The organism is Rhizobium sp. GW821-FHT14E12 (assembly GCF_058803745.1).
The window spans coordinates 1-57671 of record NZ_JBXAPH010000013.1 but is presented as its reverse complement, the minus strand read 5'-3'; the positions used below and the strand labels follow the sequence as shown (position 1 = coordinate 57671).

17 protein-coding genes (1 of these 17 running past the window's edge) are annotated in these 57671 nt (G+C 57.7%); 12 read left to right on the top strand and 5 right to left on the bottom strand.

Annotated elements, in window-relative coordinates; genetic code table 11:
- The 11 genes from AC1RO0_RS28860 to AC1RO0_RS28810 form a co-directional block, all read left to right on the top strand.
- A protein-coding gene (locus tag AC1RO0_RS28860) for an amino acid adenylation domain-containing protein (RefSeq protein WP_498595978.1) crosses the window boundary here: on the top strand, window positions 1-17230 show its 3' portion. Its footprint begins 6575 nt before the window's first position; the window shows 17230 of its 23805 coding nt (coding positions 6576-23805); the start codon falls outside the window, past its left edge; it ends in the stop codon at window positions 17228-17230.
- Window positions 17231-17279: 49 nt separating this feature from the next.
- The gene (locus tag AC1RO0_RS28855) at window positions 17280-31706 is read left to right on the top strand and encodes an SDR family NAD(P)-dependent oxidoreductase (protein ID WP_498595977.1); all 14427 of its coding nucleotides are present in this window, start codon (window positions 17280-17282) and stop codon (window positions 31704-31706) included.
- A gap of 10 nt (window positions 31707-31716) precedes the next feature.
- Window positions 31717-41313: an alpha/beta fold hydrolase gene (locus AC1RO0_RS28850; RefSeq protein WP_498595976.1), complete on the top strand. Its 9597-nt coding sequence runs from the start codon at window positions 31717-31719 to the stop codon at window positions 41311-41313.
- 816 nt (window positions 41314-42129) lie between these two features.
- Window positions 42130-43536, top strand: coding sequence for a cytochrome P450 (locus AC1RO0_RS28845; protein ID WP_498595975.1), 1407 nt, complete (start codon window positions 42130-42132; stop codon window positions 43534-43536).
- A gap of 227 nt (window positions 43537-43763) precedes the next feature.
- Complete coding sequence (locus AC1RO0_RS28840) at window positions 43764-45023, top strand: hydroxymethylglutaryl-CoA synthase family protein (RefSeq protein WP_498595974.1); 1260 nt, start codon at window positions 43764-43766, stop codon at window positions 45021-45023.
- The gene (locus AC1RO0_RS28835; protein ID WP_498595973.1) at window positions 45020-45784 is read left to right on the top strand and encodes an enoyl-CoA hydratase/isomerase; all 765 of its coding nucleotides are present in this window, start codon (window positions 45020-45022) and stop codon (window positions 45782-45784) included. Before AC1RO0_RS28840 ends, AC1RO0_RS28835 begins: the two co-directional genes overlap by 4 nt.
- A gap of 123 nt (window positions 45785-45907) precedes the next feature.
- Window positions 45908-46147, top strand: coding sequence for an acyl carrier protein (locus AC1RO0_RS28830; protein WP_498595972.1), 240 nt, complete (start codon window positions 45908-45910; stop codon window positions 46145-46147).
- 10 nt (window positions 46148-46157) lie between these two features.
- Window positions 46158-47381 (top strand): beta-ketoacyl synthase N-terminal-like domain-containing protein, encoded by a 1224-nt coding sequence (locus tag AC1RO0_RS28825; RefSeq protein WP_498595971.1) that lies wholly within the window; start codon window positions 46158-46160, stop codon window positions 47379-47381.
- Between the two features lie 28 nt (window positions 47382-47409).
- Window positions 47410-48567, top strand: a complete 1158-nt coding sequence (fabD, locus tag AC1RO0_RS28820; protein WP_498595970.1) for an ACP S-malonyltransferase — start codon at window positions 47410-47412, stop codon at window positions 48565-48567.
- Between the two features lie 10 nt (window positions 48568-48577).
- Window positions 48578-49441 carry a 4'-phosphopantetheinyl transferase family protein gene (locus tag AC1RO0_RS28815; protein WP_498595969.1) on the top strand — a complete coding sequence of 288 codons (864 nt, stop codon included), beginning with the start codon at window positions 48578-48580 and terminating at the stop codon, window positions 49439-49441.
- 47 nt (window positions 49442-49488) lie between these two features.
- On the top strand, window positions 49489-50433 hold the full coding sequence (locus tag AC1RO0_RS28810; RefSeq protein WP_498595968.1) for an acyltransferase domain-containing protein: 945 nt from the start codon (window positions 49489-49491) through the stop codon (window positions 50431-50433).
- An 86-nt stretch (window positions 50434-50519) separates the two neighbouring features.
- Here the strand turns inward: AC1RO0_RS28810 and lpdA are convergent, their stop codons facing one another.
- The 5 genes from lpdA to AC1RO0_RS28785 form a co-directional block, all read right to left on the bottom strand.
- Entirely contained in the window at window positions 50520-51890 is a 1371-nt protein-coding gene (gene lpdA / locus AC1RO0_RS28805; RefSeq protein ID WP_498595967.1) for a dihydrolipoyl dehydrogenase, read from the bottom strand.
- Window positions 51891-51895: 5 nt separating this feature from the next.
- Window positions 51896-53203, bottom strand: a complete 1308-nt coding sequence (locus AC1RO0_RS28800; protein ID WP_498595966.1) for a dihydrolipoamide acetyltransferase family protein — start codon at window positions 53201-53203, stop codon at window positions 51896-51898.
- Window positions 53204-54220, bottom strand: coding sequence for an alpha-ketoacid dehydrogenase subunit beta (locus AC1RO0_RS28795; protein WP_498595965.1), 1017 nt, complete (start codon window positions 54218-54220; stop codon window positions 53204-53206).
- A gap of 1 nt (window position 54221) precedes the next feature.
- The gene (locus tag AC1RO0_RS28790) at window positions 54222-55457 is read right to left on the bottom strand and encodes a thiamine pyrophosphate-dependent dehydrogenase E1 component subunit alpha (protein ID WP_498595964.1); all 1236 of its coding nucleotides are present in this window, start codon (window positions 55455-55457) and stop codon (window positions 54222-54224) included.
- 239 nt (window positions 55458-55696) lie between these two features.
- Window positions 55697-57382 (bottom strand): SAM-dependent methyltransferase, encoded by a 1686-nt coding sequence (locus AC1RO0_RS28785; RefSeq protein ID WP_498595963.1) that lies wholly within the window; start codon window positions 57380-57382, stop codon window positions 55697-55699.
- 47 nt (window positions 57383-57429) lie between these two features.
- On the opposite strand from AC1RO0_RS28785, the gene AC1RO0_RS28780 reads away from it, so the two are divergent.
- The coding region (locus AC1RO0_RS28780) for a hypothetical protein (protein ID WP_498595962.1) at window positions 57430-57671 on the top strand (242 nt) is incomplete at its 3' end.

The following is a 57671-nucleotide window of genomic DNA, read 5'->3' as shown; positions in this document are numbered from 1 at the left end:
CACGGCGCAGCAGGTGGGCGTGACTGCGGTATTCCGGTGGATCAAGGCCCTCATCAGTCATGGATTCGAGCAGAGGGACCTGAATTGCACGTTCCTTGTCGAGAGAACCCAGAACGTTCTGAATGGCGAAACGGTCAGTCCTGCCCATGCCAGCCTCATCGGTTTCGCACAGAGCTTGGCCGGCGAATACGGACACTGGCGAGTGAGGGTACTGGATGTCGAGGCGCTGGCCAAACTTCCAGCACCGGCCTTCTGGCCGGAGGCGGAGGACGAGGACGAGGTGCTCTTCGCGTGGCGTCAGCGGCAATGGTACAGCCGCCAGCTTGTCGAGGTGAGCGCTCCAGAACCCCGCCCGACATTATACAGGCATGGAGGATATTATCTCGTACTCGGTGGCGCCGGTGGTATCGGCCAAGCCTGGACCGAATACATGATCAGGCATTATCGAGCAAAGGTGATCTGGTTGGGTCGCAAACCCCAGGATGGGCAGATCGGCGATGCGATCCGGCGTTTGGGCGCACTTGGCCCCGAGCCCATCTATCTGCAGGCGGACGCGACCGATCTCGCATCATTGCAGCAGGTGCGGCAGGCACTGGGCAGTCGGGGGATCCGGCAGCTGCACGGTATCGTTCATTCGGCCCTGGTGCTCGAAGACCAGAGCATCGCCAATATGTCCGAGGCTCAGTTCGCTAAGGCGCTAGATGCCAAGGTGAGCACATCGGTGCATCTGGCAAGTGTATTCGGAAGCTACGACCTGGATTTTGCGCTGTTTTTCTCCGGAACGATTTCCTTTGTCAAAGCGCCTGGGCAATCCAACTACGCTGCCGGCAGTAGTTTCCAGGACGCCTTCGTCATGGCCATGGCGCAGCAATGGAGCTGCACGGTCAAGCTCATGCAATGGGGCTACTGGGGGAGTATCGGAATTGTCGCGAAGCCCCACTATCGGGATCGCATGATGTCGGCCGGCATCGGTTCATTGGAACCGGAGCCAGCATTGGCCCGCCTCGCGACCTTCATGCAAGACAACGGCATTCAGCAAATGGCCGTCGAAGGAAAATTGCCTGCGATTGGCGAGAAATTCGTGAAGGTATCAGCGACAGCTGGAAAGCCTCAGCCGTTAACGGGCTACGCAGATCAGGTCCCTGCCGCCGGCTATGGGCCACATTGGAAGATGGCGCCCAGTTCTTTGCTGCTGCGGGTGGACGGCTTGCGGGAATATAACGGCCTGCGCGATCCGGTAGTTGAGCGTGCTGCTCTACTGAAGGTTCGACAGGTACTCAGCGATCTCGATGTGCTGCCCCTCGGTCGCAACCATGATGGTCGGTATGTCACCGGTCCGGGCAGCCGGCTGAGCGCGAACTATCAGCGCTGGTATCAGGAGACGTGCCGCCAGCTGCAAAGCTACGGCCTGCTGGATGACACCGACAGCCAGCGTTCGCCAGCGGGTAGCGGCGGTGTCGGCGAGTGGGAGCGGGTCCGCGATATCCGTCAGTCAACGCCGAGTGTGCGCGCCGGCATCGACCTGATGGATGTCTGCCTGCAGCATCTGCCTTCCATTCTGCGGGGAGAGACGGCGGCCACTACCGTCATGTTCCCCGAGTCCTCCATGCGCCTGGTGGAAAACGTCCATCGCAACCATCCCATCGCCGACTATTTCAACGAAGGGGTCGCGGAAGCAGTCGTGGACTACGTTCGCTACAGGGTTGCCTCGAAAGGCGGCAGGCCTCTGCGCATACTCGAGATTGGCGCAGGCACGGGCGGCACGAGCTCCAAGGTGTTGCCGCAGCTTCTGCCTTGGAAAGACAATATCGAGGAGTACTGCTACACTGACCTTTCAAAGTCCTTCCTATTCTATGCCCAGGATACGTATGGACCGGATGCGCCTTTCCTGAGAACCGAAATCCTCAATATCGAGGAACCGGTTACAGCAAGCCATCCCCATGCCGACAAGCTCGGCTCCTACGACATTGTCATCGCCGCCAATGTCCTGCATGCCACCCGAAACATCCTGCAGACCATGCGAAACGTCTATGCGTTCATGCGCACGGATGGGGCGTTGGTTCTCAATGAGATGAGCCAGAACGGTGCGTTCTCTCACCTAACTTTCGGCTTGCTGGAGGGATGGTGGCTGTATGACGACGAAAACGTGCGGATTCCCGGCTGCCCGGGGCTGTTCCCGGAACAATGGAAAGAGGAGCTGCTACGCAGCGGCTTCACGGATGTGCACTATCCACTGGACGGTGCGCTGCCTCTCGGGCAGCAGATCATCGTCGCGCTACGCGGTGAGAGCTTTCCATCGCCGGCAGAGCGTTCTTGCGGATCATCTCTGGATCAGCGGGATGGCGGGCACGGCGAGAGTTCCCCCGCATCTAGCGAAAGCCTCATGGCCACCGTGATCGGTCTTCTCGCACAGGTACTGCGAGTGGATGCGGCAAGTATTGATAGTGAAAAGAGCTTTTCAGATATCGGCCTGGATTCCATTCTGGCGATCCAGCTCACCAATCGCCTGAACGAGCGATTTGGCATCAAGTTGAGCACCATTGAGTTGTTTGATCACAATACGCCGGTTCGCCTGAGTGCCCATCTGATAGATCGGCATCGTGTCTCTGCCCCTGCCCCCTCGGCAAAGGTGACCGAGCAACCGGCAGCCCTTGCGCCAGAAACGCCCCGGCAATTCGCCGACGTCTGCGTCGGACTAGAGCAGATCAGCGGAGAGCTGCTGGAGCAGGTGGCCGAGGTCCTGCGTCTGAAAGCAGAGGCCATAGACCTGCAGAGGAGTTTTGCGGACTACGGCGTAGATTCGATCATTGGCGTGCAACTGGTCAACAGGATCAATAAGCGCCTCGGTCTGCGCCTCGCCACGACCGTCATTTTCGACTTCAACACTGCGGAGAAGCTGGCTGCCTATCTGTATGCGACGCATGGAAACGAGATAGTGCTGAAAGGTCCAAGAGAACTTCAGCGCCAGGTCAATATCCTTCCGGTAGCGCAGACGGCCTCGTTCTTGCAAACCCTGCCCGGACAGGTGTCGATCGACGTCCAGGGAGTGCTTTTGGAGCAGGTGGCTGGCGTCCTGCGCCTGCGGCCGGATGACATCGATGCTCACAAGAGCTTTGCCGATTACGGCGTGGATTCGATCATTGGCGTGCAACTGGTCAATAGGGTCAACAAGCGCCTGGGCCTGCGTATCCCGACGACTGTCATTTTCGATCACAATACGGTGGACAGGCTGGCGGTTTACCTGAATGCCGAGCACGGTGCTGAAGTTGCCTCGTCCGTGGGTGGGTCTCAGGTGCAATCCGTCGATGAGAGCCAACCCGCTTTCCTGGCAACGTCCATCCGAGATGAGGGTGTGGATAGCATCGGGTGGAATAATCCGGCTGTGCCAGTGGAGGAGCGCGAGCTCGTCAGGGCCGTGCTGATCGAAGGTCCAGGAGATGTGGACGACCTTAAGATAACGACCGTCGCACCGCCTGGATTGGCGCCCCATCAGGTGCGCATCGCGGTCCGCGCCTTCTCGTTGAACTTCTCCGATCTGCTTTGCGCCCGTGGCCTCTATCCGAATATGCCGCCTTACCCCTTCGTTCCCGGAAATGAAGCGAGCGGCGTGGTGGTCGAGGTCGGGTCGGACGTGGTCTCGTTCAAGGTCGGCGATGCCGTTGTTTGCCTCAGCCATGGCTGCCATGCAACGCAGGTCGTCTGCTCAGAGAGCCAAGTCTTCGCCAAGCCCGATCATTGGTCGTTTGAGGAGGCCTGCGCGCTTCCGATCGTCGGTATCACCATGATCGATGCCTTCCGTAAGGCCGCACTGAAGCGTGGCGAGAAGATCCTGATTCAAACCGCGACCGGGGGCACCGGGCTCATCGCCCTGCAACTTGCCAAGCATTATGGAGCAGAAATCGTCGCCACCGCCGGCAGCGACGAAAAGCTGCAATATCTGCGCGGCCTCGGCGTTGAGCACCTGATCAACTACCGTACCCAGGACTTCTCCCAGGAAATCGCCCGTCTTAGCCCCGGAGGCGTGGATACGGTCATCAACACGCTGGGTGGCGACGCCCTGCAAAAAGGGCTGCGTAGTCTCGCGCCGGGCGGACGCTATGTCGAAATAGCCATGACATCCCTGAAGTCGGCCAAGAGCATCGACCTCTCATTGCTGTCCGACAACCAGATTTTCTACAGCGTGGACTTGGCGCGCCTGGGCGCCCGAACACCTGAAAAGATCACACAATATTGGGATGAGCTGGTCCGTCTCAGGGACGGCGGCATCATTCAGGCCACGATTTCCCATGTCGTCGATTTCGACAACTTCCGCAGCGCCTATCGTCAGCTCGCCGATCGTGGGAACATCGGCAAGGTTGTCGTCCGGGTTGATGAGCCAGCAGGCCGAGCATTCACGCGCTTCGATCTCCGGGAAAAGGAGGCCAGCGAAAAACTGCCTTCATTGCCCAGTCCGGCCCGGTCCGAACCTTCCGTGCCGCGCAGCGGCCCCTCGGTTCACGAGGATGACATTGCCATCATCGGCATGAGCGGCCGCTTTGCGCGCTCGCCTGATCTGGAAGCTTTCTGGACGCATCTGGCCTCCGGCACCAGTCTGATCACGCCGGTGACGCGTTGGGATCTGCAGAGTGGCAATGACGGCACTGAAGCGGAGCGTTGCAGTGCGGGCAGCTTCCTTGATGATCTTTCCTTGTTCGATCCGTTCTTTTTCAAGATTTCGGGCACCGAAGCCCGCTACATGGACCCGCAACAGCGTCTGTTTCTAGAGGAGGCTTGGAAGGCTCTCGAAGATGCTGGCTATGCCGGAGACCAGGTAAGACAGCAGCGCTGCGGCGTATATGTGGGCTGCGCTGGCGGTGACTACCAGCTGTGCTTCCCTGGCCCCGGAGAACAGACAGGCGACAATCGACGGCCGCCTCCTATCCAGTCCTACTGGGGGAACGCCGTATCGATCATCCCGGCTCGCATCTCATACTTCCTTGATCTCCATGGGCCCGCGGTGGCCATCGATACGGCATGCTCCAGTTCACTGGTGGCACTGCACATGGCCTGCTCGGCACTACGCAATGACGAGGTTTCCATGGCGCTGTGCGGTGGGGTGTTTGTCCAATGCACGGCCGGGTTCTACCAGCAGGCGCAACGCGCAGGCATGCTCTCGACCACTGGCAACTGCTATACTTTCGACGCCAGAGCGGATGGCTTCGTCCCGGGAGAAGGCGTGGGCGTCGTGGTGTTGAAGCGCCTGAAGGACGCCTTGGCGGATGGCGACCATATTGACGGTGTCATTCTGGCGTCCGGCATCAATCAGGACGGAAATACCAACGGCATCACCGCTCCCAGCGCCAAGTCGCAGGAGCGTCTGGAGCGCGAGGTCTACGATCGCTTCAAGATAAATCCTCGCGACCTGCAAATGGTCGAAGCTCACGGTACCGGCACCTCCCTTGGCGATCCGATCGAGTTCAGCGCCTTGACCAATGCTTTCGGCCAATACACGTCCGATCGCCACTTTTGCTCGATCGGTTCGGTGAAAACCAACATCGGCCATACGACGACCGCCGCAGGTATCGCGGGCGTATTGAAGATCTTGTTGGCCCTGCGTCACCGCCAATTGCCGCCGTCATGCAATTTCGAGCAAGGCAACGGGGAAATCGATTTCGACAGCAGTCCGTTCTACGTCAACACGCAGCTTCGTCCCTGGCATGTGGAGGCCGGGAAGCGTCGCATGGCAGCGGTCAGTTCCTTCGGCTTCAGCGGTACCAACGCGCACGCGGTGATCGCCGAGGGTCCCCCGGCTGATTCCGTGGCGCATGAGCAGGGCAAGGTATTGCTTGTCCTGTCGGCACAGACCCGGGAGCAGTTGAACGAACATCTGGCCCAGATGGCGACTTTCCTGTCGGGTGCGGAACAGCGCAATGTGTCTGTGACAGATATCGGCTTTACGCTGGCCCAAGGGCGCCGCCATATGCGCTACCGTTGGGCCTGCGTCGCCGGCAGCATCGAGGAATTTGAGGCCTATTGCCGGCTTGGCGTGCCGGAGACGGCTACGGACGCTACCGAAACATCCCCGACAAGGGTCATGTACGGCGACGGATCGAAGCCGGTCGCTGGACAGAAGAAGGATGCGTTCGAGAGCCGTCCGCTGGATCTGGCGGATTGGGCGCGTCGCTACGTGGCGGGCGGCCAGCTCGATGCTTGCATATGGGAAGGCCAGCCGTGCCATAGAGTCAGTTTGCCCACCTATCCCTTTGCGCGGGAATCCTATTGGGTTGACACGCAGCCGAAAACGGTCGCTGGGCCGTCAAACCCTTGGCCGCCTTTGAAGCCGGTCGTTGATGGACAGGGACATGATTTCAGTTTTGCTCAACGACTGACCGGACGGGAGCCATTTCTGAGGGACCATAGGGTCCACGGCGAGCCCTGGTTGCCGGCCGTCGTCTATTGGGAAATGCTGCGCTGGTCGGTTTTGCAAACCGCGCAGGCTCTCTCCGGAGACACCCATGTGGTGCTGCGGAACGTCATCTGGCAACGGGCGCTCACCCTTGGCGCAGGGCAGAGAGAGGTTTTCCTGCATCTGGATCGTGACGAGAAGCCGCCGCAAGACGGTGATACACCGCTCCAGCGTTTCAAATTCGTCATCGAAAGCCGGCCGGCTGATCTGTCGGCCCAGGTCACGGCTTGCGAGAGACATTGCAGCGGACAGGTGGAACTCGTACGGGCAGATGGCTCCGCGTCCTTCAGCGTCCTTAATCCTTCGGCATTCTGCAAGCAGGCGGAGGAGATTGCTGTCTCTGATTGCTATCGGAAATTCAAGGAACTCGGCATCGAGTTCGGCCCGAGCCAACAGGGGCTGAAGAAGCTGTTCCGTTGGCGCGGCCAGGTCCTGGCGCAAATCGAGCGTCCCGAGGGCATGAAGGGCGTGGATGCCGGCTACCAGCTATCCCCGACCCTGGCTGATGGTGTCCTGCAGGCCAATATCGGCAACATCATCGGCTTTGGGAACGAGCAGCTGCCAGTCCCTTATGCGATGGACAGCCTGACCATATTGGATGCCTTGCCTGACACTATCTGGGCCTGGATTTATCCGAGCCCGGACGAGCGGAATGAAGCGCGGCCGCTTTCGTCGAGCCGGAGCTATGACATTGAGGTTTTCGATGACAGCGGGCGTCTGCTGCTGATGGTGCGCGGCGGTCGATCAGCCCAGGCAAAGGCGCGCCGACATCTGCATCCGCTGGTTCACGAGCAGATAGGCGAAGGCACAGGGTGCTTCACCAACCTGTTCCAGGGCCAGGAGTTTTTTCTCCAGGGGCATCAGATCGCCAATGCGAAAATACTCCCTGCTGCATGCTACCTTGAAATGGCGCGCTTTGCAGGCGGCGTTCAAGGCGCGCCTGGCACGAGTGTCTTGCGGGATATCGTCTGGCTGACCCCCTATCAGGCGGCGGCCCACCCCGCTCCCATGACGATCCGGATTTCGGATGCTCCGGAGCAGGCTTGCCGGATCAGCAGCGGCAATGCTGAAGGCGACGGCGTCCTGCATTTCAGCGGCCGCTGGGGCCATCATGGCGCGCCAGTTTCCGACAATGTCATAGACGTCGCAGCAATCCAGCAGCGGACATCCGGACGCCTCGACCAGACGTCCTTGACTGGCCTCGTGGAGGCGGGCTCAAATTTCGACGAGCAGTTCCAGGTCATCAACTGGTTACAGTTCAACCAGGATGAAGCGCTCGCCTATTACGAGCTGCCGGCCGGGCTTAGCGAGCCGTTCTACTGGCATCCGGGGATCCTCAGCGCCTCCTTTGGCGCGGTCGAGTTGTGGATCGCGGCCCAAGGGGAACAGGACGGACATCGCTTGCCCTATGGCATTGGCTCCTTGGTCGATCATGCAAGGCCGGAGGACCGCGGCTACATATGGGTAAAGCGGCACGCATCCGGCAAGGCTTCGGAATTCGCCGTCTACGATATTCATCTGTTGGATGAGCGTGGCCGCATCGCCACGGTCTTAAAGGAATATGCTGTCCGACCATGGTCAGACAAAGGACGGAAGGACTTCAATCATGGAGCAACTCAGCCCGCGACCACCAAAGGGTTGGTGACGGGCAGCTTGAACTGGGGTAAGGCGCCTGCACTTGCCTACCTGTCAAATGACGCCAGCGTCGACCGGCTTTTTGTTCTTCCGGAGCATGATGTTGGCCTGCAGAAAACGCTGCGCAGCCATGATCCCGCTGCTCGCTTCTGCAAACTATCGCTTATCGGCGAAAGCGGCGCCAAGCACTTGGAACAAGCCTACGGGCAGGTGTTCGACGCGATTAGAGAATTTGTCGAGACAGGGGGAACCCGCTCCAAGCATGTGTTGATGCTCTTGCCTGACACTCACGTCGAGAGTGTCACGGTCAGCCTGCAGGCGCTGCTGGCAACCGCCGCAATCGAATATAGCCGCTTGTCTGCTAAGACGATTTTCTATGCTCCCGAGGGGATGACCAGTGGGCTGACGTCCGCCTATCCCCGGCATCTCTGGCAGGAGGTGCTGAGCCTCGATATCGCCGAATCCGAGGTGCTGTTGTCGATCGAAGGGCAGCGGCGGGTGCGGCGTTTCAACCCGCGTGATCCGTCAACGAAGACAGGTGCCGCGCTTGTCGACGAGGGTGTCGGCATTCGCTCCGTCGCACCGGGCGATGTTGTCTGGCTGGTCGGGGGAATGGGTGGGATCGGACGACACGTCGCCCGCCATCTCGTCAACGGCGGAGCCACCCTCGTCGTCAGCGGTCGCAATTCCGAGCCAGCCGGCCTGTCGGAATTGCAGCGGATTGCACAGGGTGCTGGTGCCGTTCTCGACTACCTCCCGGTCGATATCGCCAACGCACAGGATGTGGAGCGGTCCGTGGCCCATATCCTGGCCACGTACGGTCGTCTCGACGGCATCATTCATAGCGCGGGCGTGGTCGAGGACGGCTATATGCGCCATGGCGCAGCCAAAGACGCATCGCCGATGTTCGCTTCAAAGATCCATGGCAGTCTGCACCTGGATCAGGCCACCCGGGCATTGAACCTCAAATTCTTCGTGGTGTTTTCGTCCCTTTCGGCCTTGGGCAGTCCGGGACAAGCGGCCTATGCGGTTGCCAACGCATTTCTCCATCAGTTTTCCGTCCAGCGAAACAGGCAGGTCAAGGAAGGAGTGCGCCAGGGAGGGACGTTGGCTATCGCCTGGCCGCTGTGGCTGGACGGCGGGATGGCCATGGCACCGGAGCGCCGGCGCATGATGCTGGAACAAACGGGGCTTGAGGCGCTCACCGTCCAGCAAGGCATCGAAATTGTTGCCACAGTTGTGTCTGGCTATTCCATTCCCGAGCCCGAAGACAGCGTATTGCTCGTGGCGCCGGGCGAAGAGCGGGACCGGATCGTCCATTCATTGATCACCCGTTTTGCCGGGCAAGCGCCATTCGAGAGAAACCAGGGACTGCGGCAGATTGCACAGGTGCACGAACGTCTGGTCCAAGCCGTCAACACCCCGCAAAAGGAGGCCGAAAACGTGGAAACTCATGTCCTCGCCGTATTGAAGGCCATCATTGCGAAACAGCAGACGATCGCCATCGAGAAGATGGATGCAGGTGCATTGTTTCTCGATCTTGGATATGATTCCATCAGCCTCATCGGCCTGGCGAGGGATCTCGGGACCCGTCTCGGGCTGACCCTGCAGCCGACATTATTCTTTGAATATCCTGTACTTGGTGAATTGAGCCGTTATCTCGCGGAGGAGCACGGTGACGCGCTGTTGGCCGCGCTGGTCGGTGAGCGCGATTGCGAAAGCGTGCAGGCATCTGGCGCCGATGTTGCATTAGGGGCCGAGGACGCTGGAGCCTACGTCCTTGCCGTGTTGAAGGCCGTCGTCGCCGAACAGCAGACGATCGCCGTCGAGAAAATGGATGCGGGCGCATTGTTTCTCGATCTTGGATATGACTCGATCAGCCTCATCAGCCTGGCGAGGGATCTCGGAACCCGTCTTGGCCTCGCCCTGCAGCCGACCTTGTTCTTTGAATATCCTGTTCTGGGTGAGTTGAGTTCGTATCTTGCGGAAGCGCATGCGGAAGCGCTGTCGGTCTTGCTGGCCGGCGAGAGTGCTTCCAAGCCGGAAGCCTTGACGTCGGATGAGCCACAGGGGGCTTCTCCAACGAAGCCCGGCCAACCCGAGGGCCTGCCGGTGGCGAGGGACGGGATTGCGATTATCGGCATGGACTGCCGCTTTCCAGGCTCGGAAAATCCCGAGGAGTTCTGGAGAAACCTGGCGGACAATCGCGATCTGATCGGTCTCGTGTCCGGACGGCGGCGTTTGCTCTGGGAGCAGCGTCAGGCGGAAGATGGTGTGGATGACGCGGCGTTGCTACCGGGCGGCTTTGTCAATGACATCGAGCTGTTCGACCCGCAGTTCTTCGGACTGACGCCAATGGAAGCCGAATTCATGGATCCGCAGTTCCGCATGTTTCTTCAGAGCGCCTGGCATGCTCTGGAAGATGCGGGATACAAGGTCAGCGATCTGGCGCGACGTCGCGTGGGCGTCTTCGTCGGCGTCACGACCGCTGACTACAGGGATCTCTGGCTGAAGCAGCCGGGAGCCGAAGCGGCAGCGCATCTGGGCCTGGCGCATTTCATGATCGCCAATCGCACCTCTTATCTGTTCGATTTGAGAGGTCCCAGCGAAGTTATCGATACGGCATGTTCCAGTTCTCTTGTAGCGATACATCGGGCCTGTGAGAGCCTGGTAAGCGGCAATTGCGAGATGGCGATCGTTGGCGGCGTCAACCTGATTGCCAATCCGGCGGTCACCGCCTCGGCCAGGGACGCCGGCATGTTGAGCGCCGACGGGCGTTGCAAGACCTTCGACAGCTCCGCCGATGGTTTTGGTCGAGGGGAAGGCGTCGGCGTCGTGGTATTGAAGCCGCTTTCGCGGGCTATCGCGGACGGCGACCACGTGGAGGCGGTCATCGCCGCCAGTGGGGAAAACCACGGGGGGCGCTCCAGCTCTCCTTCCGCGCCCAATCCCGACGCCCAGCGTCAATTGATCGTCGATACCTATCGGCGAGCCGTTATCGCTCCTTCGAGCATCAGCTACATGGAGGCTCACGGGACTGGAACGGTCCTTGGGGACCCGATCGAAGTAAAGGCACTGGTCAGGGCTTTCTCCGAGTTGAGCGAAGGGGAGCGGCCATCCGAGCCTCACTGCGCACTGGGCTCCGTTAAGGCGAATATCGGGCATCTCGAGGCCGCGGCGGGCATTTCAGCGCTCATTAAGGCTGTATTGATGCTGAAGCACCGGAAAATTCCGGGCAACGTCCATCTGAAGCAGCTCAACCCCTATCTCGAACTGGCTGGAGGCCCATTCTACCTTCCAACGCAAACCAGCGACTGGACAGCGCCGCATAGACGCGCCGGTATCAGCAGCTTCGGGCTTGGAGGTTCCAACGCTCACGTCGTCTTGGAACAGTCGCCTTCCGATACCTTCAGTTCTGAGAATGTCGCCATTGCGTCCGACGAGCGAACCTTTGCCATCGGACTGTCGGCCCGCCGCCCGGCGGAACTTAAAAAGATGGCCGACAATCTGCTGAAACTCTTGTCATCGGCGAATGCCGGCGCGCACGCGCAGTTATGCCTACAGGACCTGGCGTATACTTTATGCCACGGCCGTGAAGTGTTTCCGCAAAGGTTGGCATTTCTGGCCTCTAATCTTGCCGAAGTTCGAGACAAGCTGCAGCTTGTCTTGACGGAAGGTTCCGCCGTCGCGCTGACCGAGCATGGAATTGTCATCAGTCAGGACGATCGTGAGGCAGGCGACGGCAGGCAGGCGCCGCTTCTTGACGTACTTATCCGTGCTTATAACAATTATCCGCTGACCGAGAACGCGTTGACGGATCTGATCGCTTGGGGGCGGGGAAGCTCCGACAGCTGGGGTCAATTATCGGCCACCTCCGGCAAACGAATGAGCCTGCCCGCCTACCCCTTTGCCGGCAAAGCATATTGGTTGCCCGGCCCGCAGGCCGCCTTGGCGACGGTCAACTCGACCCCGAAAATCTCGTCCGAGCCTTTGATGGCGGCGAAGCTGTTGTCCGCTGTGGTGCTTAGGGAGGAGCCGGTTGACGCAGATAAAAAGGCCCCGGCGGGCGACTATGATGTGGATGCGCGAGAGCATCTCTTGCCGGTGGGTGAAGTCACGCTGGCTCCGGCATGGGAGCAGATCGCGGCGAGGACTGCCGAGCAAGCCGTGCACGATGCTTTGTGGGTACTGGGAGCCAGTGAGGAAGAGCTCCACGAATTGCAGCATAAGCATCCGGACTTGCAACATTTTGACGGCCTGACGGAGACATTCGCCACTGCACTTCGTTCGCGAGCGACAGACGGTGGCAGACCGTTACACCTGCTGTGGATGGGTACTAAGAACGATAATCCCGACTTGGCTGCCGATTATATCATCGACCGCCAGGAGCGGGGGATCATACCTCTGTTCAGGTTGGTCAAACTGCTGCTGGATGCCGGCTTCGAAGCGGTGCCGCTGGTGCTTACGGTGGTGACGCGGAATACGTATGCACTGAACCAGTGTGATCAAAATGATGTCTCCGATGCTGGCATCGTCGGTTTGACCGGTTGCCTGGCTCGTGAATATCCGCACTGGACTGTTCGCCTCTGGGATGTCGAGGGCTCGGGTCACGCGTATAGCGGTTTCCTCGGCGATTTGCCAAGGCATCTTGCGACAACCATTGATAGCAATGGTGACGTTCGTGTCTATCGTGACGGCCACTGGTATCGGCAGCGTCTCCTGAGTGTTGCCGATGGGAACGAAGCCAGCGCTCCTGTCTATCGCGAAGGCGGCGTATATCTGGTGATTGGCGGTGCCGGAGGGCTGGGGCGTACGTGGTCGCGACATCTTATCGAACACTTCGACGCACAAATCGTCTGGCTGGGACGGCGCCCTCTGAATGACGAGATACAGGCGCATCTGGACGAGCTTGCCGCCATCGGCAAGGGGAGCGTCACCTATATTCAAGCGGATGCCAGTGAACCGGCGGATATCGAACGCGCCTCCACACAGATCATGCATCGTTTTGGGGCGATCCACGGCCTCGTGCATACGGCCATTGCTTTGGCCGATCGAAGCCTCGCCGGGATGGGGGAGACCGAATTCCGCCTGGGTTATGAAACCAAGCTGAAGACATGCGTCAACCTGTTGCCGCTCCTCAATCGTCAGCCTTTGGATTTCGTCCTGTTCTTCTCGTCCCTGAACGCGTTTACGAGATCCGCCGGGCAAAGCAATTACGCTTCTGGCTGTGCTTTCTCTGACGTTTTCGCAAGGAAGCTCTCGGCCTCATTGAAGTGTCAGGCCAAGGTTATCAATTGGGGCTACTGGGGAGATGTCGGCATCGTCGCAAGCGAGCAGCATCGTGCGCGGGCACGGGCAGCTGGACTGGACTCCATCAGTGCGGAAGACGGTCTGCGGGCGATAGACCGCCTGCTTACCTATCCTGGCTCGCAATTGGCATATTTGAAGACCCTGAAGCCGATTGCATTTGCCCATTATGACGGCACCGGTCTGATCAGACAGTATTCCAGATCCATTCCGAGCCTTGCTGATGAAATGTCCGCCGATCCTTTGTCCGTTGTTCCGATCGACGTGGAGGCATTGACGCAGGCGACCATGAGGTTCCGGCGCCGTGCCGGCGACTTGGCTGGGCAGTTGCTGCTCGCGATCCTGCAAGATATCGGTCTGGCGCCGAAGATGGGCGTCGCGGTGAGCATGCACGCATTGATCGATCAGTTGCGACGCTATCACCCGGAGCAGGATTCCATCTATGTGAAATGGCTGGAACAGAGCCATCGCATGCTCCTTGCTGCGGACTATCTCGTGGGAACAGGCGACGATCTTTCCTGCCGGAAGTCAGGCGTCGCCAAAGCTGTCTTATGGCAGCAATGGTCACAACTTTTACGCGAATACGACCAAGAGCCGGGATATGTCGCGCAGCTTCAATTGCTGGAGCATTGCCTGCGAGGATTGAAAGACATCCTGTTGGGACAGAGCGCCGCCACGGATATCATCTTCCCTGACGGGAGTATGGAATTTGTCGAGGGTATCTACAAGGACAATGCCGTATCCGACTATTTCAACGCTGTGCAAATCGAGCGGATCGTTGCCTATGTCCAGGCGCGGATACGTCTCCAGCCCGATGTCCAGCTGCGGCTTCTGGAGGTCGGGGCCGGTACGGGGGGCACTTCATCTGGACTGCTGAAAAGGCTGGAACCTTGGCAGGAGAACATCGCCGAATATTGCTATACCGATATCTCCAAGGCGTTTCTCATTCATGGACAGACCCACTACGGAGAACGTTATCCTTTTGTCCGAACTCGGCTTTTCGATGCTACGAGGCCGCCGGCGGATCAAGGAATAGCTGAAAACCACTATGATGTCCTGCTGGCGACCAACGTCCTGCATGCGACGCCGTCCATACGCGAGACATTGCGTAATATCAAAGCCACCTTGCGACACTCTGGGATCGTCGTCGTCAACGAAGTAAGTGACATCAATCTGCTCGGCCACATTACTTTCGGACTGTTGCCAGGCTGGTGGCTGAGTTCGGATGCGGAACTGCGCCTTCCAGGAGGTCCGGCTCTGGCTCCCGAGGCCTGGGCGGCCATCGGCTCCAGCGAAGGGTTGGAAGCACTTGCCTTTCCGGCGCGGCAGCAGCATGGGCTTGGTCAGCAGATCTTTGTGCTGGAAAGCGATGGTCTCAATCGCAGCGTTCTGGGTGCGTCCCGGCAGGCGAAGGGCGATGCCGATACGCCGACCGAATTAAAACCGGCGCCCGTAAAGGCCGCTGCTATGGTCGTCTCCCTTTCCGACGAGGATCTTTCGAACCGCGCGATAGCATTCGTCCAACGGCTGGTCGCCGACACGCTGAAACTGGAACCGGAGGAGCTTGCCGTCGACGAGCATTTTCAGGCGCTGGGCCTGGACTCCATCCTCGTCGTGCAACTCACCAACCAACTGCGCCGTTACTTCGACAACATAACGAGCCCGCTACTGTTCAAGGTTCAAACCGTGCGGGCGCTAGCCGAGCATCTTCTCAAAAGCCAGCGACAGCGCTTACAAGAACATATCGCCGCCGAGGATGCCGTTGCGCGGGCCGACGCGCCGGCGGCGGCACGGACAATCGAAACTGTCGCAACGAGCATGGCCTTGGGGTCGGAGCATTCTGGCGACAGACATGAAAAGCAGTTGGCCGGCCAGAAGAAGGTCCCCGTCGACGTCTCCACCAATGACATTGCGATCATCGGATTGAGCTGCCGTTTTCCCCGATCCCCCGATCTAGCGAGCTTCTGGCGCAATCTGAGCGCTGGTGCGAATTGCATAAGCGAAGTTCCAGCGTCACGCTGGCGGTGGCAGGACTATTACGATCCGGAGCCTGGCAAGGACGGCAAGATCTACACGAAATGGGGCGGTTTCCTGGAGGAGATCGATCGCTTCGACCCCCTGTTTTTTCATATTTCTCCGAAAGACGCAGAAAGGATGGATCCCCAGGAGCGCTTGTTCCTGGAGGAAGCATATCGCGCAATCGAGGACGCAGGATATACGCCCCGCGGATTGAGCGAGGTCGGCAATGTCGGTGTATTTGTTGGGGCCAACAATGCTTCCTACAACAAGGGAGAGCCCAGTTTGTGGTCGATTGCCAATCGGGTATCTTATTGCTTGGACTTTTTCGGCCCAAGCTTGACCGTCGACACGGCTTGCTCGTCTTCACTGACTGCCCTGCACACGGCAGTGGAAAGCATTTGCTGCGGTTCCTGCGAGGTCGCCGTCGTCGGTGGTGTCAGCCTGATGGTGGATCCAGTCCATTTCCAGGCACTTTGCGCTATGACGATGTTGTCTCCTGGCAATCAGTGCAAAGCTTTTGGAGAAGGTGCCGACGGCTTTGTCGACGGCGAAGGTGTCGGAGCCATGATCGTCAAGCCGTTGGCAAAGGCGCTTGACGATGGTGACGCGATCTACGGTGTTATCAAAGGAACGGCGATAACCGCCGGAGGCAAGACGCACGGTTACACCGTACCCAATCCCGTCAAACAATCTGAAACCGTGCGGCGCGCCATGGCCCGCGCCGGGGTGACGCCGGCGGATATCAGCTATGTCGAGGCCCATGGCACGGGTACCGTGCTGGGCGACCCCATCGAAATCCAAGCGCTTAGCGATGTGTTCGGCGATTTCGGAAATGGACCGGATAAGAATACCGTCCGTTGCGCCATCGGCTCCGTCAAATCCAATATCGGCCACCTTGAAGGCGCGGCGGGGATTGCCGGCATCACGAAGGTACTGCTGCAATTGCGACACCGGCAGCTGGTACCGTCATTGCATGCGCGAGCTAGCAATCCCGAGATAGATTTCGGTCACACGCCATTTCGTGTGCAACAGCAGATGGGGGAGTGGACATCGTTTGCATCCGGCTCTGGGTCGTCTGCGAACGGGACACCCCGGATCGCAGGTATCTCGTCCTTTGGGGCAGGAGGAGCCAACGCGCATGTCATCATCGCGGAGGCGCCCGACGATCCGGGTGAGGACATTTCGCCCCTCGAGGGACGAGAGCCGCCACCCGTTATCCTCGTACTTTCGGCCAAGAGCGCAGACCGTCTGCGTCAAAAGGTGACGGATCTCAAAAGCCATCTCGATGGGCACGGCGTGGAGACATCGCTTCTCGACGTCGCATTCACGTTGCAGACGGGCCGCGAAGCGATGAACCACAGGGCCGCCTGGCTGGTCGGCGGAGTGAGAGATGCCGTGGAGCAGATGCAGTCTTGGCTGGCGAGCCTGCCCGATACCCGCGCGGAGATCAGATCGCACCTCAAGTATGACGGGCCGGCGATTAGGGATTTGCTCGACGACAGGAATTACCCGGCGCTTGTCCAAGCCTGGCTCGCCGGTGCGACCGTCGATTGGTCCGAGCTTTACGGCGGTCTTTCCAGGATACCCAGACGGCGGCATCTTCCAACCTATCCCTTCAAGGGCGAATCCTATTGGCGTTCGACGGGTGCGCAATCCGGAAGTAAGGGCGAGCAGGAAGCCCCGCAGAGAATCTTCGACCATGATCTCTATGCGTCGATCATCGACGGTCTTCTGAACAAGGATTTTGACACGCAAGCTGCCACGCAGCTTGTCGGAATCGGCAAAAGAATAGAACCACTTAGCAGCGTTGTCGTCGACGGTTGAGGCAATCGACCCCAATCCGCAATCCAACACAATTACAAAGGTGTTTTTCATGGCACGTTTTTACTCCGACATCTTCTGGCAAGTGGAACAAGAGCTCCTGACGCGCGAAGAGGCGCTCGCGCTTCTGCGTGACTATCAGTCCTCTGGTTGTGTTGCGGAGACCGGAGACGTCCGGTGGGTGCGGCAGCATGGGCCAAACCAGACGGGCAGAATGTTGCTCTATTGTGTTTTGACGGGACGTGAAGGCCTCATTGCCGATCGAACGGCCAACGGCACGCGGATTCTACAGACGGCCGATTGCCTGGAATTGATCCGAGCCGCCGTTCATATATCAGGAACGGACCGGCCGGGCTTCGAACTGAAAAACATCAGCCTTGAACAGCCGCTTTTCCTGGAAGAAGAGGACGAGCGTCTTCTGGTGGTAGCGCTGACGGCGGAGGAGGGCGATGCGGTTGGCTTCACACTGGCCTCGACATCTCTATCGCTCGCTGACATCGCGCGAAAAATCGAGAATGACGAGCTGCTACGAGGCCAATCACTGTCTTGGCCATCGGAGCTGACCGTCCATTACACGGGCGGATATTGCCCCGAGGTTCTTGAAGCAGCGCGGAAGAACGAATTGCTGCTGGCTCGTCCCGTCTGGCGTTCGGCGTCGATGAAAACCGGAAGACCGGTCGAAGACCAGTCGAGCCACCATCGCATTGTTCTGTTCGGGGACTTCGGTTCCAGCGGCGTCACGCATCAGACCGCGGACCTGGTGCATGCGTTGAAAGCATGTTGGCCCGTCGATATCGCTTTGCCAGAGATAGAGTCGCTCGGGCTTGAGGGTGAAGGGTTGACCGATCGCTTCACCGACGGGAGTCTTCGCCTGAAGACTTACCTGCAAGATTATTTGTCAGCGTCACCGCAGACGTCGACTGTTCTCCATGTGGTTGTCGACGGAGCATCGCTCTTTGCACGAGGCGCGCATGCGATGTTGTTATGTGTCGCGAAGGAGTATCCGACGCTGACACCTCGGATTGTCTCGTGGGATGCCGGGTTGTCCGTCACGGAGATGGCCAGGGTTTTGGCCGACGAGGCTATACACGGCGACATGGATTATGTGCGCTACGCTCCCGAGCGTGCCGGCAAGCACTGGGAAGCATTGGCTATCTCGGAAGGCAAGCCGGCGCATAGCTGGCGAGATGCGGGTCGCTATCTCATAACCGGCGGCATGGGTCATGTCGGGCTGACCTTTGCGCGGGACATTGCACAGACCGTGGACTCACCCTGCATCATCCTCCTGGGAAGGCGCCCGCTGAGTGCTGCGGAGGACGCCCAGAAAGAGGCCATCCGGTCGCTGCGGGCATCCGGAGCCAAGGTTTTCTACTACAGCGTCGATATCGGCGACGAGCAGGCCGTCCAAAATCTGATTGCCGGGATCGAGCAGGATCACGGCCCATTGCATGGCGTTTTGCATGCAGCAGGTGTGATCGAGGATGCATTGTTTGCGGAGAAGGCCGCGGACAGCTGGAAGCGCATCATGCGTCCGAAGGTCCATGGCACTGTAAACCTCGACAAAGCGACCCGGCATATGCCGCTCGATTTCTTTGTCCTGTTTTCATCAGGTACCGCCGTGTTTGGAAATACCGGCCAAGGCGACTATGCCGCCGCCAACGCCTTCATGTCGGAATACGCGGCGCAGCGGCAAATCGAAGTGGTGCACGGGCACGCGCGCGGTACGTCACTCTGCATCCATTGGCCACTTTGGGATGGCGGCATGGGAGTGTCTGCCAGCCGGGCTGAGCGCATGTATCGCGAGACCGGGATGAGTTCGATGCAGGCAGCGCAGGGCGTCGAGGGGTTTCATCAAGGTTTAATGGCGGGTAGCACCGAGCTGCTGGTCGCCGCCGGCGATAGGCACAGGCTGGCACAACAGCTCACGCAGGAACGGGGTGGGGGCGATGTCCAGCCGCATGCCGAACCGGGCGACGATCCGATACTGCCGATCGACAATTCCGCGCAACAGCACCGAGACGACGCTGCGCTTCTCAATACCGTCAGGCGCCATCTTCAATTAATCGTCGCCAGCACCTTAAAGCTCTCGATGCAGCAGCTTCGCACCGATCAACCGCTCGGTCAGTACGGTGTCGATTCCGTCGATACGATGAAAATGACGCGGGAGCTCGAGAAGATCTTCGGAACGCTTCCGAAGACTCTGTTCTTTCAATATCCCACCGTGGATGAGCTGGCCGGATATTTTGCGGCCAGTTATGCGCCCCAAGTTGAAATGCTTCTGCAGCAGACGTCGCCCACAGCACAGAAGCGCACGCCGCCAGTCGAGGTCGGGCGAGATGGTGGTACTTCAATACCGTCTCCCAAGGAGATCGCGCAACCCAAGTCACCGAGCATCTCCGCGTCGTCGAACGGCCTCGTCGGACACCGCGAGGACATAGCGATCATCGGTCTGTCGGGGCGTTATCCCATGGCAAGGGATATCATCGAGTTCTGGGACAATGTGGCCAATGGTGTGGATGCGATAACCGAGATTCCGGAAGATCGCTGGGATTGGAAGGCATTTTTCCGATCGGAGGGCGGCGATCGTCCGGGCGCACATGCAAGCAAATGGGGCGGTTTCATTGCCGGAATGGATGAATTCGACCCATTATTCTTCAACATAGCCCCCAGTGAAGCGGAAATGATGGACCCGCAGGAGCGGTTGTTCCTGCAACACGCCTGGATGGCGCTGGAAGACGCGGGTTACTGCCGAAGTTCGCTTGCCCAGGCGCGTCGGCAAAGCGAAGCTGCCGGTGGCGAACCCGGCAGCGGGGACGTCGGGGTTTACGCGGGCGTCACGAGCAGCGAGTACATCCATTGCACGAACAACGATCCCGAGCAGTTGGTTGGCAGCAGCTTCGCCGGTATCGCCAACCGCGTATCGTATGTGCTTGATCTGCGCGGCCCCAGCATGACTGTTGATACGATGTGTTCCAGTTCGCTGACCTGCCTGCATCTTGCCTGCCAGGAACTGGCGTCCGGCGGCATCGATATGGCGCTGGCAGGTGGTGTCAATCTGAATCTGCACCCCAATAAGTACCATCTGCTGAGCCGCGGTCACTTCATCTCGGTGCGCGGTCGCTGCCATAGTTTCGGCGCGGAGGGCGATGGCTATATTCCATCGGAGGGCGTTGGCGTGCTGTGCCTGAAGCGCGTGGCTGATGCCGAGCGCGATGGCGATCATATTTATGCGGTCATCAAGGGGAGCGCCATCAACCATGGTGGCAAGAGTCAAGGCTACAGCGTGCCGCAACCGCAACGCCAAGGGGATGTCATTCGTCAGGCATTGAAGCAGGCGCAGCTCGATGCCCGCGCAGTGAGCTATCTAGAAGCGCATGGAACCGGAACCTCGCTCGGCGACCCCATTGAGATTTCCGGGCTAAGCCAAGCCTTCTCCAAGGACACGCGGGAAAAGCAATTTTGCGCCATTGGATCGGTCAAGTCTAATGTTGGGCATTGCGAAGCGGCGGCGGGCATTGCGGGAGTCACCAAGGTGATCGGCCAGATGCAAGCGGGGCAATTGTTCCCATCGCTACATGCCGAGCAGCTGAATTCCCATATCGATTTTGCGAGCGGCCCATTTTCCGTCGTGCGCGCGCGGCAGGACTGGCAAGGATGGGAGCAAAAGCGTATCGCCGGCATCTCTTCCTTCGGTGCCGGCGGATCGAACGCTCATATCCTTTTGCAGGATTATACTCCACGGGCGGATGTGCCTCCGGTTGAGCCGGCTGACGTGAATGGCCCTTTTCTTATTCCACTCTCGGCGCGCACCCCGGAACAGTTGATCCTGCAGGTTCGCCAACTGATCGACTATCTTGAACATTGCGAGGAGGCCGGCGGCGATAAGCGCGAAACGGCAAGGTATTGGATGCGCCCGCCCGCCGATCTCGCAAGCATTGCCCATACGCTGCAAGTTGGACGTGAGCCCTGGGAAGAGCGCCTGGCGGTGATCGCGCATTCCCGTGAAGAGCTTCGCGCGTTGTTGGAAGGATATCTCGCGAGGAAACCGAACGAGCTGAAGGTCTTTTCCGGCGGCAGGGCGGCGGGAAGCAGGCTGCTGCCGTTGCTTACGAACGATCAAGATATTCACGAACTAATCGATAGCTGGTTTGCCAAGCAGAAATACATCGAGTTGCTGACGGTCTGGACAGAGGGTGTGGATCTGGACTGGACTCGTCTATATGCCGAGGCGGGGCGTGGGTGGTGCAAACCTCGCAAGACCAGTCTGCCCACCTATCCATTTGCCGACGAACGCTATTGGCTTCCAGCGCGGGAAAACCAGCTTCGAGCCGAGGCCAGCTCCGACGCCGGTGAGGTCTTCCAACAGGCGACGAATGTAGACGCTCCCGCCGACTCCAGGTTGGCCTTCATGGTTCCCGAATGGGAAAATTTGCCGCAATTGCAAACCGTCGACGGGATTGCTCGTTGCAGCACCCATGTGTTTCTTTGCGGTTGGGCCGCCGACGACGCCAAACGACTTTCCCTTCAATGGACGGATGAGCCTTGCCAGATCATAGCGTCCGCTGCATTGCAGATCGATAGGTCATTTGTCGACATCGCGTTGCAATTATTCGTCGGCTTGAAAGCTTTGTTGGTAGGCGATGCCAGGTCGTCCGTGCGCGTGCAGGTGGTCGTACCTGCCCATCATTGCGGATTGTTGTCAGCTCTCGAAGCCATGTTGCGCAGCATTGCCATGGAGCATCCGGCATTTGTCGGGCAGGTGGTGGAGCTGGAATGCGACCTGACGAAAGACGACGTATCCGATCTGTATAAGCAGGTTTATCGCAGCCGGAATCACGCCGACGTGTCGTTGGTCCGTTATCGCGACCGCCGGCTTATGCGACGCGTGTGGAGGGATATGCCGGATACGACCGCTGCGGACATGCCCTGGCGTGAGAACGGTGTTTATCTCATTACCGGCGGAAGCGGTGCGCTGGGCTCGCTTCTGGCGCAACAGTTGGGCGATGATGCTCCATCCCTCAAGCTGATACTGATCGGTCGCCGTTCCGGCTCCGAGTTTGCGGATAGTTCTGCGGGGGCCATCCTGACACGGATGCAGGACCGGGGCGTCGATATCGAATACCGTTCGGCAGATATCACCCAGCTCGCTGCCTGCGAAGAGCTTATTGCTGCGGTCGAGCAGGAACACGGTGTCATTCACGGTATATTTCACGCCGCCGGCGTAACGCGTGACGCTACCGCGCTGCGCAAAACCTCCGAGGAATTCACCGATGTCCTGGACCCTAAGGTGGCAGGCACGGTGAATCTGGATCTGGCGACCCGTCATTTGAACCTAGACTTTTTCGTACTTTATTCCTCCTTGGCCGGCGCGATGGGCAATGCCGGCCAAAGTGACTACGCGGTGGCCAATGCCTTCATGGATGGCTACGCCGCCTATCGAAATCAGAAGTGCGCTGGTGCTGCGTGCCATGGCCGGACGATCTCCATTAACTGGCCCTGGTGGAAGGCAGAGGGGATGTTTCTCAATGAGCACGCTCAGCGCGTGTTGCGAGAGCAGATCGGTATGCAGCCGTTGGAGATCGGTGAGGGCATGCGCGCGTTGAAAGTGGCGCTGGCGTGCGGCAGCGAGCAGCTCATGGTAATCTACGGCGATGTCGAGAAAATGCACAGGGCGATCGCCATCGGATCGCACGACGACCAAGGGTCCGAAACCAATGCGTCGGATGAGGTCGACACCGAAACGGTCAACGACAGCCAAGTTCCCCTGTTGACGACCATCACCGACAGGCTGCGCGAGTTGCTAGGGCGCCTTTGCAAACTGTCGCCGCAGCGTATCGACCCGCGTGCTCCACTCGAAAATTACGGTGTGGACTCGGTGAAAATCATTCATCTGCAGCAAGGGCTCAGCGAATTCTTCGCCGAGGTTAGCTCTGCCATGCTGTACGAGCACGCGACTCTTGCGAGCCTGGCGGAATATCTGGTGACAGAGTACCCGGATGAAAGCCGTGGTTGGGCCAGAAGCAAAGCGGCGCCGTCACCCAAAAAAGCGAAGCAGCCAGTCGTAATTGCAAAGCCCACCATCAGCATCTCTGCGCTCCCGATCACTCCGCAAATCAACCCCGCCGCGGCCGCGGCCATGCTGGATGAGGGCGGTGACAATGGCCCTATCGCCATCGTCGGTATCGCGGGGAGATATCCGAAGGCTGCCAATATCGACGAATACTGGCGGAACCTAGCCGCCGGTAGGGATTGCATCGATACCATTCCCCTCGATCGCTGGTCTCTGGATGGTTTTTTTCTGCCGGGCAAGGAGGAGGCCGCGCGTGAGGGCAAGAGCTATAGCAAGTGGGGAGGATTTATCGATGGTTTCGCGGACTTCGACCCGCAGTTCTTTTCCATTTCTCCCCGTGAAAGCTATCTGACTGATCCCCAGGAACGTCTTTTCCTTCAATGTGCATGGGAGGCGCTGGAGGATGCGGGCTGCAGCAAGGAGGCCCTAGTTCGGGATTACGGCAAGCGCGTCGGCGTATTTGTCGGTGCGACGAAGACAGGCTTTGAACTATACGGCCCTGAATTCTGGCGCCAGGACAAGGTGTTCTTGCCGAGGACGTCGTTCAGCTCCATTGCCAACAGGGTGTCCTTTTGCCTGGATCTGACGGGGCCAAGCCTTGCGATAGATACGATGTGCGCAAGTTCGTTGGTCGCTCTCCATGAGGCTTGCGGCCATCTGCAACGCGGCAGTTGTGACCTCGCTATTGCCGGAGGCGTAAACTTATATCTGCATCCGTCCAACTACGTTGTGCTGTGCTCTGCACACATGTTGTCGAGCGAAGGTCGCTGCAAGAGCTTCGGTGCTGGCGGAGACGGATTTGTTCCGGGAGAGGGCGTCGGCGCGGTGATCCTCAAGCCGCTGGCGCGGGCGCAGCGGGATGGCGATAGCATCTATGCGATCATTCGCGGTAGCGGCATCAATCACACGGGAAAAACACATGGCTACATGGTGCCCAGCCCCACCGCTCAATACGCCTTGATCAGCGAGACATTGGCGAAAGCGGGATGCGATGCCGATTCGATAAGTTACATCGAAGCCCATGGTACGGGCACGGCACTGGGAGACCCCATCGAGTTTCGCGGCATAACGCGTGCGTTTGGTGCAAACGGGGTCGAGGACAAGCGTTATGCGCTGGGCTCCGTAAAGTCGAATATTGGACACCTGGAGGCCGCGGCTGGCATTGCAGCCTTGACCAAGGTCGTCTTGCAACTCCGCCATCGAAAACTGGTGCCGACTTTGCATAGCCGGGAGACCAATCCCGAGATCGATCTGGCAGGCTCGGCTTTCTTTCTGCCCCATGAGCTTCAAGACTGGCAGGTGGATCCGGCTACACAATCTCCGCGCCGTGCAGCCATTTCGTCTTTTGGCGCCGGTGGCGTGAATGCTCACCTCATTGTCGAGGAGTATGTCGATACGCGCACTATGGCGGCCGGTTCGTCCAGGCCGGCCGCACCAAGTATGTTTGTTTTGTCGGCCAGGACCGCGGATCGCCTCGATGCATATCTTGATCGGTTGATCGAGTTCCTGTCCCATGGCGATTGCGAGATCGCCGACCTCTGCTTCGTTCTGCAAACGGGACGTAGCGCGATGCCTGAACGTTGCGGTTTCATCGCTCATTCGACGGAAGAACTGCTCGAGGCCTTGCGGTCCCACCGGCAAGGGATGCAGGTTGCCAGGCTCTACCGGCAGCGTGTCGGGGAAACCATTCCCGCAGGCGATTGGCAGACGTCGTATGCGCAACGGGATTTCCAACAGATCGTGCAGTCCTGGGTACAGGGCGCCGAGATCCCATGGCAGGATTTCTATTCGTCGCTTTCACCGGCAGAGCGTCCGCGCAAGATGCGCCTACCTAATTATCCCTTCAAACAGCAACGCTTCTGGCTGGATACGTTGCCCTCTCACATGGCCCTTGGGTCTTCCTTGGTATCCGAGAAAGGGGCGGAACGACTGCCGCCAGCGTCAACGGCTGCGCTCTCGAGCCCTAGACACACTCTTGCGGTGAACGATCGGAGCAAGGCGGATGCCGGCAAAATTCGGCTGCAGCCTGCGGGAGAGATGGCACTAGCCAAGAGCGAGACAGTATCGAGGATGATAAGCTTGTCGGACCCGGCTTCCAGCCTGTTTGTTGCCGAAGCGCATTCAGTGGCGGCGGGAGATCATCTCGCAAGCCACCTAGTTTCGCCCGGCACGGTCAGATTGACGATGCAAGGCGAGAACAACGCGATAGCGCATGTACACCTGGCCTCGCAGGGCAGCGCATCCGAGCTGGTTACAGTGCTTACCGACATATTCCAGCGTTCTCTGAACGCCGTCCCGGGGAGTGCTGAAGGCGCTGTCAAAGCCGTGATCCTGCACGGCCCCGAATCAGGACTGCGCCATCACCTGTCCGACCTTGCCGCGGATGAAATGGATGGTCTGGTCGCGGCCATGCAAAATTCACCGTGGGTAATCTTCTCGGCATTGCATGGGGATGCCGTCGGCCTGGGCTGGTTGCTTGCAACAGCGAGCGACCTGCTGGTCGTGGATGCCGCTAGCCATTACGGCTACGGAGTTGATATAGCCGGACTGTCCGCATTCGTCCGGCAACTCCTGAAAATACGTTTCCGCGATCGCCCTGCCACCTTAAGGATGCTGGCGGGAGACGTGCTGAAGGGAAGGCAGTGGCAGTCGAAGAGCATTGGCCTGCATGCCGTTCCAGAGTCCGAAATATCGGAGCAGGTTTCCCTTATTGCGGAAGCTTTGCTGAAAGCAGGGGATACCGGAAACTTACTCAAGGCGCATTGGAAGCGGGTTTTCTCTCCTGGCGGCGATGTCTCGCGCTATCCAGTCTGGCCGAGCCTGCCCAACCTCTCTTCCGAGCCCGTTGCCGTCTCGAGTGCTTTGGACCTCGGTCAGCCTGTGCCGCTGCCATATCACTCCTTTAAACTTTCCATCAACGGCAGGGGGATTGCGACCCTTCGACTACAAGACCGGACGACAAAGAATGCCCTAACCGGGGAGCTGATATCAGCCATGAAAGAGGTCATGGCTTGGGCGGAGAATACGCCGGCATGTAAGGTTCTGATCATCACCGGCTATGACACCTATTTTTGCACCGGCGGTACACGGGAAGGGCTGCATGCCATTCAGCAGGGCAAGGCGAAATTCACCGATGCCAAATTGTATGAGCTGCCTTTGAAGTGCTCGATCCCGATCATTGCGGCCATGCAGGGTCATGCCATCGGAATAGGCTGGTCGATGGGGCTCTTTTGCGACGCCACGCTCTTTGCTGAGGAAAGCGTCTATCACTCCCCGTATATTTCCTATGGTTTCTCGCCGGGCGCGGGATCGACCTTGGCTTTCCCGATGCGGTTTGGCCTCGATCTGGGGCGGGAGATCCTCCTGAGCGCCATGCCATACAAGGGACTACAGCTACGTCAGCGACTGCCGGGATTAGCGGTATTTCCCCGCAAGCAAGTTCTGGCGCAGGCTCATGGCCTGGCTGAGCAATGGGCAGCACAGGGGTCACGCGAAGTTTTAATTAGCAAGAAGCAGCAAAGGCTTGCGCCATTGGTGCAGCAATTGTCGGCGGTGGTCGCTGGCGAGCTCGCGATGCATGAAAAAACATTCTACCACAACCCGGCCGTCGCCGTCCTGATCGATAGTGAATTCGGCCTGGGTGTTGAAGGGGCGGCAGGAGAGCAGATCCCTGTGGTGAGTGCTGCGAACGAAACCAGGCGACGTTTGGATTCGGTGCTGAAAACAACCCTCGCATCTGAAATTCAGCTGGCGGTGGATGAGCTAGACGAGCAGGCAAGTTTCGCGGATCTCGGATTGGATTCTGTCACCGCGGTCACCTGGACCAGAAATCTCCGGCAGCAATTGTCCCTAGAGCTTTCACCGTCACAGATCTATCAGTATCCGAGTCTGGCGAAGCTTCTGGAGTATCTTCTCGGACAGACGTCCCTATCTGCGGAATCCGTCGGGGAGTCGGCGATAGTGCAATCGCCTGTCGTGGAGAAGATCAGCACCGTCGCTCCGACGTCGTCTCGCTTGCCCGCAATCGCCCAGATCGTCGTGCAAAGCTTGGCGAATGAGCTCCAACTCGATGAGCACGACATGGATACCCAGGCGAGTTTCATCGATCTGGGGCTGGACTCCGTCACGGCTGTCATCTGGACCAGAAAGCTGAACGTCCATCTGTCGACGACACTGTCTCCAACGCAACTTTACCAGCATTCCACCGTCGCGGCGCTCACGCGATATCTGGAAGGTGGCGCGGCGCCTGTGGCAGCTTCTTTCGACCACGTGCCGGCCGATGCGATACGGATAGAAGACGGTGCGTCATCAATGGATACGGGAAAGCCCGATTTGTCCTCACCACTGATCGCCGTGGGTGTCGCAAAGGAGACGGTCCGGTCTTTTGATAGTGCGGGCGTCGTTCGAAGCTTGGCCAAGGAACTGCTGCTCGATGCGGTGGACATCGATCCCCATAGCAGTTTCGTCGATCTGGGCTTGGATTCGGTGACGGCCATAACTTGGTCGAAGACACTGGCGGCGGCCTATGGGGTCGAGCTGCGTGCCAGCCATCTCTACCAGTTTCCGAACGTGAAAGCGCTGACGGCCTATCTTTCGACGGTCTATGTCGGAGCGGGTTCCCCGGAGCTGCTGTCCGGCGGTGTGTCGTCACAAGACAATACGACCGATGGCACAGCGGAACTCAGTGCTTTGCCTGAACCCGCCCTGCATCGGACCGAGGCCGCCGCTTCGTTTGAGACGGAGGTGCCCTGCGGCAATGTCGAATCCACGAAAAGCGATTTTCCCCGGAGCAGCACGGATATCGCGGTTATCGGCATGGCTGGCCGCTTTCCCAAGGCAGCCGACATTGATGCCTTCTGGCGCAACCTCATAGAAGGCATCGATTGCATCAGCGAGATTCCCGAGAGCCGATGGTCAACGGAGAAATTCTACGATCCCGACCCTCAAGCCAAGGGCAAGACGACCTGCCGCTGGATGGGATTGTTAGAGGAGGTCGATGCGTTCGACGCGGAGTTTTTCAGCATCTCGCCGCGCGAAGCCGAATGCATGGATCCGCAGCAGCGGGTGTTCATGGAAAACTGCTGGCATGCCATAGAGCACGCCGGATACAATCCTTTCGGCTTGGCAAACCAGCGTTGTGGCGTTTTCGTTGGTTGCGCGACTGGAGATTACGCCAGCCTATGCCCCAGCGAGGAAGCTGGCGCCCAGGTGTTCACCGGTGGTTCGAGCTCGATTCTTTCCGCCAGAATGCCTTATTTCCTGAATCTCGATGGGCCTTGTTTGGCCATCGACACGGCCTGCTCTTCGGCATTGGTCGCAGTCAACGAGGCATGCAACAGTCTGTTGCTCGGCAATAGCGATATGGCCATCGCAGGCGGTGTGTGCGTAATGGCTAGCCCGACATTGCATATCCTGTCCAGCAAGGCTGGCATGTTATCCCCCCAAGGGCGTTGCCGCACCTTTGACAATGCGGCAAATGGTTTTGTCCCTGGTGAAGGAGTCGGCACGGTCGTCCTCCGGCGTCTGGAAGACGCGGTGGCGCAAGGAGATACGATCTACGGCGTCATCCGTGGATGGGGAACCAACCAGGACGGTAAGACCAACGGCATCACCGCACCGAATCCTGAAGCGCAACGGCGGCTTACCAGCGAAATTTATCGCCGTTTCGACATCGATCCCAAACAGATAAGCCTCGTGGAAGCCCATGGCACCGGAACCAAGCTGGGTGACCCGATCGAAGTCGGAGCGCTGAGCGAGGCATTCAACGAGTTCGGGGCAGGGACCGGCTACTGCGCGCTTGGCTCCGTTAAAAGCAATATCGGCCATCTGGCCCTCGCGGCGGGGGTCGCCGGGCTTATCAAGGTGCTGCTAAGCCTGCAACATCGGCAAATTCCACCAACGCTTCATTGCGACACCGTCAACGAGCATATCGACCTCGATAGGTCGCCCTTCTATATTCCGCGAGAGGCGCGCGAGTGGGATACGCGCGGTGAGAAACGCATGGCGTGTGTCAGCTCCTTCGGTTTCAGCGGCACCAACGCCCATCTGGTGGTGGAGGAATATCGTCCAAAGACACTTCCGAACATGGAAGTCCGTGGGGATGGTCCGCAGCTTGTTGTCCTGTCGGCAAGACGACCCGAGCAGCTGAAGGCCAATGCGAGCCGTCTGCGCGACCATCTGGTTGCCCGCAAGGAGACGGGAGATCCGCCGGATTTGGTGGATGTCGCCTATACGTTGCAGACGGGGAGGGTGGGTTTCAAGCATCGTCTCGCCATTGTGGCTTCTTCCATAGGGAATCTGGTCGATTGTCTCGATCAATGGCAAGAGCGCCAAAAGGCTATCGACAACCACAATACGCTGGGTCAGAAGGGGGTTTATGAAGGCATAGCATCTCTATCGAGCGACCCCGAGCGGTCTGCGCAGATTCGAGAGGCGCTGATTGGCGGCAGCCATGATCGCGCCGCTTCGCTCTGGGTTGCCGGAGGCGACTTCGATGCAGATACCAATGCTTTCGGGAGCCTGCACCCACATCGTATTGCTCTGCCGGGCTATGCCTTCGCAAGGCATCGTCACTGGTTTGGTCGCGAGACGCCTATTGCCGGGATTGGCGCGCAGGCGAAGCCGAATGTTCATGCCCCCCCCTTGGTCAAACATATCGAGAGGCCGAAGGAATTAGCCGAAAAGACGGGAAAAAGAATAGCCGTTGTCGGGGCCGGACCAGCGGGTCTAGTAATGGCGAAGTCCCTGCTCGAAGAGGGGCATAGGCCGGAAGTTTTCGATAGGCAGCCCGATCTGGGCGGTGTCTGGTTGCTTCGCTCGGAAAACAAGCAGGCGGGCGCCTATAAGAGGGTCCGTTTCCAGACTTCAAAATATACGAGTGTCTTTTCGGACTTCAGCGGGCCTTCCGGCGGCGGGCATTTTTATGGCGTTTCGGACATGCAGCGCTATCTGAGAGCCTATGCAGAACATTTCAACTTGTCTCCGCATATACGCTACCGCACCGAGGTGACGAAGATCGTCGCCTGCGCCGACCGATGGCAGGTGACGGTCAAGCGAGATGGCGAAATCCGCACGGATATTTATGATGGAGTTGCTCTTTGCCAAGGCTTGTTCTGGAAGCCTTGGCAACCAGATTTTGCCGGATTGTCGAGCTTCCGGGGGCAGGTCATGCACTCTGGTTCCTACTTCGACGAGGAGTGCCTGCGCGGCAAGCGCGTGCTGGTCGTCGGAAACGGCATCAGTGGCATGGACATTGCGGAAGATGCAACGAAAAGCGCCAGCAAGGTCTATTGGGCCATGCGCCGCCCGAAACTCATCATGCCGCGAATGGCCGGTTTCGTGCCGAACGATTTTCAATCGCCCGCCAGCCTTCTCGCGGACGGTGATCCGGCGCAAATGCTGGAGCGCATCCGACATTCGATGCCCGACTACTATCGTCAATATCAGAAGAGCGGATTACTTCCCAATCTGGATGAGTTCCGGGAACAGCCGGTCGTCCAGATCAATGACGGGATTGTCCAGATGGTCGCGAATGGTCAGGTGGAAGCCATCATCGATGAAATCGACGAGTTTCAACCCCAGGGATGCCGCTTCAAGCACAGCCAACGCGAGCTTGACTTCGATATCGTGATATTCTGTACCGGATACGCTAACGGCGAATATTTGGATTCGCTACCCGGCGTGTCCATGCAAGACGATTTCGCCATGGGTATCTTCCACAGAGATAATCCGAGCTTGGTATCCACATCATGTCCGCTGGGGATCGCCTATTCCGGTACCTTCTTTTTCCCCGAAATGGTGGCTCGCTGGTACGCACGGGTGATGTCCGGAAGCTATCGCTTGCAAGACGGCGAGCTGAACTACCATCTCGACCGCCGCCACGGCGCCGTTATGGGGCCTATCGCCAGCCTCGTGTTTGGCCTGAAGCTAGGACTGTTGCCCGATCCCAAACGTGAGTTCAAGGCATTTTGGCAACTCCTGAACCTGCCATCCTTTCCTCAAATCTACCGCCTGCGGGGCGAGCATTCCGATCCCGAGGCTGCGAACCGTTTGCAGGAATTACGGAAGCTTAGCTTGACCAATGGAAAGCAGACCGCCGCGCTTGAAGCGGTCAAGCATCGCATCCTCGCTGGCTTCGATGACGTTATTCTGCGGGATCTGTTGAGGCGTGGCGAAATTGAGGAACGCGATTACCAGAGCGCCGGCGGATATGCGACGCGACCGATCGTTTTCGACTGGCAATCTCAATACGTCATGCGCGGGGACGCCGCCGCCCGATCCGATCCGACCCCCCCGCATGACGCTCCGAGTAACCGTGCCGATGAAGGGGATTATTACCGGAAGCTGTTGAGGCAGCTGAAGACTGGCGAATTGGACAATCAAGGCCTGCTGAAAGCGCTGGCGATATAGGAGTATTGATATGACCGACGATTTCAAAACCTTGTTTGACCAACTGCGAAATAGTGAATTCGATGAAGTCGAAGCAATTGGGCTTTTGGCGGATCTGCGTCAAAGGCTGCAACATGCCGCAGCCGGGGCCACCCGGCAACCATTGCTCGCAACCTTGGATTGGCAGGCGCAGCCTTCAACTGCACCGGCCGACGCGACGGATTTCGGGGCTCTCGATGCAGTGGTGCTGGTTTGTAGCGATGCCCGGAAATCCGCGGAATGGGCCGCGGCGCTTACTGCTCCAGGGCGTGTACCACGCGTGGTGCAGCTTCATGCGTCGGAGTTCCTCCTGTCCAGACTGGCACTTGCGGATAATCCGGACGAAGCCCTGGCTGGGCACGGAAATACTTTTAGAACCCTGGATGCCATCGGCGGAGGAAGCAATGTCGCTGTTCTCTTATTGGACGATATATATCCTCAGGTCGATGCACGTGGTGAGCCCTCGATCGTGGAGGGGCGCCATCTATATCTGGGCAGGCTGTTGTGGACTTTTGCGCTCATGCAGAACTTGCTCAAAAGGCGCTCTCTGGAGCATTGCCGTGTCTTGAATCTGGTTTCGCTTCGTCACGCTTTTCCCTTGGCCGCAGGACTGCAAGGGCTATTGAAGACCCTCGTCCTTGAGAGCTCTCGCATGGCTACCGGCACGGTTTGGTTGTCGGAATCCGACAGTGTTCAAACTCTAGCCAAACTGGTGGCGCAGGAACTGCGGGAGTTCGAACCCGGCCGTTATCAAGATATAGCCTGGCTCGATGGCCGACGTCACACGCGGATGCTGAAAGAGAGCGCTCGCTCTGATCTTCCGGTTGCAGGTGATCTGTTGGACGCGAATGACAGAGTACTGATCACGGGCGGTGTCGGTGCTTTGGGCAGGGCGATCGCCGAGCGTTTGACAAGCGAATTCGGCGTTCAGGTGGTGCTCTGCGGGCGTCGTCGCAGCGAAGAACTGGACATCAACGAGCGTGATTGGTTGGCTCGGCATTCCACGGTGCGCTACTTTTGCGTCGACGTAAGCGATCCCCGGCAGGTTGGTGAGTTGATGGCGGATTTGCGCCGTTCCCACAAGACGCTCGCGGCGATTTTCCATGCCGCTGGTAGTGTGGACGATGCGCCGTTCGTTCATAAAACACTTGTCTCCGCGCGTGCTGTCCTATCGCCGAAGGTGTTGGGAAGCTACTGGCTCGACTATTACGCAGCGGCGATGGATGTTCGTTACTTCGTCTGCTTTTCATCCACTGCGTCTTTGATGGGTAGCGCCGGCCAAGCGGATTATGCAAGTGCCAACGGCTTCATGGACGAATTTTGCCGGATCAGGCAGTCGTCGACGGCGCTAGGCGTGGACGACGATCATGACGGTTGCAGGTATGTGAGCATCAATTGGCCATATTGGCACGAGGGCGGGATGCGCGCGGACGCCGAGCGGCTCAGCCGATTGACCGCGCATAGCGGCCTGGAAAGCCTGGACATATCAAGTGGTTGGGAAAGCTTGCTACGCGTAATGGCACGTCCGGAGCCGCAAGCTGTGGTCCTGCCTGGTGACCATGTAAAGCTGCGGCAAGTTTTCCTGTCGTCGCAGGCGATTGAAGAAACACGGCGCGCGCCGGTTGACCGGCTTGAATTGCCTCCAGTGACCGACGGCGCGGGTGCGATCGGTGTGGCGGATCTGGAACGGGTGCTGCGCGAATTGATTGCGAAGACCTTGAAAATGGATGAGGCTTCCATTTTCGACGACGAAAGCTTTAACAGCTATGGCTTCGATTCCATTCTTCTGACCGAGTTGGCATCGGCCATCAATCGCCGCTATCCTCAAATCACCCTGGACGTAGGGGTGTTTTTGGATCACCCCACCTTACGGGAATTTGCCGATTGGATGCGGATCCGGCTCACCGAAGGGCATGACGGCGAACAAGGCGATGCTTTTGATGCCGCTGCAACCGAGATGCTAACAGCTGTTGACGATGTAAGCGATGCCCTGCTGGCCAAGCTGCGGGAACTGGCTTCCAAGATACTGAAGCTGCCTCTTGAGGAACTCGACGCGCATACGCCTTGGTCGAATTTCGGTTTCGATTCCATCAATCTAAACGAATTCGCCGCGGAAATCGGCCGCGTATTCCCGACAATTCCGATTGGTGCCGATCTGTTTCTGTCCTGTACGACCCTGGCAGAACTGGTCGAAATACTGGACAGGCACGAACCCATTCCGGATATCAGGGTCAGGCCTCTTGAACCGCCTGCTCAGCCGAAACATGTCTGCGTTGCTCCTGTTCGCGCAATCGATTCCACAAGGGTTGAAGCCGAGGGCGATACGTTGGAAGTCGCGATCATCGGTATCGCGGGACGTTTTCCTGCTGCGGCCGATCTCTCCGAATTCTGGCAGAACCTGATCGAAGATCGCGAGGCGGTGACATCCATTCCGCCGAATCGCTGGCGCTGGCAGGATTATGCTGGCGACCCTCGCCAGGAACAAGGCAAGACGGATTGCCATCACGCATCGTTCCTGACAGGCATCGATAAATTCGATGCTCCCCATTTCAACATTTCCCCCCGTGAAGCGGAGTTAATGGACCCACAGCAGCGTCTGCTGCTGGAGTGTGCCTGGGAGGTTTTCGAAAACGCAGCCATCGATCCAGGTTCCGTGCGGGGACAAAAGGTGGGCATGTTTTTCGGTGCGGAGAAGAGTGATTACCTGTCGCTGATCGTCGATGCGAAGGTCGATATGGATCCGTATATCAACACGGGTAATGCCCTTGTCATGCTTGCCAACAGGGTCTCTTATTTCTATGGTTTGACAGGGCCGAGCGTGACGTTGAATACGGCGTGCTCCAGTTCGTTCGCAGCCATTCATGCTGCCATCTCCAGTCTGCACAATGGCGAGAGCGAGATGGCATTGGCGGGCGGCGCCAATATCTTGCTCAGTCCGGGGTTGTTCGTGCTCAATCGTAAGATGGGCATGCTCACCGCCGATGATCATATTAAGCCTTTTGACAAGGACGCTTCCGGGCATCTGTTCGGCGAGGGACTTGGGCTTGTGTTGCTGAAACCTCTGAAACGGGCCATCGAAGACGGCGATCCAGTCCATGGTGTCATCAAGGCCATGGACGTTGCGCATGGCGGGCGTGGTCGGTTTCTGACCACGCCCCATGCGCCATCTCACGAGGCCTTGATCCGCCAGGTCCTCGAGCGGGCCGATACGACATTGGAAGAGCTCGACTATCTCGAAGCGCAGGGCAGCGGGGACCAGGTCACCGATCGCATGGAGTTAGCTACGTATCACTCCCTGCTTAGCGGCCGTTCCCGCTCCAAGCCCCTTCCGATCGGCAGCATCAAGGGGCATACCGGCCATTTGGGGGCGGCCTCCGGGGTGACCGCTTTGATCAAGGTGCTGTTGTGCCTCAACCACAACCGTCTCCTGCCGATCCTTCATCATCGGCAGTTGAATTGGCAGGAGGTCGATCCTTTTGCGGGACGCTTGCTGACATCAGGGGAGGAATGGCGGCCGAAGATCATTGCCGGAGAGACGGTGCCACGAATGGCGGGGCTGCATAATTTCGGCTATGGCGGCGTCAACGGCCATATGCTCGTCCGTGAGTTTCTGAAGCCTCGTCATCAGTCCAATGATTGGCCCGCTGCGGCCAGAGTTTGGGTCTTTTCGGCGCGCACCGCCGAACAGCTCAAACAGACGGTTGCACGTTTCTGCCGCTATCTTACCGAGGGCGGGCATCGGCTTTACGGTCAGCATCGCCCCAATATCGAGCAGATTGCCTATACGCTTCAGATCGGCCGCCAGGCGATGGCGCATCGTCTGGCGTTGACGGTGGATGAAGCGCTGTCCGACCAGCGGGCATTGGATGAAGCAGGTCCCATACAGGCGCGCCTGCAAGCCTGGCTAGACCAGGGGCAATTGGGCGAGAGCATGTGGCACGGCGTGATTTCTTCCTCCAATCCGGCGGCGAAGGACGATCGCGCGGGGAGCGGCAGACAGGATCATCCGGCAAGGCTCGCCGAACGGTGGGTGGAAGGAGCGTGGATTGACTGGGCAAGTTGCTACGTCGATGCGCGTCCGGCAAGGTTGAGCCTGCCTTCCTATCCATTCGCTCCCACCCGTCACTGGGTGATCTCGACGGTGGGAAGCAAACCTGACGCGGCGCGGATACCATCGCCGCCGGTCCTGCATCCCCTGTTGCACAGCAACGTCGACACCGACCAGAAGATACAGTTTTCAAGCACCTTCCATGGTGATGAAAGCTTCTTCCAGGACCACCGCGTCCAGGATCTGAAAACGCTGCCGGGAGCCGCCTATTGCGAGATGGCACTGGCTGCCGTCGCGTCGGTAACGCCTGAATCTGTCCGTCGATCCATTGGCTATCGACTGGAGAATATCGTCTGGACCAAGCCGCTCACCATCTCGGACCGGTCGGTTCAGGTCAGCTTCATCATGGAGCGGGAAAGCCTGTCAAAAAGCGCGCCGATAGGCGCTGTCGGCGTGGATGGGCACGATGCATTTCGTTTTTCGATAAAAAGTATCCAGGATGGTTCGGGCGAGGTGTTGTCGCATGCCCAGGGGATGGCCTATCCGGAAGCCAGGGGTGCGATAACGCGACCAGCTCTCGTCACGATCAAGCGGTTGCCCGTCTATACAGACGGGATTCGAGTCGACGGCGCCAAGCTCTACAGCTGGTTCCGCGATCTGGGTTTCGCTTACGGCCCGAGCCATCAATGCCTCGGTGAACTTTTCTACAATGAGGACGAGGTGCTGGCGCGCTTGCAGCTGCAGGGTGTGTTTGAGCAGGAGGCGCAGGAATTTATCTTGCATCCGGGCTTGCTCGACGGAGCGTTGCAGGCATCCATCGGATTCAGTGTTGCAGCTCTGGAAAGAGGGGGCGGTATTTCCGCCGATTCTCCGATCCCGTTCGGGCTGGAGCGTTTGCGTAATTATCGCACTGAACGCGTCACCCAGGATATTCGATGGGTACGCTTACGCAGGCAGAAAGGGATGCACGCTAGCCCGGTGATGAAGCTCGATATTGATCTGCTCGACGGCGACGGTGCGATCTGCGTCAGTCTTGAAGGGTACAGCGCGCGTCAAGGAAAAGTCAGCACTTTTCGTGTTCCCAAGCGCGCGGCTCCATACGGCGGCGGGGTCGGTTCAGAAGCAACCTCACTTGCGCCTTCGCGTGCCGGAAGCGGAGAGCATCTTTTTCCGTGCAGCTTCCAGCAGAGCGACGTCTATTTGCTCGATCACCAGATCGATGGAAAGTTCCTTCTGCCCGCGATGGCCTTGATCGATCTTGCCCGACGAGTAGCGCATACACTGCCTGCCAAGCCGGACGCAACGGCGTTGCGTATCAGCCGCGCGACTTGGCACAGACCTTTCTTCGTGGAAAAGCAAGGTCGCTGGGCCGCGCTGCGGCTCAGCGAACAGGGGGATGCGTGGACGCTGGCGTTAGAAAGCGATAGTGCCGATACAATAGTCCACGATGCATCGGACGCGGTGGCATATGCGCAATGCGAACTGGCTTGGACCGAAGTCGAACCGCGCCTGCACGCATCGATGGCCGCGGAAGCGGAAGGGCGCACATATCTGAGGGCGGAGGAACGATCGCGCCTGCTGCTGACCGCGCCAATGACCGAAGCTGAGGAGGAGGCGTCGCTCTTGAGGGCTATCGAAGTTGTCGAATGCTCCCGAGATGAACGTGCCATGTGGCTAACGCTTGCGAGCCCTGGTAAAAACACAGGGATAGCGCCTGCATTGACTGTGACGACCTTCGGTTTCCTCCTAAGTATAGTCAAGATATGTGGTGAAAAGTACGGCCCGCAGGGGCTCGCTGTTCCCTATAGCATGGAAGATTGCTTGCTCTATCGAGCGGTTCCGAAGCGGGTAAAGGTCGCCATCATCGAGGCAAATCAAGCAAAGGGATCAAGATACCGCCGGTACGACATCTGCGTCACAGATATGGCCGGGGTACTCATCATGCAGATCACCGGCTTGGTCATGGTGTTGCTGGAGAACCAAGCGGATGCCGGACAGTCTTGGTCGCCGGTTGCCATTCCGTCCATCGTGGACGTCGACAACGGCGTAGCGCAAGTCTTGCATCAACAGATACGAGATCTTATCGGTAAATTGCAGAGGATTCCGCCTGATAGTATTGGCTTGGATGACGATCTCACGCTTTTCGGGCTGGATTCGTTCAGCTTCACCGAGCTATCCAATCGTATGAACCAACAGCTCGGCATCAATACGATGCCGACCGTGTTCTTCGAGCATGGGAACCTGCGTTCATTGGTAGAGGGTTTGTTACGTCAGTATCCTGAGCTCGATATCGGTGCCAGGAAGAAGCTGGAGGAAACCCGATCGGATGTTCCGCCAACCGTTTTCAGTCCCCTTGCAGGAAAGCGGGATGGTGTGAGGACATCCGTACAGGATGCGGAGTCACCACCTAGAAAGCCCGTCCACACGCCTAAGCGTGACACGGACGCCATTGCCATCATCGGCATGGCCGGGCGTTTCCCGGGAGCCGACAATCTTGAGGACTTCTGGAAAAACCTGGCCGATAACCGTAATTTGGTCGGTGAAGCCCCTCCGCTCCGCCGAGATCAGCTAAGACTTCGCAGCGGCGAGCGAGGGAGCGAGGAAAAAATAGGCCGCGCGGGGTTCCTTTCGGACATCACCGGATTTGATGCGGAGTTTTTCGATATCCAGGCTCCAGAAGCGTGCCGTATGGACCCGCAACTGAGGCTATCCCTTGAGACCGCCTGGCATTTGCTGGAGGATGCTGGTATCCCGGCTAGCCGGCTGCGCGGCAGCGATACCGCGGTCTATATGGCGGTTTCCTCCACGGATTACAGGACATTGTGGTTACGCGAAAAGGGTCTCGATGATCCTGGCAGGGAAGAACAACTCCCTTACATGATTGCCAACAGACTCTCCTACGCCTTCGATCTTCGCGGCCCCAGCGAGGTTATCGATACTGCATGCTCGAGTTCCTTGGTCGCTCTGCGCAGGGGGGTGGAGAACCTGCGGCAAGGGCAGTGCCAACTGGCAGTCATTGGCGGGGTCAATGTCATCGCCTTGGCGGAAACCGTTCCCAACGCGAGCGGTTCCGGTTCGCTGAGCGAGGACGGTTCTTGCAAGTCCTTCGATGCAGACGCGGACGGTTATGGCCGTGGCGAAGGGGTGGGAATGCTGTTGCTGAAGCGGCTCGAGGATGCAGAACGCGACGGCAACCGTATTCACGCCGTGATCCTAGGCACAGAGCAAAATCACGGCGGGCACACTTTGTCTCCCACTTCGCCGAGTTCCGGCGCGCAAAAATCGGTGTTGGTAAAGGCCTATCGGGAAGCCGGGGTGCAGCCTAGCCAGGTCGGCTATATCGAAACCCATGGCATCGGTACGCTGATCGGCGATACGATTGAATGCGAGGCGCTATGCCAGGCTTTCACGGATTTGCATGGACAACAGGCTGGAGCGCCGGACCCGGCAAACTGCGCTCTAGGCTCGGTAAAGAGTAACATCGGCGACTTGGAAGCAGCAGGCGGTATCGCCGGCGTAATCAAGGTGGTCCTGATGCTCCGGCATCGGAAGATCCCGGGCAATCTGCATTTGCAGGAAACCAATCACCGTCCGGAATTGGACGGTAGTCCATTTTACCTGGTGCGTGAGGCAGCGGAGTGGTGGCCCGTCGTCGATGAGCAAGGCAGAGTATTGCCGTTGCGAGCAGGCGTCAGCAGCTTTGGTCGCGGAGGCGTCAACGCGCATGCTATTCTGCAGGAATATCTTCCCGCTGAAGAGAAGGTAGGTAGTCGCGATGAGGTTCGGCTCACAGAACATGCCATCGTCCTGTCCGCCAAAAGCAAGAAAGCACTGGTCGCTCAAGCTCTTGCTCTGATGAGCTATATTGAGGATGCATTGGCAAATGGTATTGTCGCCGCCGTTACCGAACGGGAATGGCTGCACAATATTGCCTACACCCTGCAGGGCCGTCGCGAAGCCTTGATCTGGCGTTTCGGCGTTATTGTGGGATCGCTGAGGGAACTACAGCAGCAGCTTCAAATCTTTGCGAAAGGGTTAGGACTAGCGGACGTTGAGTCCGGCAATTACGGAGTTTCCAAGGTCCTTCACGTTAATCGGTATTTTACCGACGATGAGGACATGCAGGCGCTGGCGGGGCGGTGGCTCGCCAAAGGCAGAGTGGATAAATTGTTGATGCTCTGGATGGATGGAGCCCCGGTTGATTGGGACATGCTCTATCGGAACCGGCCAGCCGCATTCGTGGATTTGCCCTTGTATCCCTTTACCAGGAGGTCATTTTGGCTCGACGGTGGCGATGAAGGCAGTAGCCTCCCCCTTGCGGAAACGGATGATGCGCCGAAGGATACCAGCGATGCCGTATTCAATCAGAAGCCAATCGGTGATGCCGTGAATGAGCGTGTGCGCCGACTATTAGCTGAGGTGCTGCCGGCGCGGGGCATGGATCTGAACGACCTCACTCCTTTGTCAACATTGAAGCTCGACGCTTCCAACGCGATCGAGTGCATACGACGGATAAACGAGCTGTTTGGTCTAAGCATGACACTTGGATCGTTTTATCAGCATTCGACAGTGGGAGATTTGTGCTTCGGCGTGCGCGGGCTACTGCGACGGCAGGATAAGGAGCCGGTCAGGGATTATCCTGTTTCCGATCCCGTCAGCGCGGCTAATTTCAACGACTACTATCGGATGGCATTCGGCTCCGTCAAAGCGTTTAAGAGCGAGCTTGTCGAGCTTGCGGGGAATGTGCGGCTTGAGGTGCTGCACAATATCGACAAGCGGAAGCCGCTTTTGGTTCTCCTGCCGCCAATGGCCTGCCTCGGCACGATATGGCTACGTCAGGTACAATATTTCGCCAAGCGATATTCCGTCATCATCTGCCATTACCCTGGTCATGGGCTTAGCAGCGGTTTAGATACATTGGAAGATAGCGAGCAGGGTGTACAAAGTATTGCCAAGCTGATCTGGGCGCTGTTGGATCACTACCGCTTGCATTCTCCCGCGCATTTGGTGGGGTGGTCGATGGGCGGGTTGATAGGGCAATGCATGGCGATGGAGCAACCCGGACGAGTCGCGACTTTGACGCTGGTGAACTCCGTGGCGCCCTCGATCGACAATGATCAAAGGGGGGTCAATGACGCAACGCGTGAGCTGGTCAACGAAGTTGCAATCACGTTGAAACCAGCCATAGACGAGTATTTCAACGGTGATTTCAAGGCGATAAAGGCCTGCTACGACCTAACGGTGTTCGATGCCTATCTCCAGCTCGTGAAGCAGACGCAGACGTCGAATGCGCTTGATAAATTCGTCTTTCCAGCACTTGTTATCGCGGGGGAAGAAGACCGGGTCATCACGTCCGATGCCTCCAGACGGTTGTATTTGCGGTTAAGCAAGGCGTCCTTCCACCTGTTGGACGATGGGGGGCATTATCTTCCCGTGACACATGCGGATTGGCTCAATCGATGCCTGGAACAGCATTTGGTCGGTGGAGATTCGAAGCATCAGCTTGCGCGAGGGCGTGAGCGTAGCGACGACGGTGATTGATCAGGGCCAGCATGTTAGATTTGGATAGAGAACCAAGGTGAACCCGTAATTTCGGGAAAAGAATTCCCGAGCTCGCGTTATAAACGGGTGCGATGCGCTCGGCTTCACGGACGCCCGCAGCTTATCAACATGAGTAGCCGAACAAGACTGCTCGGTCGCGCTCATATTATTTGCGTCGGTTTCCAACTTGAAATTCTGGAGTAGTGACGTGGTCGTCTACACTGGAGGTCACGAAGATGGCGCTTGATTTGGCCAGGAGCATTTTGTGCAACCTGAAAGTCGCGTGAGTTTCTGCTTCACAGGAGCAGATATACCTCGAAGAAGCCTGCTGCTCCATCAGCCGTCCCCGACCCGGGCATGAGGCACCTACGGCAAATTGGAAGCTGCCAGCACGAAGGTGGAGAGGAGCAACAGATGAGTGGGTACTACCAAGATATATAAATTTCCGATGGCGATGCCCCCATGTTCGGTTTGCCGTTTGTGAGAACCTCCAACGTAGTTTCCGTGGAGAAGTGCCCTTTGTTCGTCCATGGAAAGCCTATCATAGATTACAGCAATCGGAGCAACGTGGCACCAACTCCTCAAATCAATTTCCGTGTTCTTCGCGTTAATCCTATCTCTGGGTGTGAATAACTCGGTGCGGTACCTCTGGAACTTTTCCCAGATGCTGGATGCGGTCAAAACAATAAGAATGAGCCCAATGAGATCTCTGTTCCGCTGCCGACGATAGGCATCGACAACGAGATTCGAAGTTGTCGACGATGCGAGACCGATCGTCGATTGATTGGATGAACAATTCTTGCGGGAGCAAAGATTATGAAAATAAGTGCTGCTGTACAGAATGTTTCTTTGGATGCCGGTAGCGATCGCCGCGGGGCTTATCCCGATGTCTCGACACGATTATCTCAAATACCGGGAAAGAGTGGATTTTTCTCCGCCATTTCGACGGCGATGGCGATACGACGTGACGGTGTCGACTACTTTGTCAAGCAGCGGGAAAATTACGGTGACATCTATCGCGATTGGTTAGGCCCGGACCACGTGGTAGTGGTGACGAGTCCCGATATCATCGGCAGTATTCTGCGCAACGAGGACCGGGCCTGGTCTACGGGGATAACCGTTGGCAAGACAACCGAGGGTTTAAGTTCGCATATTCCTGCCTGCAGGCTTGGAAACTCGTTTGGTTTGGATCTTGAGCATCATGACAGCGCGGTAAAACTAGTGCGGCATGCTTTCAGTAGAATTGCTCTCCACGGCTACCTTTCGACAATTCAAAAGAGCTTCAACGAAGATATTCAAAATTGGCGCATTCATAAAACGATCGGCTTCAAGAAAGAGGTACATCACATCCTTTCAAAGCTGTCAGCCAGACTATTCCTTGGCGTCGATGACAAGAGTGAATCGAACAGGATACGGGATACGACGGACGCCCATTGGAAGGCGTTCACGTCGATCATTAAAAGTCCGGTCCTCAACCCCAAACGTAGAAGAGCTGTTGAGCTCAAGAGAGCTTTGCGCAGCCAGATTCTTTCGTTGATTCCCATCAGGCGAAAGAGGCCGGGCACTGATGTCCTGAGCTACTTATGCAATCTGGATGAACAGCCTGGGGAGCGGGACGACGAGCACCTTATAGACCTTCTGTTCGGCGTCATATTTCCGTCCTTCGATACAACGGCGCTTGGCCTTTCCAGCATGTTCTATCTGCTCGCGACACACCCGGAGTGGCAAGAGCGTGTGCGGTCGGAAGTATGGTCACTACCCGACGATCTCAATCTGGACGATCTCCAGAAGATGGAGGTTACCGAGTGGGCGTGGAAGGAAACGTTACGCCTCTATCCCGTTTCACCGGTCGCGCAGCGGACGTCGCTGAAGACGCAAACCTTGGCCGATCACAAGATTCCTGCCGCCACTCTCGTCACTCTATCCATTGGTCAGCTGGGTTTTTTGCCGGAGTACTGGGAGCATCCCAAGCGTTTCGATCCGGAGAGATTTTCCCCGCAGAGAGCGGAGGATCGGGGGCATGAATATATCTACATGCCGCTTGGGCATGACCTTGATCGATGCACAAGTGCTCAACTTTCATCGATGGAAATGAAGTTGTTATGCATCGCTATTTTGAAGCGCTACAGAATAGAATTGCAACACCCTTACGATGCCAGGCATAAGCTCGCGCCGTTGGGGTCGGTATCCGGAGACATCGAACTCAAATTGAATAAGTTGTGACCCATGGTGACGGTTTAGGTCTTTTCCCAGACTGGTTTTCCCGTTTTGCGGGATGGGCGAAGAGCGATGACAGCCATCCCTTCCTCGAGGGCTCATCGGTGGTTTTTGCCAGCGCAAAGCGGTTCTCGCATCTCGTCCGATGACGATCACATGCATTAGCCATCCGGTAGTATCGGCCGAACAATACCGTTGCCACCACAACTCCTTCAGGTTGCGAGATAAAGAACGTGAACACAGTTGGAATCGAAGCTATGAATGTCTTTGCTGGCACTGCCTGCTTAGACGTGGCTAAGTTGGCCAGACACCGCGGCTTGGACATGAGACGGTTTGAGAACCTGTTGATGCGGGAGAAAACCGTCGCATTGCCCTATGAGGATCCGGTAACCTTCGCCGTCAATGCGGCCAAGCCGTTGTTGGATTCATTGACGCCTGAGGAAAGAGACCAGATCCGGATGGTCATCACCTGCACGGAATCGGGAATCGATTTCAGCAAGTCGATGAGTACCTATTGTCACGACCTGCTTGGGCTAAGCCGCAATTGCCGTCTCTTTGAGATCAAGGGTGCGTGTTACTCGGGCATTGCCGGCTTGCAGACGGCGATCAACTTCGTGCTGTCGCAGACTCGGCCCGGTGGAAAAGTGCTGGTTCTTGCCACGGATGTCTCACGCTTCATGGCGGAGGAGGGCGATGAAGCGCCATCGGCCGACTGGTCATTTGCCGAACCCAGCGGCGGTTCCGGGGCTGTTGCCATGCTAGTGAGCGATCAACCTCACATATTTCAGATCGACGTCGGCGCGAACGGCTATTATGGCCATGAAGTGATGGATACCTGCCGGCCATCTACGGACACCGACAGCGGCGATGCAGACTTGTCGTTGCTGTCGTATCTCAACTGCTGCGAGAACGCTTTCCTAGACTATCAAATGCGCGTCACCGATGCCGATTTCGTGGGAACTTTCGCGTACCTTGCTTATCACACGCCATTCGGCGGCATGGTCAAGGGCGCGCACCGAAACATGATGCGGAAATTAGCTAAGGCCGCGCTAGCCGACATTGAAGCCGATTTCCAGCAACGCGTCATGCCGGGTGTGACATACTGCCAGCGCGTCGGCAACATCATGGGTGGAATGGCTCCCCTGTCTCTCATCAGCACGATTTGTAACGGCGACTTCACCATCCCCAAGAGGATCGGAGTATTCTCCTACGGCTCAGGCTGCTGTTCCGAGTTCTTTAGCGGTGTAACTCGGCCAGAAGGGAAGCGCCGTCTTCAGGAGCTGAAAATCGGCGAAAATCTGGGGCGCCGCCACGAACTCACCATGGAGCAATATGAAAATTTGCTGCGGCGGAGTCGGGAGATCAAATTCGGAACCCGTGACCTTGTTGCGGATACCAGCTTCATTCCCGACGCTCGAAGCGCTCTCGGGAAGCCAGTTCTGTTTCTCAAGAGCGTCAAGGAATTTCACCGGGAATACGAGTGGGTATTATGACGGAAACTTACCGGAACCTTCGCGTCCGTTTTGAGGACGATGTTTGCTTCGTGCAGATTTATCGTCCGGACACCAGCAATGCGATCGATGACCATCTAGTTATTGAGATTATCGACGTTCTGGATCAATGCGAGACTGCGGTGAAGATACTGGTGCTGGAAGGGTTGCCGGAGGCGTTTTGCCTAGGCGCCGACTTCAAGCAACTACAGTTTGGCGACACTCCAACCCCGCAGAATCCCGGACCGCTTTATGATCTGTGGTATCGGTTGGCCACCGATCCGTATGTCACCGTCGCGCATGTGCGTGGCCGCGTCAACGCCGGCGGCGTGGGCTTTATCGCTGCCTGCGATGTGGTGCTGAGCGAGGATAAAGCCAGTTTCAGCCTGTCTGAATTGCTCTTCGGCCTGATGCCCGCCTGCGTATTTCCGTTTCTCGTCCGGCGCATCGGTTTTGCCCGAGCGCATTATTTGACGCTGATGACCCAACCGATTCCGGCGCGACGAGCGCTCGAATGGGGCCTAGTGGATGCGTGCGAGGAAGACAGCGCAAATCTGCTGCGCAAGCATCTGTTGCGCTTGCGTCGCCTGAGCAAGGACGCAGTCGCGCGCTACAAGCGCTACGCCGTTGCTCTTGACGATAAGTTGATCACGTCTCGTATGCCGGCCATCGCCGCAAACATCGAGGTGTTTGGAAACTTGGACAACCTCAAAAACATCGAACGTTTCGTGGACACCGGTAGGTTTCCCTGGGAGGTGGCGTGATGCTCGAGCAAATCATCGGCATGGCATCAGGCATTCCATGCGAACAGGCCTGCGTGTCCGAGAATGTTTAGCAGGGGCAACAAAGATGCCTTCATCAGTTAACGGACAATTGGAGCTGATATTATGAGCCAGGACCAGATCTTCGAGATTATCGTTCGTCACACGCGCGAAGTCCTTCCCGATTTGGACGAGTACGTGTTCAAATCCACCGATTCGCTGCGCGATCTAGGTGCCAATTCGATCGATCGCGCCGACATCATCATGATGACGTTGGAGTCGCTATCGCTGGATTTCCCTCTTGTCGAGATAGCGAGAGCCCAGAGCATCGGTGAACTCGCCGGCATCATCCATGCGAAGTCCTGAGCGACCCGGATTGATCGTCAGCGGCCTCGGTGTCGCCTCGGCCATCGGGCAAGGCCAGACAGCATTCGCCACGGCTTTGCTGGAGGGGTGTCACGGCTTTGACCTCATGCAACGCCCCGGGCGGCGGTTACCGCAAAGCGACGATGCGCCGGCGGCTTCATTTCTCGGTGCGGAGATCAAGCAATTGATGATGCCCGAGACTATACCCTCGGCCTTGCTGCGGACGGCCTCGCTTTCCGGGCAGGCAGCGCTGGCGGTTTTGCACGAGGCTTGGCATGACGCTTGCCTCGATGAGGTCGAGCCGGACCGTATTGGTCTTGTGATCGGCGGCTCCAATGTCCAGCAGCGTGAGCTGACGCAGATCCACGATGCCTACCGGGAGCGGGTGAGGTTCTTGCGTCCAACTTACGCGATGTCGTTCATGGACAGTGATCTGTGCGGTCTATGCACGGAAGCTTTCGGGATTCGCGGTTTTGCCTACACCCTGGGTGGCGCGTCCGCCAGTGGGCAAATGGCTGTCCTGCAGGCGCTGGAGGCGGTGCAAAGCGGGCGCGTAGATGTCTGCATAGCGATGGGCGCTTTGATGGATATTTCCTATTGGGAGTGCCAGGGCTTCCGTTCGATTGGTGCGATGGGGTCGGACCGCTATGCTGACGAGCCCGCGCTGGCCTGTCGACCTTTCGACGCCGGCAGCGATGGCTTCATCTACGGCGAATCCTCCGCCGCGGTGGTCATCGAGCGTGCCGATACCCCCCGGTGCTCCGACGTTGCGCCTTATGCGCGGTTGTCGGGATGGGCGATGGGTATGGACGGCAACAGAAATCCCAATCCCTCGCTGGAAGGCGAGATTGCGGTTATTAGAGGCGCACTCGAGCGCGCTGCTCTAACGGCAGACGACATCGATTACATCAATCCACATGGTACCGGCTCGACAATCGGCGATCCCATCGAGCTGCAAGCGTTGCGCGCATGCGGTCTTGGCCATGCCTATATCAACGCCACCAAGTCTGTGATCGGGCATGGATTGAGCGCCGCTGGCGTGGTGGAACTGGTGGCCGTGCTGCTGCAGATGCGCGCTGGGCGGTTGCATCCGACGCGCAATCTCGAGTGTCCCATCGAACCGGACTTCAACTGGGTGCGACAACGGGCTGTATCGCATCCGATCGAAAACGCCCTGAACCTCAGCATGGGTTTTGGGGGCGTCAACACTGCCGTGTGCTTGAGCAAATATTAGTCATCCATTCATTCCTGGAGGTGATGTTATGAAGGTAGTCATATTCCCCGGCCAAGGTTCCCAAGCCCAGGGCATGGGCAAGGAGCTGTTCGACCACTTCAAGGAGCTGACGGAGCGCGCAAGCGACGTCCTTGGTTATTCCATCAGGGAGCTTTGCCTGGAAGATCCGCGCGGAGAACTGAACAACACAGGTTTTACCCAGCCGGCGCTCTATGTCGTCAACGCGCTTTCCTACTACAAGCATTTGGAGGGGAAGGCTTCTGCACCAGACTATTTGGCCGGCCACAGCTTGGGAGAGTACAACGCGCTGCTTGCGGCCGGATGCTTTGATTTCATCACGGGCCTGAAATTGGTCAAGCGCCGTGGCGAGTTGATGGCACAGGTCTCCAATGGAGCCATGGCCGCGATTTTGAATGCAAGCAAAGAAGACATCGAGCGCATCCTGAGGGAAAATGGCCTGATCAATGTGGACTTGGCCAACTACAACACACCCTCGCAGATCGTCATCTCGGGTCTGGCCGCCGAGGTCGCTAAGGCCGAGCCTTTGTTTACGCAGGGTCGGATGCGCTACTATCCACTCAATACGAGCGGTGCTTTTCATTCCAGGTTCATGCGGCCTGTGAAAGAGGAGTTTTCCGGCTTCCTGAAAACGTTCAGCTTTGCCACGCCGAAGATCCCGGTGATTTCGAATGTTTCAGCGCGTCTCTATGACGGCGCTGGGATCGCCGAGGGCCTGGCCGATCAGATCGCCAGCACGGTGCGTTGGTCAGAAAGCGTACAATACCTGCTTGCGCTGGCAGCGGAACGCGGCGATAGCGCCGTGTTCGAAGAGATGGGACATGGCGATGTGCTTTCCCGCCTCGTGCATACCGTCAAACAGCAGACCTCGCCATCGGAGCTATCGGAAATCGTCGTTCCGACTGAGGCCACGAGGCCGCCGACGGTCACGGCTGCCGCACCCGTCACGGATACCGAGGGGAGATCGGCCGGACTCGCGAGCGCGGCGGAGAAGGTCGAGGCGTGGAACAGGCGCTATATGATCGGCACCAAGGTGAGGTCCAAGGTGGTGAACTATCCGGCTCTGGAAACACGCACGGAGGCAATCTTGCTGTTTGGTCATCGGGCTGCCGTCTACATGAAGGGCTATAACGGCTATTTCGATCTGGACGAGCTGGCGGTGCTCTGAGTTACAATAGATGTTTTCGGAACCTGTCATCACCATCGGAGAGCTTGGTACCCGCTACGTCGACATCTGGTTGTCATTCTACGACGAGATTACCGATGACGCGCTACTGGCACACCTGCGCAGTTTGCTGAGCGAGAAGGAGTTGCTGCAGGAGGCGCGTTTTCACTTCGCCGATGACCGGAAGCGCTACCTGGTTACGCGAGCTTTGGTGCGTAGCGTGCTCTCCCGTTATGCGCCGGTGCACCCTGCGTCCTGGGAATTCTGCGTCAATGCCTACGGACGTCCGCAGATCGCCCCCACGCATGACGATGAAGCTCAAGGGCTGCGTTTCAATGTATCTCACACCCGAGGCCTGATCGCGCTGGGCGTGGCGCGTGACAGGGACGTGGGGATCGATGTCGAGCATCTGACGGTGCGAGACATTCCCGCGGGCTTGGCAGAGCGCTGGTTCACGCCAGAGGAGGTGACTGAACTCAAACGGACCGAGTGTGGACGCAGGCAGGAAAAATTCTTCGAATACTGGACGCTCAAGGAAGCCTACATCAAGGCGCGTGGCATGGGTTTGTCGATACCATTGAACCAGTTCAGCTTTTGCTACCCTCAGCCGGAGACCGTTCGCATCGCCATCGGCCCGGAGCTTGCCGATGATCCTGCGCGCTGGGCCTTCTGGCACTACCGTCCGGCCGTATCCTACCTGCTCGCGATTTGCGCTGAGCGCCTTGACGGCGTGGTGATGGAGTTGCGCATACGCAGATGCGTGCCCACGACTGGCGATCAGATACTGGCATTGCGTCCGCTGCGATCTTCGGAACCAGAAGCCTCCCTTTATCGCTCGCAAGCCTGGATATCCGGGCCTTCAGTCCTCGCTCTTTAATCGCCGATATTCGAAGCCTATCAGCTTGCCTGAAATGGGAGCCTTTCATGCAAAAAGTCAAAACGGTATTCATGTTTCCAGGGCAAGGATCGCAATATCCTCAAATGGGAAGGCAGTTGTTCGACAACCACAAGGTCTTTCGTCATTGGATGGAGAGGCTGGATCGCCCAGCCCGCGGGCTGGTCGGCCGATCCATACTTGAGACGATCTATTCCGCAGGCAAGCATGAGATACTCGATCGCACATTATTCACACATCCGGCCATCTTCATGGTCGAGTACGCGCTGTCGCAATGTTTGCTCAGCGAGGGGATCGAGCCAGATCTCACGTTGGGTGCCAGCCTCGGTTCGTTTGCTGCCGCGGCTCTGGCCGGCCACCTGGATTTTGAGGATGCCTTGGCGGCCGTCATCCAGCAGGCCATTGCGTTCGAAAACACCTGTGCACGCGGTGGCATGATTGCCGTCCTTGCTGGGCGAGAATTACTTAAGCAAAGCGTAGTTTTTGATCTGGCTGAATTCGCTGCGGACAATTTCGCCACTCATTTCGCAATCGCAGCGCCAGATGCGAGGCTCGGCGATATCGAGGCCGAGTTGCGTTCTCGCGATGTTGCCTATCAACGGCTACCCGTGTCTTTCGCCTTTCATTCGCAATGGTCCGAGCCGGCTCAATTCCCCTTCGAGGCTTTCATGCGTTCGATACCGCGCAAGCGGGGTGAGTTGCCGGTCGTTTGTTGCGAGCAGGCCGCGATACTGGACATCCTACCCAACGATTTTTTCTGGCGCGTGGTGCGCGCTCCTATTCGCCTACGTGATACAATAACGAAACTGGAGAAGCATGGTCCCTGCCGTTACATCGACGTCGGCCCCTCCGGTGTGATGGCGACGTTCGCGAAATACATCGTCTCCCCAAGCGGCAAATCTACGATGCATACGATCTTGACGCCCTACGGGCAGGACCAGCAGAATCTGACTGCATTGCGTAAAGTCTATTGATCTCTACCATGTGCATCCATCCTGCTGGAGGCGCCCATGAATAGATCGAGGCGCTGGTATGTCTAGGGCTGCGCCCGACGTTGCTTCTATCCGTGCAGGGCTTGTCTCAAACCTTTCAATGCGGCTTCCTGGATGTTCTCACCCAAGGTGGGATGTGCGTGGATGGTTGTTGCGATATCCGTCAGCGTCGCGCCCATTTCGATTGCAAGGCTGAGTTGGCCAGCCAGCTCCGAAACACCTGCGCCGACAGCCTGAATTCCCAGGACAAGTTCGCTTTCAACGTCGGTAACAAAGCGAACAAAGCCGTCGCTTCGTTCAAGTGTCATCGATCGACCGTTTCCAGAAAAAGGGAAAACCGAGACTTTTGCACTTGGGGCTGCTTGGGGTATGAGCCCGACGGAAACTATTTCCGGATCCGTAAAGCAGACCGCGGGGATCGATCGCTTGTCCCAGCTCGCATTTTTGCCTGCCAGACGTGCCGCGACCAGCTGGCCCTGAGCCATTGCTCTGTGCGCAAGCATAGGCTCGCCGCTCACATCCCCGATAGCATAGACGCCACGCATGGACGTTGCGCATTTCGAGTCAATTTTGAGGTAGCGCCCCTGCATGTCGAGCCCCAGTGCTTCGAGGCCAGTCATGTCGAGAGCAGGCTGACGGCCCACCGTTACCAAGATCTTGTCGCAGGGAATGTTCCGTTCGCCGTTTGCGGTCTCGATAACGAATCCGTCTTCGGACTGCCGTTTCGCTTTGGCATTGGTATGAACTGTAACGCCGAGCCTGCTCAGCCGTGCCGCGACCGGCTTGGAGAGTTCAGCATCATAGTGCGGAAGAATTCTATCTTCGGCCTCGACGATCGTAACCTTGGAACCCAGCTTCGCAAAAGCGGTTCCGATTTCCAGGCCGATATAGCCGCCTCCGACGATAACGAGGTGTTCTGGTCGTTCCGTCAACTCAAGTGCCTGCGTGGACGAGATCACACGTCCGCCAAACGGCAGATTGGGAAGTTCAGACGGTCGGGAGCCCGTGGCGATGACGAGATTTTCACATGTGATCCTGAGGACTTCCGCCTCGGTGGCAATTTCTACCGTCTTGCCGTCGATGATACTAGCGTGCCCCTGGACGGTTCGGACATTCGCCTTCTTGAGAAGGCCTCCAACACCATCCGTCAGCTTCCGGATGATGCCATCCTTCCAGGCGACTGTCCTTAGAAGGTCGATGTTTGCCCCGCTCGTGGAAATGCCGAGTGGTCCCGCCGGTGCATCGCAGATCTTGTGGAACTCATCCGCAGCATGGATGAGTGCCTTTGAAGGGATGCAGCCCACGTTCAGGCAAGTGCCGCCCAGAGCTTTCGCCTCAACGACGATCGTATCAAGGCCCATCTGCCCGCAACGTATGGCGCAGACATATCCACCTGGGCCGGCGCCGATGATCAGGACGTTTGTTCTTTCCAGCTTCATTGCCTCTACCGCCCCATGAAGATAATCGCCGGGACCTCGAGCAGGGACTTCATCCGCTGCACAAACCGCGCGGCATCCCAGCCATCGATTACACGGTGATCGAAGCTCGCCGAAATATTCATCATCGTTCTCGGGATGAATTGTTTGCCGTCCCACATCGGACGAACTGCCATCTTGTTTATGCCGAGAATGGCAACCTCAGGGTGATTGATGATGGGGGTGGTGGCAATGGCGCCGAGGGCGCCAAGCGAAGTGATCGTAAAGGTCGATCCGCTGAGTTCTTCTCGTGTGGATTTTCCTGTCCGCGCCGCTTCGGCAAGGCGGGTTATTTCCGTCGCCGTCTCGTACGGATCGAGGGCTTCGGCGTGGCGCAGTACAGGCACGACAAGACCGGCTTCCGTCATTGTGGCGATACCGACATGCAGCGCCGAAAACCGCGTGATATAACCGGCATCGTCATCGAAGTGGGCATTCATTTCCGGATGTTCCGCCAGCGCCTTTGATAAGGCCGCTGTGATGAACGGAAGCATCGTCAACTTTGGCTTGCCGCCTTTATCCGCGTTCAGTTTTGAGCGAAGCGCTTCGAGCGATGTCACGTCTACTTCTTCGACGATGGTAATGTGTGCAATGCGGCTGTTGGCGAGAGACATACGGTCCGCGATCCTGCGGCGCAGGCCAATGACCTTTATTTTCTCCTCGCCGCGTCGTCTGCGTTCTTGAATTGGAAATGCTTCCCTCACGCATGAGCCGGTCGACTGAAAAACGCGGTCGAGATCGTCATGCGAAATACGCCCGGCTGGACCTGTGCCTGCAACACCACGGAGATCGATGCCGGCATCTCTTGCACGGGCCCGAACGGATGGTGACGCGAGCGGAGGCTCCCCTTCCGGTCTTGGCGCTGAAGCATAGGCAGGCACAACTGCGGATTTTTTTGAGGCCGGATCATTCGCTTTGTGGTGCGACCTGTTGTCGTCGACTGCAGCCGTGCATGTCGCATTTCCCGGTTTGGAAGTACCCGCAACCTCGGGCGCAGCCGCCAACCGCGGCGCTGTCAGGGATGCCGCTATGTCGTCAACGACTTCGATACTGACAAGGCTGGCACCAACGGCGACGGATTCTCCCGGTCGGCAAGCCAACGCGAGAATTCTGCCTTCATAAAGGGAGGGGATCTCGACCGTTGCCTTTTCAGTCATCACGCTGGCGATAATGTCGTCTTCTCGAACAGTTACACCGACCGCGACGTTCCACTCCAAGAGCTCGACCTCGGTGATGCCTTCTCCGATATCCGGAAGCTTCACTGAAAGGATGGTCATTTACGCCTCCTCCATCGTTTTCGTGATGGCGCGCGCGATCCGTTCGGGGCTGGGGAAGTAATCCCATTCCTGCGCCATTGGATATGGAGTATCCCAACCAGTCACGCGAAGGATGGGTGCCTTGAGGTGCCAGAAGCAGGTTTGCTGGATTTCCGCAATCACTTCGGCGCCAAAACCGCTGGTCCGGGTTGCCTCATGCACCACCAAGCAGCGTCCGGTCTTCTTGACGGATGCCTCGATGGTTTCGAGATCGAGCGGAAGCAGCGATCTGAGGTCGATAATCTCGGCATCAATCTCCGTTGCTTTGACTGCGGCTTCGGCGACGAAAACCATGGTTCCATAGGCAAGTATCGTAATGTCCGTCCCCGGACGACGGACAACGGCCTTACCGATTTCGATGCTGTAGCGCCCTTCGGGAACGTTGCTTGCCGGATGTGATGACCAGACGACCGATGAACCGGAGTGGTTGCCGTAAAACGGCCCGTTGTACAGACGCTTGGGTTCCAGGAAGATAACGGGATCCGGATCTTCGATGGCCGAGATTAGCAGCCCCTTTGCGTCATAAGGTGTGGACGGAATGACAACTTTGAGACCGGCGACATGGGTGAAGAGAGCTTCCGGGCTCTGACTATGCGTCTGCCCGCCAAAAATGCCGCCACCGGTCGGCATCCGTATGACGAGCGGACATGTAAACTGTTCGTTGGATCGATGCCGGATTCTCGCGGCTTCTTGCGTGATCTGGTCGTAGGCAGGATAGACGTAGTCTGCGAACTGGATCTCGACGCACGGCTTCATGCCTTGGGCAGCCATTCCAACTGCGAGCCCGACAATCGCGCTTTCGTTGATGGGCGTATCGAATACCCGTTCTTCGCCATATTTCGCCTGCAAGCCGGACGTGCAGCGAAAGACGCCACCGAAATAACCAACGTCCTCGCCGAAGACGATGACGTTAGGATCTTTTCCAAGCATCACGTCCATGGCGTCGCGAAGTGCTTCGATCATCGTCATGGCGGGCATGTCAGTATCCCATCTCTTGGCGTTGGCGACGCAGGTGTTCCGGTACGTCGGCGTAAACGCCGCGGAAGAAGGCGGAGGGGGAGAACGGTTTCGGATTGACGAAAGTCCCCTGTGCCTCGACTGCTTTCTGGATCTGAATGACCTCTTCCAAAATCTCAGCTTCTGTCTGAACATGGCGTTCCTCACTCCAGTGGCCATGTCTGATCAGGTAGCTCTTCAGTCGTTCAATCGGATCGCCGAGTGGCCACGCCTTGGCCTCATCTTTGGGCCGATAGGCGGACGGATCGTCGGATGTGGAGTGGGCAGCCACGCGATAAGTGAACCACTCTATGAGAACCGGACCAAATCCTGATCGAGCCCGCTCGATAGCCCAGCGAGACACCGCAAGGACAGCAAGATAATCATTTCCATCCACGCGAAGCGCCGGAATGCCATAGCCCAATGCGCGGGTGGCGTAGGTTTTACCCGCACCCGAAGCAACGGCGGTATAGGTCGAGATTGCCCACTGATTGTTCACGACGTTCAAAATGACGGGGGGCTGATAGACCGATGCGCTCAGCATGCCGCTATGGAAATCATTGGTGGCAGTAGCGCCATCGCCAATCCACCCGGCGGCGATCTTGCCGCATTTCCTAAGTGCGCACGCCATTGCCCAACCGACGGATTGAACAAACTGTGTGCCGAGGTTCCCGGATATGGTGAAATAGCCAAAGTCTCGCGCTGAATGCATGTTAGGCAGCTGGCGACCCTGGATGGGATCAGCATGGTTGCAATAGATCTGCCCCATCAGATTTTCCAACGGATAGTCGGCGGCTACGAGCAATGATTGCTGGCGATAGGTCGGAAAATTCATATCACCGGGCTGCAACTGCCTTTGAAAGCCGCATCCGATTGCCTCTTCGCCGGTGCCTTGCATATAAAACGACGTTTTGCCTTGGCGCTGTGCATTGAGCAGCCGTTTGTCGACCGTGCGTATCCGAAGCATATCTCGCAGGCCAAGGCGCAGCTGATCCGGGGTGACATCTTCAATGCGCTTAGCCCAGGGGCCGACAGCTCGGCTTTCGCTGTCCATTATGCGGATCAAACCCTCCGCATAAGGTCGTGAATCATCTGCGTTCAAATCATGTGGTGGTACGTCGTAACTGCCCGCCTCCGGAATCTCGATCCTTGAAAAATCTGGCAGATCATCAGGGCGCGCCGGCGGATGTGAATAGTTGAGCCTAACTGCAGTATTCATTTGCGGGCATCCTCTTAGCTGCGTCAGGTGGGATCACCAATCGTCGATCGTCATGTTTCGGCTGATTTTCTGGATATGCGCGGCGAGCGGCATCGGATTTGTAGAGAACAATCAGGACTCGGTTGCGAAGTAATTTTCAATGTCTTGACCACGGCGTTCGAAAGACATTTCTTCACCTAGACCGTGGCTAATGGCAGAGGCGATCGGAGCCTCCTGTGTAGAACCATCGTCCAACGACTTCACACTCGTGCGCATATGCACCGCCAAAGGGACCCACTTTGCAGACCGTCCTTGCGGCGCGAAAGATAACGCGAGTTGATTGCTTCCGGCCCGGGGTCGTCAATATGTCTGAAGCCGAGTCCCTTGAGTCGTTGCCGCAAATGTTCCGGTTCAAAGCTCGAAAGCCACGGTTCGCCCAACGCGGCGATCTCCTTTTCGGCAAGGTCGACGACGAAGCGCTCGACTGGGCCGAGATGCGATGCCGGCACACGATAGTCGAAGGTGATGCTGCTCCCGGCAGGTTGCGACGCCACGAACGAAAGCGTATCGAGTACAGCCTGAGGCGTCAGGTAGACGGTAACGCCCATCCAGCAAAAACATGCTGGTTGGTCTGCACGAAACCCTGCGTCAGTAAGCCTCTCTGCGAGCCTGTCGTGCTCGAAATCTACAGATACGAAGGTCACAGAGTCAGGCAAAATAATTCCGGCGGTTTCCAAGCATTGCCGCTTCCATTGCTGAGTGGATGCATGGTCCACCTCGAATACTCGTAGGCCGGCTTCTGCATGAGGGTTGCGATAAGCAAATGTATCCAAGCCAGCACCCAGCACCACATATTGGCGTATTCCTTGAGCCACCGCACGAGCCAGTTCATCCTCAGCGAAGCAGCTGCGTGCAACAAGAAACGCCCTGGACCCGCGAGATATGGGGTCATTCATGCTAAATGGATCTTGCCGCAAGGCGGTCTCTGTTTCGGGCCCAAGGATTCTTAGAGCAATTGGATCAGACAACACGATCGGTTCATCAAGCAGCTGATGTACCGCGCGTAGCGAAGCTGTATTCAGTGCGGAGCGACTGGGTTCACCGCTGCGAAGGATATTTTGGAATTTGGGGGGCATAAGTGGAGTGATATGAGAATCTTGGAATAGTCCGGTTTGAGTTCGGCCGCTTGCTGTTGACAATGGATTGTCGGCTTGGGTCCTGACCACCTCGAACACGGCCGACGGATTCTCAAACGGAAAGAAATGTCCGTACGGAAATGCCGATCTTGAAAACGGTCCTCTGGTGTATTGCGCCCAGGCCGACAATCCATTGTCATCGGTTAGCGGGTCGAATGATCCGGCCAGAGCCGTGATAGGAGCGGCAATTTGCTCGATCCGATCCGGTATCCAGTCTTGTCCAAGCTTGAGATCCTCGCGAAGCGCCACAGAATAGAGGCGCCATATCTCATCATTGGCAAGTACTTCAGCAGGCGTTCCGCCAAGTTGCTTCGTCATTTCTCGAAGATCTTTGTCGGAAGAGCAATGGAGATCTTTGCGAGTGGACTGCGATGGGGCGACGCGGCCCGAAACAAACAGATGTTTGATTGGCTTCCTGCCAGCCTGCTCAAGCGCTAAAGCGATTCCGAAGCCGATGAGAGCGCCAAAGCTGTGACCAAATATAACAAGATCGTCTTCGTTACCTTCGGGCAATGCATCCGCTATGGCACCAATTGCGTCTCCGAGTGTAGGAAACGGTACCTCTGAAAATCGCTGTTCCCGACCTGGCATGCAGATCGAGATCACCTCGGACCATCCGGCCGTAAGCGAAGGTCCTAATCGCTTCCATATTGAAGCACCGCCGCCAGCCGGAGCACATAGCAGCAACCGACTGCCACCGGGGCTACCCCCAGGCACACTAATGAGCAAATCGCGAGAGTTATTTTTCATTTCTGGACAGCAGTCCTTTTCGGAAGCGAATTGGCAATTTCCAGTCTTTGAGCGGCTTTTATCTAAGCCACACCATCAGCAGCGGCTCACAACAATATTGGGACATTCTTGTTGTTTTGACCGCGCGCTGCATCTGGGAAAAATTCCAGATATACGATGTCATGCCGATATTAGTCATACTCAAGGAATTTGGAGCGGCAACCGTAACCAAGCGCGTACGTTTCCATATGGGCTTGAAACAGATGTGTTTTGTCGATCCACAGCAGTCCGTGCCACGCTCGCACACAGT

What these genes read in the sequence shown, in the direction of transcription:
- AC1RO0_RS28855 (WP_498595977.1), top strand. Translation starts at nt 17,280, where the DNA reads ATGGCACGTTTTTACTCCGACATCTTCTGGCAAGTGGAACAAGAGCTC.
- AC1RO0_RS28850 (WP_498595976.1), top strand. Translation starts at nt 31,717, where the DNA reads ATGACCGACGATTTCAAAACCTTGTTTGACCAACTGCGAAATAGTGAA.
- AC1RO0_RS28845 (WP_498595975.1), top strand. Translation starts at nt 42,130, where the DNA reads ATGAAAATAAGTGCTGCTGTACAGAATGTTTCTTTGGATGCCGGTAGC.
- AC1RO0_RS28835 (WP_498595973.1), top strand. Translation starts at nt 45,020, where the DNA reads ATGACGGAAACTTACCGGAACCTTCGCGTCCGTTTTGAGGACGATGTT.
- AC1RO0_RS28830 (WP_498595972.1), top strand. Translation starts at nt 45,908, where the DNA reads ATGAGCCAGGACCAGATCTTCGAGATTATCGTTCGTCACACGCGCGAA.
- fabD (WP_498595970.1), top strand. Translation starts at nt 47,410, where the DNA reads ATGAAGGTAGTCATATTCCCCGGCCAAGGTTCCCAAGCCCAGGGCATG.
- AC1RO0_RS28815 (WP_498595969.1), top strand. Translation starts at nt 48,578, where the DNA reads ATGTTTTCGGAACCTGTCATCACCATCGGAGAGCTTGGTACCCGCTAC.
- AC1RO0_RS28810 (WP_498595968.1), top strand. Translation starts at nt 49,489, where the DNA reads ATGCAAAAAGTCAAAACGGTATTCATGTTTCCAGGGCAAGGATCGCAA.
- lpdA (WP_498595967.1), bottom strand. Translation starts at nt 51,890, where the DNA reads ATGAAGCTGGAAAGAACAAACGTCCTGATCATCGGCGCCGGCCCAGGT.
- AC1RO0_RS28800 (WP_498595966.1), bottom strand. Translation starts at nt 53,203, where the DNA reads ATGACCATCCTTTCAGTGAAGCTTCCGGATATCGGAGAAGGCATCACC.
- AC1RO0_RS28795 (WP_498595965.1), bottom strand. Translation starts at nt 54,220, where the DNA reads ATGCCCGCCATGACGATGATCGAAGCACTTCGCGACGCCATGGACGTG.
- AC1RO0_RS28790 (WP_498595964.1), bottom strand. Translation starts at nt 55,457, where the DNA reads ATGAATACTGCAGTTAGGCTCAACTATTCACATCCGCCGGCGCGCCCT.
- AC1RO0_RS28785 (WP_498595963.1), bottom strand. Translation starts at nt 57,382, where the DNA reads ATGAAAAATAACTCTCGCGATTTGCTCATTAGTGTGCCTGGGGGTAGC.